Origin of the sequence: Curtobacterium sp. PhB136, assembly GCF_004346855.1 — a bacterium.
Lineage (GTDB): Bacteria > Actinomycetota > Actinomycetes > Actinomycetales > Microbacteriaceae > Curtobacterium.
Genome location: NZ_SMGH01000008.1, coordinates 1 through 57,671, shown reverse-complemented (window position 1 = coordinate 57,671; position 57,671 = coordinate 1). Strand labels below are relative to the sequence as shown.

44 protein-coding genes and 1 tRNA gene (1 of these 45 running past the window's edge) are annotated in these 57,671 nt (G+C 70.4%); 34 read left to right on the top strand and 11 right to left on the bottom strand.

Annotation, left to right across the window (positions count from 1 at the left end):
* The 7 genes from trpB to EDF27_RS14185 form a co-directional block, all read left to right on the top strand.
* Positions 1–104: the end of a tryptophan synthase subunit beta gene (gene trpB, locus EDF27_RS14215; protein ID WP_123653546.1), read on the top strand. 1,111 nt of this gene lie to the left of the window's left edge; 104 of the gene's 1,215 nt are visible here — the last part of the coding sequence; its start codon lies beyond the left edge, outside the window; it ends in the stop codon at positions 102–104.
* Between the two features lie 41 nt (positions 105–145).
* Positions 146–910, top strand: coding sequence for a tryptophan synthase subunit alpha (trpA, locus tag EDF27_RS14210; RefSeq protein ID WP_243698384.1), 765 nt, complete (start codon positions 146–148; stop codon positions 908–910).
* A gap of 213 nt (positions 911–1,123) precedes the next feature.
* Positions 1,124–2,116, top strand: a complete 993-nt coding sequence (lgt, locus tag EDF27_RS14205; RefSeq protein WP_123653544.1) for a prolipoprotein diacylglyceryl transferase — start codon at positions 1,124–1,126, stop codon at positions 2,114–2,116.
* Between the two features lie 246 nt (positions 2,117–2,362).
* A complete protein-coding gene (gene gltB / locus EDF27_RS14200; protein WP_132049820.1) occupies positions 2,363–6,880 on the top strand; it encodes a glutamate synthase large subunit in 4,518 nt (1,505 codons plus the stop codon).
* On the top strand, positions 6,873–8,330 hold the full coding sequence (locus EDF27_RS14195; RefSeq protein WP_123653543.1) for a glutamate synthase subunit beta: 1,458 nt from the start codon (positions 6,873–6,875) through the stop codon (positions 8,328–8,330). Before gltB ends, EDF27_RS14195 begins: the two co-directional genes overlap by 8 nt.
* A 132-nt stretch (positions 8,331–8,462) precedes the next feature.
* The gene (pyk, locus tag EDF27_RS14190) at positions 8,463–9,908 is read left to right on the top strand and encodes a pyruvate kinase (RefSeq protein ID WP_123653542.1); all 1,446 of its coding nucleotides are present in this window, start codon (positions 8,463–8,465) and stop codon (positions 9,906–9,908) included.
* A 125-nt stretch (positions 9,909–10,033) separates the two neighbouring features.
* Positions 10,034–11,128 (top strand): VIT1/CCC1 transporter family protein, encoded by a 1,095-nt coding sequence (locus EDF27_RS14185; RefSeq protein WP_132049523.1) that lies wholly within the window; start codon positions 10,034–10,036, stop codon positions 11,126–11,128.
* Positions 11,129–11,180: 52 nt separating this feature from the next.
* Here EDF27_RS14185 and EDF27_RS14180 read toward each other — a convergent pair whose 3' ends face one another.
* Complete coding sequence (locus tag EDF27_RS14180; protein ID WP_165931510.1) at positions 11,181–11,720, bottom strand: DUF308 domain-containing protein; 540 nt, start codon at positions 11,718–11,720, stop codon at positions 11,181–11,183.
* Positions 11,721–11,874: 154 nt separating this feature from the next.
* Between EDF27_RS14180 and EDF27_RS14175 the strand changes: the two genes are divergently transcribed.
* The 8 genes from EDF27_RS14175 to EDF27_RS14140 all read left to right on the top strand — a co-directional run bounded on the left by EDF27_RS14175 (position 11,875) and on the right by EDF27_RS14140 (position 17,987).
* Positions 11,875–13,416 carry an aldehyde dehydrogenase family protein gene (locus EDF27_RS14175; RefSeq protein WP_123653539.1) on the top strand — a complete coding sequence of 514 codons (1,542 nt, stop codon included), beginning with the start codon at positions 11,875–11,877 and terminating at the stop codon, positions 13,414–13,416.
* Entirely contained in the window at positions 13,416–13,814 is a 399-nt protein-coding gene (locus EDF27_RS14170) for a DUF779 domain-containing protein (RefSeq protein WP_123653538.1), read from the top strand. Before EDF27_RS14175 ends, EDF27_RS14170 begins: the two co-directional genes overlap by 1 nt.
* Positions 13,815–13,867: 53 nt before the next feature.
* Entirely contained in the window at positions 13,868–15,058 is a 1,191-nt protein-coding gene (locus EDF27_RS14165; protein ID WP_132049521.1) for a GAF domain-containing protein, read from the top strand.
* 23 nt (positions 15,059–15,081) lie between these two features.
* A tRNA-Leu gene (locus EDF27_RS14160) sits at positions 15,082–15,163 on the top strand.
* A gap of 107 nt (positions 15,164–15,270) precedes the next feature.
* Positions 15,271–15,876 (top strand): response regulator, encoded by a 606-nt coding sequence (locus EDF27_RS14155; protein WP_123653536.1) that lies wholly within the window; start codon positions 15,271–15,273, stop codon positions 15,874–15,876.
* A gap of 28 nt (positions 15,877–15,904) precedes the next feature.
* Entirely contained in the window at positions 15,905–16,459 is a 555-nt protein-coding gene (locus EDF27_RS14150; RefSeq protein ID WP_132049519.1) for a hypothetical protein, read from the top strand.
* 10 nt (positions 16,460–16,469) lie between these two features.
* Entirely contained in the window at positions 16,470–17,447 is a 978-nt protein-coding gene (locus EDF27_RS14145; protein WP_132049517.1) for a hypothetical protein, read from the top strand.
* Positions 17,448–17,516: 69 nt separating this feature from the next.
* Entirely contained in the window at positions 17,517–17,987 is a 471-nt protein-coding gene (locus EDF27_RS14140; protein ID WP_243698365.1) for a GNAT family N-acetyltransferase, read from the top strand.
* Positions 17,988–18,054: 67 nt separating this feature from the next.
* On the opposite strand, the gene EDF27_RS14135 is transcribed toward EDF27_RS14140, so the two are convergent.
* Together EDF27_RS14135 and EDF27_RS14130 are read right to left on the bottom strand one after the other, a co-directional pair.
* Complete coding sequence (locus tag EDF27_RS14135; RefSeq protein ID WP_132049515.1) at positions 18,055–18,429, bottom strand: VOC family protein; 375 nt, start codon at positions 18,427–18,429, stop codon at positions 18,055–18,057.
* Positions 18,430–18,473: 44 nt separating this feature from the next.
* Entirely contained in the window at positions 18,474–18,842 is a 369-nt protein-coding gene (locus EDF27_RS14130; protein WP_123653858.1) for a hotdog fold thioesterase, read from the bottom strand.
* Between the two features lie 120 nt (positions 18,843–18,962).
* On the opposite strand from EDF27_RS14130, the gene polA reads away from it, so the two are divergent.
* A complete protein-coding gene (gene polA / locus EDF27_RS14125) occupies positions 18,963–21,635 on the top strand; it encodes a DNA polymerase I (RefSeq protein ID WP_132049513.1) in 2,673 nt (890 codons plus the stop codon).
* Between the two features lie 187 nt (positions 21,636–21,822).
* On the opposite strand, the gene EDF27_RS14120 is transcribed toward polA, so the two are convergent.
* Positions 21,823–22,596: a VOC family protein gene (locus EDF27_RS14120; RefSeq protein WP_132049511.1), complete on the bottom strand. Its 774-nt coding sequence runs from the start codon at positions 22,594–22,596 to the stop codon at positions 21,823–21,825.
* A gap of 114 nt (positions 22,597–22,710) precedes the next feature.
* Between EDF27_RS14120 and EDF27_RS14115 the strand changes: the two genes are divergently transcribed.
* The 6 genes from EDF27_RS14115 (at position 22,711) to EDF27_RS19760 (ending at position 30,684) form a co-directional block, all read left to right on the top strand.
* Positions 22,711–24,390 (top strand): DUF885 domain-containing protein, encoded by a 1,680-nt coding sequence (locus EDF27_RS14115; protein WP_132049509.1) that lies wholly within the window; start codon positions 22,711–22,713, stop codon positions 24,388–24,390.
* Positions 24,391–24,558: 168 nt separating this feature from the next.
* On the top strand, positions 24,559–26,016 hold the full coding sequence (rpsA, locus tag EDF27_RS14110) for a 30S ribosomal protein S1 (RefSeq protein ID WP_123653529.1): 1,458 nt from the start codon (positions 24,559–24,561) through the stop codon (positions 26,014–26,016).
* 104 nt (positions 26,017–26,120) lie between these two features.
* Positions 26,121–26,723, top strand: a complete 603-nt coding sequence (gene coaE, locus EDF27_RS14105) for a dephospho-CoA kinase (protein WP_132049507.1) — start codon at positions 26,121–26,123, stop codon at positions 26,721–26,723.
* Positions 26,716–27,846 (top strand): hypothetical protein, encoded by a 1,131-nt coding sequence (locus EDF27_RS14100; RefSeq protein WP_132049505.1) that lies wholly within the window; start codon positions 26,716–26,718, stop codon positions 27,844–27,846. The genes coaE and EDF27_RS14100 overlap by 8 nt, the downstream gene beginning before the upstream one ends.
* Before the next feature lie 22 nt (positions 27,847–27,868).
* A complete protein-coding gene (locus EDF27_RS14095; protein WP_132049503.1) occupies positions 27,869–29,368 on the top strand; it encodes an AMP-binding protein in 1,500 nt (499 codons plus the stop codon).
* Complete coding sequence (locus tag EDF27_RS19760) at positions 29,365–30,684, top strand: acyltransferase (RefSeq protein WP_165931509.1); 1,320 nt, start codon at positions 29,365–29,367, stop codon at positions 30,682–30,684. Before EDF27_RS14095 ends, EDF27_RS19760 begins: the two co-directional genes overlap by 4 nt.
* 594 nt (positions 30,685–31,278) lie before the next feature.
* Here the strand turns inward: EDF27_RS19760 and EDF27_RS14085 are convergent.
* Positions 31,279–32,607, bottom strand: a complete 1,329-nt coding sequence (locus EDF27_RS14085; RefSeq protein WP_123653524.1) for an MFS transporter — start codon at positions 32,605–32,607, stop codon at positions 31,279–31,281.
* A 190-nt stretch (positions 32,608–32,797) separates the two neighbouring features.
* Between EDF27_RS14085 and uvrB the strand changes: the two genes are divergently transcribed.
* The 11 genes from uvrB to EDF27_RS14030 all read left to right on the top strand — a co-directional run bounded on the left by uvrB (position 32,798) and on the right by EDF27_RS14030 (position 47,075).
* Positions 32,798–34,876: an excinuclease ABC subunit UvrB gene (gene uvrB, locus EDF27_RS14080; RefSeq protein WP_123653857.1), complete on the top strand. Its 2,079-nt coding sequence runs from the start codon at positions 32,798–32,800 to the stop codon at positions 34,874–34,876.
* Positions 34,866–35,786, top strand: coding sequence for an SDR family NAD(P)-dependent oxidoreductase (locus EDF27_RS14075; protein WP_123704345.1), 921 nt, complete (start codon positions 34,866–34,868; stop codon positions 35,784–35,786). The genes uvrB and EDF27_RS14075 overlap by 11 nt, the downstream gene beginning before the upstream one ends.
* Positions 35,787–35,834: 48 nt before the next feature.
* The gene (gene uvrA / locus EDF27_RS14070) at positions 35,835–38,954 is read left to right on the top strand and encodes an excinuclease ABC subunit UvrA (RefSeq protein ID WP_243698364.1); all 3,120 of its coding nucleotides are present in this window, start codon (positions 35,835–35,837) and stop codon (positions 38,952–38,954) included.
* Positions 38,955–41,030 carry an excinuclease ABC subunit UvrC gene (uvrC, locus tag EDF27_RS14065; RefSeq protein ID WP_123653522.1) on the top strand — a complete coding sequence of 692 codons (2,076 nt, stop codon included), beginning with the start codon at positions 38,955–38,957 and terminating at the stop codon, positions 41,028–41,030.
* A gap of 150 nt (positions 41,031–41,180) precedes the next feature.
* A complete protein-coding gene (gene rapZ / locus EDF27_RS14060) occupies positions 41,181–42,068 on the top strand; it encodes an RNase adapter RapZ (RefSeq protein ID WP_123704351.1) in 888 nt (295 codons plus the stop codon).
* Positions 42,069–42,148: 80 nt separating this feature from the next.
* Positions 42,149–43,129: a DNA-binding protein WhiA gene (gene whiA, locus EDF27_RS14055; RefSeq protein WP_123653520.1), complete on the top strand. Its 981-nt coding sequence runs from the start codon at positions 42,149–42,151 to the stop codon at positions 43,127–43,129.
* Between the two features lie 177 nt (positions 43,130–43,306).
* On the top strand, positions 43,307–44,311 hold the full coding sequence (gap, locus tag EDF27_RS14050; RefSeq protein WP_123653519.1) for a type I glyceraldehyde-3-phosphate dehydrogenase: 1,005 nt from the start codon (positions 43,307–43,309) through the stop codon (positions 44,309–44,311).
* A 2-nt stretch (positions 44,312–44,313) separates the two neighbouring features.
* On the top strand, positions 44,314–45,531 hold the full coding sequence (locus EDF27_RS14045) for a phosphoglycerate kinase (protein ID WP_132049501.1): 1,218 nt from the start codon (positions 44,314–44,316) through the stop codon (positions 45,529–45,531).
* Positions 45,532–45,571: 40 nt separating this feature from the next.
* Positions 45,572–46,351, top strand: coding sequence for a triose-phosphate isomerase (gene tpiA, locus EDF27_RS14040; protein ID WP_132049499.1), 780 nt, complete (start codon positions 45,572–45,574; stop codon positions 46,349–46,351).
* Positions 46,352–46,460: 109 nt separating this feature from the next.
* On the top strand, positions 46,461–46,712 hold the full coding sequence (secG, locus tag EDF27_RS14035; RefSeq protein WP_056124375.1) for a preprotein translocase subunit SecG: 252 nt from the start codon (positions 46,461–46,463) through the stop codon (positions 46,710–46,712).
* Between the two features lie 3 nt (positions 46,713–46,715).
* Positions 46,716–47,075 carry an RNA polymerase-binding protein RbpA gene (locus EDF27_RS14030; protein WP_123653516.1) on the top strand — a complete coding sequence of 120 codons (360 nt, stop codon included), beginning with the start codon at positions 46,716–46,718 and terminating at the stop codon, positions 47,073–47,075.
* A 291-nt stretch (positions 47,076–47,366) separates the two neighbouring features.
* Here EDF27_RS14030 and pgl read toward each other — a convergent pair whose 3' ends face one another.
* The 6 genes from pgl to tkt form a co-directional block, all read right to left on the bottom strand.
* Positions 47,367–48,137: a 6-phosphogluconolactonase gene (pgl, locus tag EDF27_RS14025; RefSeq protein WP_132049497.1), complete on the bottom strand. Its 771-nt coding sequence runs from the start codon at positions 48,135–48,137 to the stop codon at positions 47,367–47,369.
* 142 nt (positions 48,138–48,279) lie between these two features.
* A complete protein-coding gene (locus tag EDF27_RS14020; protein ID WP_123653514.1) occupies positions 48,280–49,224 on the bottom strand; it encodes a glucose-6-phosphate dehydrogenase assembly protein OpcA in 945 nt (314 codons plus the stop codon).
* The gene (gene zwf, locus EDF27_RS14015) at positions 49,221–50,759 is read right to left on the bottom strand and encodes a glucose-6-phosphate dehydrogenase (protein ID WP_123653513.1); all 1,539 of its coding nucleotides are present in this window, start codon (positions 50,757–50,759) and stop codon (positions 49,221–49,223) included. The genes EDF27_RS14020 and zwf overlap by 4 nt, the downstream gene beginning before the upstream one ends.
* A 22-nt stretch (positions 50,760–50,781) precedes the next feature.
* Positions 50,782–52,401: a glucose-6-phosphate isomerase gene (locus EDF27_RS14010; protein ID WP_132049495.1), complete on the bottom strand. Its 1,620-nt coding sequence runs from the start codon at positions 52,399–52,401 to the stop codon at positions 50,782–50,784.
* Positions 52,401–53,516, bottom strand: a complete 1,116-nt coding sequence (gene tal, locus EDF27_RS14005; protein ID WP_132049493.1) for a transaldolase — start codon at positions 53,514–53,516, stop codon at positions 52,401–52,403. The genes EDF27_RS14010 and tal overlap by 1 nt, the downstream gene beginning before the upstream one ends.
* A 136-nt stretch (positions 53,517–53,652) precedes the next feature.
* Entirely contained in the window at positions 53,653–55,749 is a 2,097-nt protein-coding gene (tkt, locus tag EDF27_RS14000) for a transketolase (RefSeq protein ID WP_132049491.1), read from the bottom strand.
* Between the two features lie 420 nt (positions 55,750–56,169).
* On the opposite strand from tkt, the gene EDF27_RS13995 reads away from it, so the two are divergent.
* Complete coding sequence (locus EDF27_RS13995) at positions 56,170–57,093, top strand: heme o synthase (protein ID WP_123653509.1); 924 nt, start codon at positions 56,170–56,172, stop codon at positions 57,091–57,093.
* The last annotated feature ends 578 nt before the right edge of the window (positions 57,094–57,671 follow it).

Genomic DNA, 57,671 nt, shown 5'->3' with positions numbered 1-57,671 from the left:
CGGAGGGCGTCATCCTGGTGAACCTGTCCGGGCGCGGTGACAAGGACGTCGCCTCCGCCAGCCGGTACTTCGGCATCCTCGACGAGAGCGCGGTGCAGCTGTGAGCACGACGAACCCCACCCCGACCCGGACGGTCGCGTCGACGATCGACCGCGCCAACGCCGACCGTGACGGTGCCGTCATCGGCTACCTGCCCGCCGGGTACCCGGACGTGCAGACCAGCGTCGACGCGGCGGTGGCCCTCGCCGAGAACGGCGTTGACGTCATCGAGCTCGGCCTGCCGTACTCCGACCCGGTGATGGACGGCCCGGTCATCCAGCGCGCGGCCGAGGAGTCGCTCGCGAACGGCTTCCGCGTCGCGCAGGTCTTCGACGCGGTCAACCAGATCACCGAGCGGGCCGACGTCCCCGTGCTCGTGATGACGTACTGGAACCCCGTCCTCCGCTACGGCGTGGAGCGGTTCGCAGACGACCTGGTCGCCTCCGGCGCCGCCGGGCTCATCACGCCGGACCTCATCCCGGACGAAGCCCGGGAGTGGATGGACGCCTCCGAGCGCACCGGCCTCGACCGGGTCTTCCTCGCTGCGCCGTCGTCCTCGGACGTCCGGATGCGCCAGGCCGTCGAGGCCAGCCGCGGGTTCGTGTACGCGGTGTCGACGATGGGTGTGACGGGTGCGCGTGCCGGGGTGGACTCCGCCGCGCGCACGGTCGTCTCGCGGCTCCGTGACGCCGGGGTCGCCCGCACGTGCGTCGGCCTCGGGATCTCCACCGCCGACCAGGTGGCCGAGGTCCTCGACTACGCCGACGGTGCGATCGTCGGGTCCGCGTTCGTCCGCGCCCTCGCGGACCTCGGGGTCACGGGCGTCGGCCAGCGCGCAGCGGAGCTGACGGCGGGCGCGCGCCGCCGCTGACGCAGCGTCCCCTGACGATCCGGACGGGAGGCCCGGCTCGCGTCCGCCGGATCGGCGGACGTCAGCCGGGCCTCCCGTCCACCGCGCATCACGGTTTCCACAGACAGCCGCCGCTGGTTCCTGACCACCGCGCCACCCGCGCTACAGTGATCCGGGGCCGAAGCAACGTGATCGGCGTCCCCGCCCGGCCGCAATGAAAGGCACCGCACCTCCATGCCCCTCCTGAGCATCCCGAGCCCCAGCACGGCCTGGCAGTACTTCGACCTGACGGCCTGGCTCCGCGACGTGTTCGGCTGGTCGCTGCCCCTCGACTTCCGCATCCACGCGTACGCGATCTGCATCCTGCTCGGGATCGTCGCGGCCGTCATCGTGACGAACCGCCGCCTGAACGCCCGCGGCGTCGAGCGCTGGATCATCATCGACATCGCGATCTGGGCGGTCCCCGCCGGCATCATCGGCGGCCGCCTGTTCCACGTGTTCACGCACGTCAGCGACTACTTCGGCCCCGGCATCGACCCCTGGTCCTTCCTCTACATCTGGGAAGGCGGCCTCGCGATCTTCGGGGCGCTCATCCTCGGGTCGGTCGGCGCCTACATCGGCTGCCGTCAGGTCGGGCTCCGCTTCACCGCGTTCCTCGACGCCGTCGCGCCCGCGATGCTCCTCGCCCAGGCGTTCGGTCGCCTCGGCAACTACTTCAACCACGAGCTGTTCGGCATGCCGACCAGCCTGCCGTGGGGTCTGCAGATCGAGTCGTCGAACGCGGCCTACCCGACCGGCCTGCCCGAGGGCACGCTGTTCCACCCGACGTTCCTCTACGAGATCATCTGGAACGTCCTCGGCTTCGTCGTGATCATCCTGCTCGACCGCAAGTTCTCCCTGCAGTGGGGTCGCGTCCTCGCGCTCTACCTCATCTGGTACGGCGTCGGCCGGTCCTTCCTCGAGTCGATCCGCGTCGACACCAGCGAGACCTTCTTCGGCATCCGCACGAACGTCTGGGCCGCCTTCGCCGCGATCATCCTCGGCGTGATCATCTTCTGGGTGCAGTCGAAGCGGCACACCGGCAAGGAGCCGAGCCCCTACCGGCCCGGTCGCGGGCCCGCCGCGAAGTCCGATGTAGACTCGGACGACACCTACTCGGAGCACGGTGAGGACGCACCCCTCGTCACCGGTTCCGGTTCGGTCGCCACAGCAGTCGACCGTTCCTGAGTGCGCACGCCGTCGGGCCACCAGCTCCTGACGGCGAGCACGGGCACCAGTCCCGCCCGCTCCGGGCGGAACGCATCGTCGGGCCACCGCTGTCCCTGTTCCACTTCCTCGTGAGGACGGTTCCCCATGGCGCTCCTGCCACCCCAGTACTCGTCTCCGGCCAAGGCCGCCGCAACGGCCACGGCCGGTGTTGCACGGCTCCGTCCGGCGCACCAGCGGTTCTCCGCGGTGCCCGAGGCCACCGGCATGTACGACCCGACGAACGAGAAGGACGCCTGCGGCCTCGCGATGGTCGCGACGCTCCGTGGGACGGCCGGCCACGACATCGTCGACGCCGCACTCGGAGCGCTCCGCAACCTGGAGCACCGCGGCGCGGTCGGCTCGGACGCGGGCACCGGTGACGGCGCCGGCATCCTCTGCCAGGTCCCCGACGAGTTCTTCCGCGCGGAAGCGCCGTTCGCGCTCCCGGCAGCGGGGGAGTACGCCGTCGGCACTGCCTACCTGCCCGTCGACGCGGCCGACCGCGCCGCCGTGAAGACCGCGGTCGAAGCGGTCGCCGTCGACGAGGGACTCCGTGTCCTCGGGTGGCGCGAGGTCCCCGTCCGCCCCGAGGTCCTCGGCACCCTGGCGCGCGCGGCGATGCCCGCCTTCGAGCAGCTCTTCGTCGCGTCGACCCGGCACGACGACCAGGGCGAGACCTGGCGCGGGATCTCCCTCGACCGCCAGACCTTCCGACTGCGCAAGCGCGTCGAGCGCGAGCACGAGATCTACTTCATGTCGCTCTCGAGCCGCACCATGGTCTACAAGGGCATGGTGACGACCCTCCAGCTCGAGCCGTTCTACCCCGACCTCAGCGACGAGCGCTTCGCGTCGAAGCTCGCGATCGTGCACTCGCGGTACTCGACGAACACCTTCCCGTCCTGGCCGCTCGCGCAGCCGTTCCGCACGCTCGCGCACAACGGCGAGATCAACACCGTCCGTGGCAACCGCAACTGGATGCGGGCGCGGCAGTCGCAGCTCGAGAGCGAACTGCTCGGGGACATGGCGCCGCTGCTGCCGATCGTCAGCCCGGGTGCGAGCGACTCGGCGTCCTTCGACGAGACCCTCGAACTCCTGACCCTGACGGGTCGGTCGCTGCCGCACGCGGTGTCGATGATGGTGCCGGAAGCCTGGGAGAACCAGGTCGACATGGACCCGGACCTCCGGGCGTTCTACGAGTACCACTCGATGCTCATGGAGCCGTGGGACGGCCCCGCCGCCATCACGTTCACCGACGGGTCGCTCGTCGGCGCCACGCTCGACCGCAACGGTCTGCGCCCCGGTCGCTTCCTCGTCACCGACGACGGTCTCATCGTGATGGGGTCGGAGACCGGCGTCATCGACGTGCCCGCAGCCAAGGTGGTCCGCAAGGGCCGCCTGCGTCCCGGCCGGATGTTCCTCGTGGACACCGAGGCCGGCCGTATCATCGAGGACGACGAGGTCAAATCGGGCCTCGCCGGCTCCGGGCCGTGGGGCGAGTGGCTCGAAGCCGGTCGCATCAACCTCCGCGACCTGCCCGAGCGTGAGCACATCGTGCACACCCCGGCGTCCGTCACCCGCCGGCAGCGTGCCTTCGGCTACACCGAGGAAGAAGTCCGCATCCTCCTCCGCCCGATGGCGCAGACCGGCGCGGAGCCGCTCGGTGCGATGGGGTCGGACACGCCGATCGCCGTGCTGTCCGAGCGCCCCCGGCTGCTCTTCGACTACTTCACGCAGCAGTTCGCGCAGGTGACGAACCCCCCGCTGGACTCCATCCGCGAGCAGGTCATCACCTCGATGGGGATGGGCCTCGGTCCCGAGCGCAACCTGCTCGACGCGGGGCCGGAGCACGCGAAGCAGATCGTGCTCGACTTCCCGGTCATCGACAACGACCAGCTCGCCAAGGTCCAGCACTTCGAGACCGAGTCCGGCCGGCACCTCACCGTGACGATCAAGGGGCTGTACCGCGTCGACGCCGGCGAGCAGGCGATGGAGCAGCGCATCCAGGCCGTCTGCGACGAGGTGGACGAGGCGATCGAGTCCGGCAAGCAGTTCATCGTGCTGTCTGACCGTGACGGCAACGCCGAGAACGCGCCGGTCCCGAGCCTGCTGCTGCTCGCCGCGGTCCACCACCACCTGATCCGCACCGAGCAGCGCATGAAGGTCGGGCTCATCGTCGAGGCCGGCGACGTGCGGGAGGTCCACCACGTCGCGACCCTGATCGGGTACGGCGCGTCGGCGATCAACCCCTACCTGGCGATGGAGACCTGCGAGAACCTGGTCCGCCAGGGGATGATCAGCGGGATCACGCCGGAGCAGGCCGTGAAGAACGTGATCAAGGCGCTCGGCAAGGGCGTCCTGAAGATCATGTCGAAGATGGGCATCTCGACGGTGTCCAGCTACGCGGGCGCCCAGGCGTTCGAGGCGGTCGGGCTCTCCCAGGCGTTCGTCGACCGGTACTTCACCGGCACCTCGTCGATCCTCGGCGGCGTCGACATCGACGTCATCGCGAAGGAGAACGCGGAGCGCCACGTGCAGGCGTACCCGCAGGACGGTGCGGTGCTCGCACACGAGCGCCTGCAGACCGGTGGCGAGTACCAGTGGCGTCGCGAAGGCCCGCCGCACCTGTTCAACCCGGACACGGTGTTCCGCCTGCAGCACGCCACGCGTGCCCGCCGGTACGACATCTTCAAGGAGTACTCGAGCGCGGTCGACGACCAGTCCGAAGCGCTGATGACCCTCCGCGGGCTGTTCCGCTTCAAGCACGGCGAGCGGAAGCCCGTCTCGCTCGAGGACGTCGAGCCGATCGAGTCCATCGTCAAGCGGTTCAACACCGGCGCGATGTCGTACGGCTCCATCTCGAAGGAAGCCCACGAGACCCTCGCGATCGCGATGAACCGGCTCGGCGGGCGGTCGAACACGGGTGAAGGCGGCGAGGACGTCGACCGCCTCCTCGACCCGGAGCGCCGCAGTGCGATCAAGCAGGTCGCGTCCGGACGCTTCGGCGTCACGAGCATGTACCTGACGCACGCCACCGACATCCAGCTGAAGATGGCGCAGGGCGCGAAGCCGGGCGAGGGCGGCCAGCTGCCCCCGCAGAAGGTGTACCCGTGGGTCGCGCGCACCCGGCACGCCACCGCGGGCGTCGGGCTCATCTCGCCGCCGCCGCACCACGACATCTACTCCATCGAGGACCTCAAGCAGCTGATCTTCGACGTCAAGCGCGCCAACCCCTCGGCACGCGTGCACGTCAAGCTCGTCAGCCAGTCCGGCATCGGCGCGGTCGCGGCCGGCGTGACGAAGGCCCTCGCCGACGTCGTGCTCGTGTCCGGCCACGACGGCGGCACCGGCGCGTCCCCGCTGAACTCGCTGAAGCACGCGGGCACCCCGTGGGAGATCGGCCTCGCCGAGACGCAGCAGACCCTGATGCTCAACGGCATGCGGGACCGCGTCGTGGTGCAGGTCGACGGCCAGATGAAGACCGGCCGCGACGTCGTCGTCGCCGCGCTCCTCGGCGCAGAGGAGTACGGCTTCGCGACCGCACCACTCGTGGTGGAGGGCTGCATCCTGATGCGCGTCTGCCACCTGGACACGTGCCCGGTCGGTGTCGCGACGCAGAACCCCGAGCTCCGCAAGCGCTTCTCCGGCAAGCCGGAGTTCGTCGTGAACTTCTTCGAGTTCATCGCCCAGGAAGTCCGCGAGATCCTCGCTGAGCTCGGCTTCCGCACCCTCGACGAGGCGATCGGCCGTGCCGACGCACTCGACGTCGACCGTGCGGTCGAGCACTGGAAGGCGTCCGGTCTCGACCTCGAGCCCGTGCTCACCGGCCCGGACTTCGCTGCGGACGAGCCCCGTCGGCACCACCGTGAGCAGGACCACGAGCTCGAGCAGCACTTCGACGTGCCGCTCATCCACCAGGCCTCGGACGTGCTCGAGCACGGGGGCACGCTGACGCTCGACCTGCCGATCCGCAACACGGAGCGTGCGGTCGGCACGATGCTCGGCCACGAGGTCACCCTGCGCCACGGTGAGAACGGCCTGCCCGCCGGGTCGATCGACATCACGTTGCGCGGTTCCGCGGGGCAGTCGCTCGGGGCCTTCCTGCCCGCAGGCATCACGCTGCGGCTGATCGGTGACAGCAACGACTACGTCGGCAAGGGCCTCTCGGGCGGTGACATCGTCGTGCGTCCGACCGAGACGAGCGCCTTCGAGCCGTCGGAGAACGTCATCGCCGGCAACGTCATCGGCTACGGCGCGACCCAGGGCAGCATGTTCATCCGCGGCATCGTGGGCGAGCGCTTCCTGGTCCGGAACTCCGGCGCCACCGCGGTGGTCGAGGGCGTCGGTGACCACGCGCTCGAGTACATGACCGGTGGTCTGGCGCTCATCCTCGGGGAGACCGGCCGCAACCTCGGTGCCGGCATGTCCGGGGGCACCGCGTACGTCCGTGGCCTCCGCACCGAGCACGTGAACCAGGACTCGCTCGGCAGCGGGGAGCTCCGGCTCGAGGAACTCGACAGCGCCGACGTCGCGATCGTGACGGACCTGCTCCAGCGGCACGCCGCCGAGACGGGGTCGACCCTCGCCGCCGACCTGCTCGAGTCCGGCGACCTGTCCGACTTCGTCAAGGTGCTGCCGCGCGACTACGCGGCGGTGCTCGAGACCCGCAAGCAGGCCCTCGACGAGGGCCTCGACCCCGATGGCGACGTCGTCTGGAATCGCATCATGGAGGTAACCGGTGGCTGACCCCAAGGGATTCCTGAAGGTCCAGGAACGCGAGCTGCCGAAGCGTCGGCCCGTCCCCGTGCGGCTCATGGACTGGAAAGAGGTCTACGAGCAGCAGGAGTCCGGCCAGCTGAAGCGCCAGGCAGGCCGCTGCATGGACTGCGGCGTGCCGTTCTGCCACCAGGGCTGCCCGCTCGGCAACCTCATCCCGGAGTGGAACGACCTCACGTGGCGCGGCGAGGGTCGCCAGGCGATCGAACGCCTGCACGCGACGAACAACTTCCCCGAGTTCACCGGCCGGCTCTGCCCGGCCCCCTGCGAGTCGTCCTGCGTGCTGGGCATCAACCAGCCCCCGGTGACGATCAAGCAGGTCGAGGTCTCGATCATCGACGAGGCGTTCCAGAAGGGCTGGGTCACCCCGCACCCGCCGGAGCGCCTGACCGGCAAGACGGTCGCCGTCGTCGGTTCCGGCCCCGCCGGGCTCGCCGCCGCGCAGCAGCTGACCCGTGCCGGCCACACCGTCGCGGTGTACGAGCGCGACGACCGGATCGGCGGGCTCCTCCGCTACGGCATCCCGGACTTCAAGATGGAGAAGCGCCAGATCGACGCGCGCCTCGCCCAGATGCAGGCCGAGGGCACCCGCTTCCGCGCGGGTGTGGAGATCGGCCGCGACATCACCTGGGACGACCTGAAGTCCCGCTACGACGCGGTCGTCGTCGCCACGGGTGCCACGGTCCCGCGTGACCTGCCGATCCCGGGGCGTGACCTCGAGGGCGTGCACTTCGCGATGGAGTACCTCGTCCAGCAGAACCGTGCGGGCGCCGGCACCGTGGTCGACAACCAGATCACGGCCGAGGGCAAGCACGTCGTCGTCATCGGCGGTGGCGACACCGGCGCGGACTGCATCGGCACCGCGCACCGTCAGGGCGCGCTCAGCGTCACCAACCTGGCGATCGGCAAGCAGCCGCCGCTCGAGCGTCCGGACACCCAGCCGTGGCCGATGTTCCCGACCGTGTTCGAGGTCACGAGCGCCCACGAAGAGGGCGGGGAGCGCAGCTTCCTCGCCTCGACGGTCGAGTTCCTCGCCAACGAAGCCGGCGAGGTCCGTGCGCTCCGCGTCGCGGAGACCGAGTACCTCGACGGCCGTCGCGTCCCGAAGGCCGGCACCGAGCGCGAGATCCCCGCGGACCTCGTCCTCGTCGCGATGGGCTTCACCGGTCCGGAGACCGACACGCTCGAGCCGCAACTCGGGCTCCCGGTCGCCGTCTCCGGTGCCGTGGCCCGTCAGGCCGACTACACGACCAACGAGCCGGGTGTCTTCGTCGCGGGCGACGCCGGCCGTGGCCAGTCGCTGATCGTCTGGGCGATCGCGGAGGGCCGTGCGGCCGCCGCGAAGGTCGACGAGTACCTCGAGGGCACGACGATGCTGCCCGCCCCGGTCAAGGCGACCGACCGGGCGATCTCCATCTGATGCCCACCTCAGGGTGAGCGGGAGGCCACCAGCACTCGATAGGGTGCTGGTGGCCTCTCTTCGTATCTGCGAAGCCCCACGCACGACCAAGCAGCAGCCGCAAGCCCCACAACCACCACACGAAGGAATCCATTGAGACGCGCAAAGATCGTTTCGACCCTCGGACCGGCCACCTCGGACTACGAGACCGTCAAGGAGATCATCGAGGCAGGCGTCGACGTCGCTCGACTCAACCTCAGCCACGGTGACTACAGCGTCCACGAGGCCAACTACGAGAACGTCCGCCGTGCCGCCGCGGACCTCGGCAAGCCCGTCGCGATCCTCGTCGACCTGCAGGGTCCGAAGATCCGCCTCGCGAAGTTCGCCGACGGCCCGCACGACCTCGCGGTCGGCGACGTGTTCACCATCACGACGGAGGACGTCCCCGGCTCGAAGGAGATCTGCGGGACCACGTTCAAGGGCCTCCCGCAGGACGTCAAGCCCGGCGACCCGCTGCTCATCGACGACGGCCGGGTCCGCCTCCGCGTGCTCGACACCGACGGCGTGCGCGTCCGCACGGAGGTCGTCGTCGGCGGCACCGTCTCGAACAACAAGGGCATCAACCTGCCCGGTGTCGCCGTGAACGTCCCCGCGCTGAGCGAGAAGGACGAGGCCGACCTCCGCTGGGGCATCCGCCAGGGCGCCGACCTCATCGCGCTCTCGTTCGTCCGCAACGCCTCGGACGTCGTCCGCGCCCACGAGATCATGGACGAGGAGGGCAAGCGCCTCCCCGTCATCGCGAAGATCGAGAAGCCGCAGGCCGTCGATGCGCTCGAGGAGATCATCGACGCCTTCGACTCGATCATGGTCGCCCGTGGTGACCTCGGCGTGGAGCTCCCGCTCGAAGCCGTCCCGATCGTGCAGAAGCGCGCCGTCGAGCTGGCCCGTCGCATGGCGAAGCCGGTCATCGTGGCCACGCAGATGCTCGAGTCGATGATCTCGTCGCCGATCCCGACCCGCGCCGAGACGTCCGACGTCGCGAACGCGGTCCTCGACGGTGCGGACGCGGTCATGCTTTCCGGCGAGACCAGCGTCGGCGAGTACCCGGTGCAGACCGTCCGCACGATGGCCCGCATCGTCGAGTCCACCGAGGACCACGGCCTCGAGCGCATCGCACCGCTCGGCACGAAGCCGCGCACCCTCGGTGGGGCGATCACGCTCGCCGCGGTCGAGATCGCCGAGTTCACCGAGGCGTCGTACCTCTGCGTGTTCACCGAGTCCGGCGACTCCGCACGCCGCATGTCGCGCCTCCGCCACGGCCTGCCGATCATCGCGTTCACGCCGAACGAGGCCACCCGTCGTCGCATGGCGCTGACCTGGGGCGTCCGTTCGTTCCTGGTCCCGCGCATGAAGCACACCGACGAGCTCTTCGGTCAGGTGGACGACGTCCTCATCCACAACGGTCTCGCCTCGCCCGGCGACCGCGTCATCGTGACGGCCGGGTCGCCCCCCGGACTCGAGGGCTCGACGAACGACCTCCGCGTGCACCGCGTCGGTGACGCGCACGCCGAGGCGGCGCCGGCGTACGTTCGGGACTAGTCCAGACAGTCCCAGCGCGCTGACGGGGCGCGGACGGGAGGCACGGTGCAGGTTCTGCAGACGGCCTCCGGTCCGCGCCCCGTCGCGTGCTCCCGCCCCCGTCCCGTCGACAGGAGACGACCGCGATGACCGAACCGAGCCTCCAGACCGGTGTGGGCACCAGGCGTCCTGCGGACGTGCGCCGGTGGCGTCGCTACCTGGCAGACGAGCGCGCCGAAGCGGCCGTCTACCGGAACCTCGCCGCCCGACGTTCCGGTGAGGAACGCGAGATCCTGAGCGCGCTGGCCGAGGCGGAGGGCCGCCACGAGCAGCACTGGACCGACCTGCTCGGTGCCGACGTCGGCCGGCCGCTCCGGGGGAGTCTCCGCACCCGCGTGCTCGCGTCCCTGGCGAAGCGCTTCGGGTCGGTGTTCGTCCTCGCGCTGATGCAGCGGGCGGAGGACCGATCGCCGTACGCGGACGACGTCGACGCGACCGCGACCATGGCCGCCGACGAACGGATCCACGGCGAGGTCGTCCGCGGACTGGCGAACCGGGGTCGGATGCGGCTCTCGGGGACGTTCCGCGCCGCGGTCTTCGGGGCGAACGACGGCCTGGTGTCGAACCTCGCGCTCATCATCGGCATCAGCGCGTCCGGTGCGGACCGGCACTTCGTGCTGCTGAGCGGCATCGCCGGTCTCCTCGCCGGAGCGCTTTCGATGGGCGCGGGGGAGTACGTCTCGGTGCGGTCGCAGCGGGAGCTCCTCGAGGCGTCGGCACCGCACCCGGACGCCGGGGACGCCGTGGCGGACCTCGACGTCGACGCCAACGAGCTCGCACTGGTCTACCGCGCGCGGGGCATGCCCGAGGCCGAGGCGGAGGCGCACGCAACCGAGGTGCTCGCCGGGCTCGGGAGCGCCCCGGACACCCGCCCGACGCGGGTCGTCGACGACCACGAGGCGGTCGGGAACGGGATGAGCGCGGCGATCTCCAGCTTCTGCTTCTTCGCGTCCGGCGCGATCATCCCGGTGCTGCCGTACCTGTTCGGCCTCGACGGCTGGGCCGCGATCGGTGTCGCCGCCGTGCTCGTCGGGATCGCCCTGCTGGGCACCGGTGCCGTCGTCGGTGTGCTGAGCGGCGCGTCGCCACTCCGCCGGGCGCTCCGGCAGCTCGCGATCGGGTTCGGCGCCGCGGTGGTCACCTACCTGCTCGGGCTGCTCTTCGGGACCGGCTCCGCGTAGGGGACGGCCGGCTCCGCGGTGTGGCGCCGCGTCCCGTCGCGTCGCGTTGCGCTCAGCGGCGGACGGCCGCGCGCGGGGGGAGCAGGAGCAGCGCGCCGGCACCGACGACGATGAGCGCGATCCCGGCGAACACCATGAACACCGTCAGCGCCAGACCCGGTGCGACGAGGACCGCGACACCGCCGAGGATCGAGAGCACGCCGCTCACGAACGACGGGACGCGGGACGATCCGGGGTGGCCGACGAAGCCGCCGACGATGGCCGCGATGCCCTCGATCAGGAACCCGACGCCGGCGAGCACCGCGTAGACGACGAGCGGGACGACCGGGTCGAGGAGCGTCACGAGGCCGGCGATCGCGACGAGTGCGCCGACGACGCCGGAGGTCCAGCGCCAGACCGGTGGTGTGCCGTGCCCGCGGACCGCGGCGAACACGCGGAGCACCCCAGCGACGACGAGGTACACGCCGAAGAGGAGCGCGACCACGACGAGCGAGGGGCGGGGCCAGACGATGGCGACGATGCCGAGCGCGATCGCGACGACTGCGGTGACGACGACGAACACCCGGAACGTGCGGACGGCACGGGAATCCACGAGCACTCCTCCCTGATCTGGACTGCTGGTCGCCTCGAACGCTACCCGGCGGAGCGTCCCGCGTCCGTGCAACCGGATGCAACCCCCACGCTCGTACCGTCGGGCGCAGGCGCGCGGACCGTGCGCCACGACAGCGTCGTCGAGAGGCATCACCATGACCATCGCACCATCGCCCACCACCTACGCCGCACCCGGCGAGGAGGGTGCGCTCGTCTCGTTCCGGTCGCGCTACGACCACTTCATCGGCGGTGAGTACGTCCCGCCGGCGGGTGGGCAGTACTTCGAGAACCCGACCCCCGTCACCGGCAAGACCTTCACGGAGGTCGCACGCGGCGACTCGTCCGACGTCGACCGCGCGGTGCAGGCGGCGTGGAAGGCGTTCCCGGCGTGGGGGAAGACCAGCGTCACGGAGCGCGCGAACATCCTGAACCGCATCGCGGACCGGATGGAGCAGAACCTGGAGCTCCTCGCCGTCGCCGAGACGTGGGAGAACGGCAAGCCGATCCGGGAGACCCTCGGCGCGGACATCCCGCTCGCGATCGACCACTTCCGCTACTTCGCCGGGGCCATCCGGGCGCAGGAGGGTTCGACGGGGGAGATCGACCACGACACCGTGGCGTACCACTTCCACGAACCGCTCGGGGTGGTGGCACAGATCATCCCGTGGAACTTCCCGATCCTGATGGCGGTGTGGAAGCTCGCACCGGCCCTCGCCGCGGGCAACTGCGTCGTGCTGAAGCCGGCGGAGCAGACCCCGGCATCGATCCACGTGCTCATCGAGCTCATCCAGGACCTCATCCCCGCCGGCGTGCTCAACGTCGTGAACGGGTTCGGGTTCGAGGTCGGGGCACCGCTCGCACAGCACCCCGACGTCCGGAAGGTCGCCTTCACCGGTGAGACCACCACCGGCCGCCTGATCATGCAGTACGCGTCGCAGAACCTCATCCCCGTGACCCTGGAGCTCGGCGGCAAGAGCCCGAACGTGTTCTTCGCCGACGTGGCCCAGGAGAAGGACGCCTTCTACGACAAGGCGCTCGAGGGCTTCGCGTTCTTCAACCTCAACCAGGGCGAGGTCTGCACGTGCCCGTCCCGGGCGCTCGTCGCGAAGGAGATCTACGACGGCTTCGTCGCGGACGGTCTCGAACGGGTCCGCGCCGTGAAGCAGGGCCACCCGCTCGACATCTCGACGATGATCGGCGCGCAGGCGTCGAACGACCAGCTCGAGAAGATCCTGAGCTACATCGACATCGGCAAGCAGGAGGGCGCGAAGCTGCTCACCGGCGGCGAACGGGCCGACCTCGGTGGGGAGCTCTCCGGCGGGTACTACGTCACGCCGACGGTGTTCGAGGGCGACAACGCGATGCGGATCTTCCAGGAGGAGATCTTCGGCCCGGTGCTCGCGCTGACGTCCTTCAGCGGGTACGACGACGCCATCGCGATCGCCAACGACACGCTCTACGGCCTCGGCGCCGGGGTCTGGAGCCGCGAGGCCACCACGCTCTACCGGGCCGGCCGGGACATCCAGGCGGGTCGCGTGTGGGAGAACACCTACCACCAGTACCCGGCCGGTGCGGCGTTCGGCGGGTACAAGCAGTCCGGCGTCGGACGCGAGAACCACAAGATGATGCTCGACCACTACCAGCAGACGAAGAACCTGCTCGTGTCCTACGCCGAGGGTCCGATGGGGTTCTTCTGATGCCGCACACCGAGCGCGTCGCGGTGACGGCGGCGGCGGGGGAGCTCCTGCGCTCCCTCGCCGCCCGGCACGGGCCGCTGATGTTCCACCAGTCGGGCGGCTGCTGCGACGGCTCCAGCCCGATGTGCTACCCGGTCGGGATGTTCATGACCGGGTCCGGGGACGTGCTCCTCGGCGCGCTGGAGGTCGAGGGGATCGACCGCGTCGAGGTGTACATGTCCCGGTCCCAGTTCGAGTACTGGAAGTACACGCACCTGACGATCGACGTCGTCGACGGTCGGGGCGGTGGCTTCTCGCTCGAGGTCCCGGAGGGCAAGCGCTTCCTCACCCGCTCGCGGATGTTCACCGACGCGGAACTGGAGGAGCTCGGTCTGGTCCCGGCGGCCGGCCGGACGTAGGCTGACCGCACCCGGCGCGACGACGCGGCGGGCGGACCCGGGACGGAGGACGCATGCGCGCACCCCGACCCGGATCCGTCCGACCGCTCGTCGCCGAATCATGGCGACGCTCCGCGCGGGTCGACCCCGACGGAGCGCCACGACTGACGCTCGGCACCGACGAACTCGACGCCGCCCGGCGCGACGGGCCCCTCGCCACCCTGCTGCCGATCGTGCGGCGGCTGCTGCTCGACGACTCCCGCTCGGCGGGCTGCGTCGTGGCGGTCGGCGACGCCGCGGGCCGGCTCGTCTTCGTCGACGGTGCCCGTTCCGCGCGCCGGGCCGCTGAGGACATGGGGTTCGTCCCCGGCGCCGACTGGGCCGAGGAGCACGTCGGGACGAGCGCCCCCGGCACCGCACTGCGGCTCGACCGGCCCGTGCAGATCCGCCGCGACGAGCACTACGCCACCGCCGTGAAGCCGTGGTCCTGCACCGCGGTGCCCGTGCACGACCCCAGCGGCCGGGTGGTCGGGGTCCTCGACGTCACCGGCGACGAGCGGGCCGTCGAACGCCACACCCTGCCGCTCCTCACCGCGACCGTCGCCGCCGCGGAGGCCGAGCTCGCCCTGGCGGTCCTCCGGGCGCCGAACCCACCCGCACCACGGGCCCCGGCGACCACCGCGGACGCCGAACTCGTGCTGCTCGGGGCCGACACCGCCACCCTCCGCGTCGACGGCCGCGCGGTCGGGCTCTCCGCCCGGCACTCGGAGATCCTCGCGGTCCTCGCGACCGCCCCCGGCGGGCTCCCCGCCGCCGACCTCGCCGCCGCCGTCTACGGCGACCCCGGCGCGACCGTGACGCTCCGGGCAGAGGTGGTCCGGCTCCGCCGGGTCCTCGCCGCGACGGCCCCGTGCGTGACGGTGGCCTCGCGCCCGTACCGGGTGGGCGGTGTGCGCACCGACGTCGACACCGTGCTGGCGGCGCTCGATCGCGGGTCGCGCCTCCAGGCCGTCAGCCGGTACCCCGGACCCGTCCTGCCGGGGTCCGACGCCCCGGGGGTGGACGCGCTCCGCGACCTGGTCCGCGGACGCTTCCGGGAAGCCGTGGTGACCGACGGGTCCGCGGAGGCGCTGCTCGCCTGGGCGCGGACGCCGGACGGGGCAGCGGACGCCCGCGTGCTGCGGGCCTTGCTCCGGACGCTGCCGCCGCGGTCGCCGCGGCGGGCCGGGTTGGTGGCGGCCGTCGAGGCGCTCGAAGGGGTGTGACCGGCTGGTAGTCTGGCCACCTCGCGAGTGTGGTGGAATCGGCAGACACGGGGCACTCAAAATGCTCTGCCTCACGGCGTGCGGGTTCAAGTCCCGCCACTCGTACAACGCGGCTCACGGCGTGCGGGGCAGTCCCGGACACCCGTGTCCCGCCACTCGTACAACGCCTTTCATGCGAAGCAGCACTTCCGACGTCTAGTAGGCTTTCGGTCGTGAGTGACTCAGAAGCAACTGCAACCGCACCCCGTCGCGTCGTCGTCGCCGAGGACGAGTCGCTCATCCGTCTCGACATCGTCGAGATCCTCCGTGACAACGGCTTCGACGTCGTCGGCGAAGCGGGTGACGGCGAGACCGCCGTGCAGCTCGCGACCGACCTCCGTCCCGACCTCGTCATCATGGACGTCAAGATGCCCCAGCTCGACGGCATCTCCGCGGCCGAGAAGCTCTCGAAGAACCACATCGCCCCGGTGGTCCTCCTCACGGCGTTCAGCCAGAAGGAACTCGTCGAGCGTGCGACGGAGGCCGGAGCGCTCGCGTACGTCGTGAAGCCCTTCACCCCGAACGACCTGCTGCCGGCGATCGAGATCGCACTCTCCCGGTACCAGCAGATCATCACCCTCGAAGCCGAGGTCGCCGACCTCGTCGAGCGCTTCGAGACCCGCAAGCTCGTCGACCGCGCCAAGGGCCTGCTCAACGAGAAGATGGGCCTCACCGAGCCCGAGGCGTTCCGCTGGATCCAGAAGGCCTCGATGGACCGCCGCCTCACGATGCACGACGTCGCCAAGGCGATCATCGAGCAGCTCAGCGCGAAGAAGTAGTCCGCCGGACCGGGCAGCGCTCGTGCCGGTGACCAGGGACGACCTGCCCGCCATCGTGGTCGACACGAGTGACGTCGCCGCGGTCCGGGCCCCTGCAGGGCGCGGTGCATCCACCTCGGTGTACGCGCTCGCCTACGCGTCCGGCGTGCTCGCGTTCATCGCCATCGGCGTGTACCAGAACGCCTGGCTGCACCGGAGCGTCGGCACCTCGTTCCTGCTCGCAGCGCTGTGGGTCGTGCCGTTCATCGCGCTCGCACACGTCCTGGACGCCGCCCTGTACCGGGGGCGTCGTCGTGCTCGGAGCGCGACGGCCCGTCGCGCAGCCGTCCGGATCGCCGCCGCCGCCGCAGCAGCCGGGTATCCGGACCTCCCCGTCGAGCTCCTCGCGTCGCGACTGCTGCAGGACGACAACGGTCCGGTCCCGTACACCGGGGTCGGGCGGGAGCCGTACCAGCCCCTCCGCACGTGGGAACTCGCCACGGCGGACCCCTCGATCGCGGTCACGGTCACCCGCGACGGCGCTCCTGAGACCACCCGTGTCAGCGCGGCCACCGTGCCCGCACGACGCGATGGCGCACCGTAGGATCCGAGCTGTGGGGTTCTTCGACAGGTGGCGGCGACCGAAGGGCGTCGACGACGGCGTCGACCAGACCGGGTACGACATCCTGGACGAGGTCGAGCCCGACGACCAGATGGTCGACGAGGCCGTCACGGAGCGCGTGCTCCCGGGCTTCCTCCGGTTCGACGACGTCGTCGAGGCGGTCGTCGAGTGGTACGCCGACGACGTTCCCGACGAGGCCGAGTTCCGGGCGATCGTCGTCGCGCGGGCGCGTCCGATCTGGGACGCGCGGCGCCGCGGAGAAGCGTCGTGGACGTGGGGCAGCAGCCAGCACGACGAGCTCGAGCTCGCGTTCCGAGGACTCGAGCGCCTCGGGTTCGTGACGGGGATGGACCTCGGCGTCGACCAGGGCGACGGCTTCCTCGAGGCGCGTGACCTGCGCACGCCGGACGAGGACGCACCCGGCGGGTTCCGGGAGTGGGCGTACGCGTACTTCCACACCCAGGACGCCGAGGGGCTCTGCCTGGACCGCCACGTGCTGCGCCTGGCCTTCGGGTCGTTCCGCCCGGCGCCCGACATCGACCCGGACCTCGTCGCGACGGCGATGCGCTCCAGCCGTGGCGAAGCCACGATCAACGAACGGTCCCAGCTCTCGGCCGGGCAGCAGGTCGCCGACGTCCTGACCGACCGCGGGTTCGAGCTCGACTGGGACGGCACCGCGGGCAAGCGCATCGGGATCGTCATCGAGCAGTGGCGGAAGGCGCTGCCGTTCAGCGACCTCGACGAGGCCCGACGGGTCGTCGCGGACGAGCACCTCCGCGTGCTGTGGCCCGGCGAACGGGGCACCTCCGACGCCGCTGCACTCGAGGAGCACGACGGCCGGTGGCACGTCTGGGCGACCGACGAGAAGGGCGGCCCGTGGTCGAACGGCTCGTGGCACGATGACCTCGGCGCAGCGCTCGACCGATTCGTCCAGATCGCCCGCATCAACGCGAGGTACGCAGGGCGGTAGGCCGAGCGGACCCGAACGCACGCCCGTGACCGACGTGCCCTCGAGCCGACCATCTGCGAAGGTGGAGCCGTGAACGACGTGGTGATCCGAGCCTCCCGTCCGGCCGACATGCCCGCGGTGGCCGATCTGCGGTGGCGGTGGAGCATCGACGAGGACGGGCGCACCCCCGGGCAGTCGCCCGCGGCGTACCGGGACGCGATGACGGCCTTCGCGCTGGAACACCCGGAGACGCACCGGTGCGTCGTCGCCGAACGCGACGGCGCCGTGCTCGGCATGGCGTGGCTCGGGCTCACCGCACGACCGCCCGCGCCGAATCGCCCGGGGCGACGGATCACGGCGGACGTGCAGACCGTCTACGTGCACCCGGACGTGCGTGGGCAGGGTGTCGCCGGACGGCTGGTCGACCGGCTGCTCGAGATCGCGGACGAGCTCGGCGCCGAACGCGTCTCGGTGCACTCGAGTGTGGACGGCGAGCGGCTCTACCGGCGGCTCGGCTTCGGCGACGCCCGGCTGCTGCTGCAGCGCCCACCGGAGGACTGAACGCCCGCTGCCGCCACGGCTGCCGCCGCAGCGGCTGCCGTCAGCTCCGGACGGGCAGCTGCTGCTGTCAGCTCCGGACGGGCAGCTGCTGCAGGGTCCAGGCGTTGCCGTCGGGATCGGTGAAGAAGACGAAGCGGCCCCAGGCCATCTCGTCGACCCCGACGGCGTTCACGTCGAGCGACTGCAGGTGTGCCAGTGCCTCGTCGGCATCGGGCACCACGACCTGGATGGACTTCAGCGACCCGGGCACGACGTCGGGCGACATGATGCCCTGGCCGAACGCGATCGAGCACGCGGATCCGGGCGGGGTGGCCTGGACGAAGCGGACCTCGTCGGAGACACGCTGGTCGTGGTCGATCGTGAAGCCGAGCGATGCGTAGAAGTCGCGGGAGCGGTCGACGTCGCTGACGGGGACCATGATGAGTTCGATCTTCCAGTCCATGAGGACTCCCTGGTGTTGCACGGGCGCGCGGCCCCGCGGGGGCGTCAGCGCACGTCGCGGATGAGGTTGGTGATGCGGACGGTGGAGCAGCGTCGCCCCTGGTCGTCGGTGAGCACGATCTCGTGCGTGGTGAGCGTGTTGCCGAGGTGGATCGCGGTGCAGACACCCGTGACGACGCCGGAGGTGGCGCTCCGCGTGTGGGACGCGTTCAGCTCGATGCCGACGGCGTAGCGCCCCTCGCCGGCGTGGACGGTGGCCGCCATCGAGCCGAGGCTCTCCGCCAGGACGACGAACGCGCCACCGTGCAGGAGCCCGACGGGCTGGCGGTTGCCCTCGACGGGGATGGTGCCGACGGCGCGCTCCGCGGAGAGCTCCGTGATGACCATGCCCATCTTGTCGGCGAGTTCGCCCATGCCCCGTTCGGCGTACTTCGCGATGCCCTCGGCGGACCCGGTGAGTGTCTGTTCGTCGGTCACGTCGCGGTGCCCTTCGCGCTGGTCGGCCCTGTCGGGGGCCGTCGGTAGGCTGTCCGGGTGTCGGACTCCGCAAAGCCTACCCTCATGGTCATCGACGGCCATTCGCTCGCCTTCCGGGCCTTCTACGCCCTGCCGGTGGACAGCTTCGTCAACCGCGACGGGCAGCACACGAACGCCATCCACGGCTTCATCTCGATGCTGCTGATGCTCCTGCAGCGCGAGAAGCCGACCCACCTGGCGGTCGCGTTCGACATCTCACGGTTCTCCTTCCGCACGCGGGAGTACGAGGACTACAAGGGCACGCGCTCGGAGACGCCGGCGGAGTTCAAGGGGCAGATCCCGCTCCTGCAGCAGGCGCTGGAGGCGATGGGCATCACGACCGTCACGAAGGAGGACTACGAGGCGGACGACATCCTCGCGACGCTCTCCTCGCAGGGCTCCGCGCAGGGGTACCAGGTCTACGTGGTGTCCGGCGACCGCGACTCGATCCAGCTCGTCAACGACGACGTCACGCTGCTCTACCCGTCGGTCCGCGGTGTCTCCGAGCTCACACGCTACGACCGCGACAAGGTGTACGAGCGGTACGGCATCGAACCGCACCAGTACCCGGACATCGCCGCGCTCGTCGGTGAGACCAGCGACAACCTGATCGGCATCGACAAGGTCGGCGAGAAGACCGCCGTCAAGTGGATCACCCAGTACGGCTCGCTCGACGGCGTGCTCGAGCACGCGGACGAGATCAAGGGCGTGGTCGGCAACAACCTGCGCGAGCAGAAGGACCGTGCGATCCGCAACCGCAAGCTGAACCGCCTCGTCACCGACGTCGAGCTGCCGGTCGGCCCTGGTGACGTCGCCCTGCGGCCCCTCGACGAAGCCGCCGTGCGCGAGCTCTTCGCGAAGCTGCAGTTCCGGACGCTGCTCGACCGTGTGTTCAAGGTCGCGGGCAACGGGGAGCCGAGCGACGCCACCGCGGTCGAGGGCGGCATCGAGGACGCCGGCGTCACCCCGCCGCCCGTCAAGACCCTCATCGACGAAGAGCTCGGCTACTGGCTGGAGCGCAAGAACGCCGCCGCCGCGGAGAACGGGTACGGCGTCGCGGTCGAGGTGATCGACGGCCGCCTCAGCGCCATCGGCATCGCCACCCACGACGACGCCGTGCTGGTGCCGGGCGGCAGCGGCGCGAAGGACTACGAGCAGCTCAGTGCCTGGTTCGCCTCGGACGCTCCGAAGCACTTCCACGACGCCAAGGCCGCCATCAAGGCGCTCGGCACCGTGGGCATCACCGTCAACGGGGTCGCCGGCGACGCCCGGATCATGGGCTGGCTCGCGAACCCCGGCAAGCAGGGGCAGCCCCTCACCGACCTCGTCTACCAGGAACTCGGCGAGGAACTCCCCACCGCCGACCCGAACCAGCTCGTCCCCGAGACCGACCCGGTGAACGTCGGCGTGCACGCCTGGTACGTCCTCCGGGTCACCACCGCGCTCCGCGCCCGGATCGACCCCGGCTCGCTGCAGGTCCTCGACGACATCGAGCTCCCGCTCGTCTCGGTGCTCGCGCAGATGGAGACCACGGGCGTCGGCATCGACCGCCCGGTGCTCACCGGCCTGTCGAAGGAACTGGGGGAGCGCGCCGCCGAACTCGCCCAGCAGGCCTTCGCGGAGATCGGGCACGAGGTCAACCTCGGGTCACCGAAGCAGCTGCAGGAAGTGCTGTTCACCGAGCTCGCGATGCCGAAGACCCGCAAGACGAAGACGGGCTTCTCCACCGACGCGGCCAGCCTCACGGACCTGCAGGAACAGCACCCGCACCCGTTCCTCGGGCTCCTGCTGCAGCACCGCGACGCGACGAAGCTCCGCCAGATCGTCGACACCCTCGACGCCGCGGTCGTCGACGGCCGCATCCACACCCGGTACGAGCAGACCGGCACCAGCACCGGCCGGGTGTCCTCGACGGACCCGAACCTGCAGAACATCCCGGTGAAGACCGCGGTCGGCCGTCGGATCCGGTCGGCGTTCGCCGTCGCCGAGCCGTACACGACGCTCCTCACCGCGGACTACTCGCAGATCGAGATGCGGATCATGGCGCACCTCTCCGGCGACCCCGGGCTGATCCAGGCCTTCAACGAGGGCGAAGACCTGCACCGGTTCGTCGGTGCCCGGGTCTTCGGGGTCGAGCCGTCGGACGTCTCCGCGGAGATGCGCACCAAGGTCAAGGCGATGTCCTACGGGCTCGCGTACGGCCTCAGCGCGTTCGGGCTCTCGAAGCAGCTCCGCATCGAGCAGAGTGAAGCGCGGACGCTGATGACCGAGTACTTCGCCCGGTTCGGTGCCGTCCGCGACTACCTCCGGAACGTCGTCGAGCAGGCGCGGGAAGACGGCTACACCGAGACGATCTTCGGCCGTCGCCGTCCCTTCCCGGACCTCAAGAGCCCGAACCGGGTGCTCCGCGAGAACGCCGAGCGTGCGGCGCTGAACGCCCCGATCCAGGGCTCGGCGGCGGACATCATGAAGATCGCGATGCTCGGCGTCGCGGCCGACCTGCGCGACGGCGAGCTCGGGACCCGCCTGCTGCTGCAGGTGCACGACGAGCTCATCCTCGAAGTCGCGCCCGGCGAGCAGGACCGCGTCGAGGAGATCCTCCGTACCAGGATGGGCGGCGCGGCGGACCTGACGGTGCCGCTCGACGTCCAGGTCGGGACCGGCGCCAACTGGGAGGCAGCGGCGCACTGACGCGCGGCTCACGGGGCACTGCACCCGCGTCGTGATCCCGGGGCACTGCACCCGCGTCGTGACCCGGGGACACTGCGCCCGCGTCGTGACGGACGGGAGGCCCGGTGCCGGCTGGCACCGGGCCTCCCGTCGGTCATTTGGTTGCGGTGCCGCCGCCGTGGGTCCGTCGCGGCGCGGCAGCCGTCGGTCAGACGGCGACGACGGCGAAGACCTCGCCCTGGGCTCCGGCCACGACGGCGGAGCGACCGAACGGGCTGTCGAACGGCCCCATCAGCACGGAGCCGCCGTGCGCGGTGACCGTCGCGACCGTCGCGTCCGTGTCGGTCGAGCCGAACCAGGTGAGCCAGTACCCGGGGACGCCGTCGGGCAGTCCGCCGGGCGGCGTGAACACCCCGTCGACGGGCGCGGGGTCCTCCGGGTGCAGCTTGGCGGCCGCGTACGGTTCGGCGGGGTCGCCGAACACGTCGTAGGTGTACCCGAACAGCGTGGCGTAGAAGGTCTTGGCGGCCTCGGCGTCGCGGGTGTGGACCTCGTTCCAGCAGGGTGCGCCCGCCTGGTTCACGAGGCCGTACCCGTCGTGTGCCCGGCCCTGCCACAGTCCGAACACGGCACCGGTGGGATCGGCCGCGACCGCCATCCGGCCGACGTCCATCACGTCGAAGGGCGGCGTGACCACGGTCCCGCCGGCGCTCGTGACGGCCGTCGCGGTGGTGTCGGCGTCGTCGGTCGCGAGGTACGCGGTCCACGAGACGGGCTGTCCCTCGCCCATGAGCGGGCCGACACCCGCGACGGGACGGTCGTCGAGGAGCGCCATCACGTACCCGCCGGACTCGGGCGGGCCGTCCTCGAACCGCCAGCCGAAGACGCCGGCGTAGAAGTCTCGCGCCGCAGGCACGTCGCCGACGCCGAGGTCCGACCAGCACGGTGATCCCGGTGCCCACGCACCAGTGTGTTCCGACATGCAACATCCTTTCGACTGGCCGGTTGGTCCGGCGGGTCGAGCGTAGCGCGCGGCACCGACGTCGGTCGGTGGGGGCCCGCGCGCCGCGTCGACGCCTGTCGGTAGGGTCGGAGCATGACCGAAGAGCGCCCCGTCCGCCAGCCGTCCGCCGTCGACCGCGTCGCCGAGGGATGGGTGTCCACGCTCGTCGACCTCGACCCGACGATCGCCACGTACATCGGCGTCCCCGGGCGCACGGGGGAGTACGGCGACACCTCCCCGGCCGGCGCCGCGGCGATGGCGGACGCGGCGAGGTCGGCCGCGCGGTCCCTGGCCGCGGCCGAGCCGGTGGACGACGTCGACCGCGTGACGAAGACCGACCTCGGCGCCGAGCTCGACCTCGTCGTCGAGTCGTACGACCGGAAGCTCCACCTCCGTGACCTCAACGTCATCGCGAGCCCGGCGCAGTCGCTCCGCGAGATCATCGACCTCATGCCGACCGCGACCGAGTCGGACTGGGCCGACATCGCCAGCCGCGTGAGTGCGCTGCCCGGTGCACTCGAGGGGTTCCGGGAGACGCTGCTCGAGGGCACGCGCGAGGACGTCACCCCGGCGAAGCGACAGGTGGAGCTCGTCGCGGAGCAGGCCGCCCGGAGCGGCGCGGCGGACGGGTTCTTCCAGCAGCTCGCCGCGGAGGCCACCCTGGACGACGGGTCGCCCGTGCCGGACGCACTCCGCGCGGAGCTGACCCGGCACGGCGAGGTCGCAGCGGCCGCCTACCGTTCGTTCGGACGCTTCCTCGAACACGAGCTGATGCCGCTCGCGACGCCGGTCGACGCGGTCGGACGGGACGCCTACGAGCTGCACTCCCGCCGCTTCCTCGGCGCGGTCGTCGACCTCGACGAGACCTACGAGTGGGGGCTCGAGGAGCTCGCGCGCATGCGCGACGAGCAGGAGCGCATCGCGGACCGCATCGAACCGGGCGCGTCCGTGGCGCGCGCGGTCGAGGTGCTCGACGCCGACCCGTCGCGCATGCTGCACGGCACCGACGCGCTGCAGCGGTGGATGCAGGAGACGAGCGACGCCTCGATCCGTGCGATGGACGGCGTCTACTTCGACATCGCCGACCCGATCAAGCGGCTCGAGTGCCGGATCGCCCCGACGCAGGAGGGCGGGATCTACTACTCCGGCCCCTCCGACGACTTCTCCCGCCCCGGCCGAATGTGGTGGTCCGTGCCGCAGGGCGTCACCGAGTTCCAGACCTGGCGCGAGAAGACGACCGTCTACCACGAGGGCGTCCCCGGCCACCACCTGCAGATCAGCCAGGGCGTCTACAACCGCGGCGAGCTCAACACCTGGCGCCGGCAGCTGTCCGGGTCGTCCGGCCACGTCGAGGGCTGGGCGCTCTACGCGGAGCGCCTGATGGAGCAGCTCGGGTTCCTCGACGACGAGGGGGACCGGCTCGGCATGCTCGACGGGCAGCGCATGCGTGCGGCCCGGGTCGTGCTCGACATCGGGGTGCACCTGCAGAAGACGAACCCCGACGGCGGCGGGTGGACGTGGGAGTACGCGCTCGACTTCATGCGCCAGAACGTGAACATGGACGACGCCTTCGTGCGCTTCGAGGTGGCCCGGTACTTCGGGTGGCCGGGACAGGCACCGTCGTACAAGGTCGGCCAGCGCGTCTGGGAGGCGATCCGTGACGAGGTGGCCGCGCGTGAGGGTTCGGCGTTCGACCTGAAGTCCTTCCACCACCGGGCGCTCGCCCTCGGCAGCATCGGGCTCGACACGCTGCGTTCGGCGCTGCTCGACTAGACGCCCGGCGACACGCGCGGCACCCCGCTTGTGAGGGGTCGCGCGCACCGGTTAGACTTGTGCGGCGCAATCCGCGCGCCCACAACCAACCGCCACGGCGGCACCATGCGGGGACATGTCTCCCGCGTCGTCCTGGCCCGACTCATGTCCGTTCGGAGCAATCTCTACATGACAACCACTACGACCAAGGCTCCTAAGCAGGTCGCCATCAACGACATCGGTTCGGCTGATGACTTCCTGGCCGAGGTCGAGAAGACCCTGAAGTTCTTCAACGACGGCGATCTCATCTCCGGCACCGTCGTGAAGATCGACCGCGACGAGGTCCTCCTCGACGTCGGTTACAAGACCGAGGGCGTCATCCCCTCGCGCGAGCTCTCGATCAAGCACGACGTGGACCCCAACGAGGTCGTCAACGTCGGCGACGAGGTCGAGGCCCTGGTTCTCCAGAAGGAGGACAAGGAAGGCCGCCTCATCCTGTCGAAGAAGCGCGCGCAGTACGAGCGTGCGTGGGGCGACGTCGAGAAGATCAAGGAGTCCGACGGGGTCGTCACCGGCACCGTCATCGAGGTCGTCAAGGGTGGCCTCATCGTGGACATCGGTCTCCGCGGCTTCCTCCCGGCCTCGCTCATCGAGCTCCGCCGCGTGCGTGACCTCACGCCGTACCTCGGCCAGGAGATCGAGGCGAAGATCCTCGAGCTCGACAAGAACCGCAACAACGTGGTCCTGTCGCGCCGTGCGCTCCTCGAGCAGACGCAGTCCGAGTCCCGGACCACGTTCCTCAACAACCTGCACAAGGGCCAGGTCCGCAAGGGCGTCGTCTCGTCGATCGTCAACTTCGGTGCGTTCGTCGACCTCGGCGGCGTCGACGGTCTCGTCCACGTCTCCGAGCTCAGCTGGAAGCACATCGAGCACGCCAGCGAGGTCGTCGAGGTCGGTCAGGAAGTCACCGTCGAGATCCTCGAGGTGGACCTGGACCGCGAGCGCGTGTCGCTCTCCCTCAAGGCCACGCAGGAAGACCCGTGGCAGGTCTTCGCCCGCACCCACGCGATCGGCCAGATCGCACCGGGCAAGGTCACGAAGCTCGTGCCGTTCGGTGCCTTCGTCCGCGTCGCGGACGGCATCGAGGGTCTCGTCCACATCTCGGAGCTCTCGAACAAGCACGTCGAGCTCGCCGAGCAGGTCGTCTCCGTCGGCGACGAGGTCTTCGTGAAGATCATCGACATCGACCTCGACCGTCGCCGCATCTCGCTCAGCCTCAAGCAGGCGAACGAGGGCGTGGACCCGGAGAGCGCCGAGTTCGACCCGGCTCTCTACGGCATGCCGACCGAGTACGACGACAAGGGTGACTACAAGTACCCCGAGGGCTTCGACCCGGAGACCAACGAGTGGCTCGAGGGCTACGACACCCAGCGCGAAGAGTGGGAGCGTCAGTACGCCGCCGCCCAGGGTCGCTGGGAGGCCCACAAGGCCCAGGTCGCCAAGTCCCTCACCGAAGAGGCGCAGGGTGGCTTCGACCTCCCGGCCAGCGCTTCCTCGTCGTTCACGAGCGAGCAGGCCGGTCAGGGCACCCTGGCCGACGACGCCTCGCTCGCGGCGCTCCGCGAGAAGCTCAGCTCGACCAACTGATCGCAGCTGCGTGAACCGGAAGCCCGGCACCCTCACAGGGTGCCGGGCTTCCGGCGTCCCAGGAGACAGCGATTCCCGAGAAGCAGCCGCCTAGGCTGGTCGCCGTGCGCATCATCGGACTCACGGGCGGCATCGCCGCGGGCAAGTCGACCGTCTCCGGACGCTGGGCCGACCACGGGGCGGTGATCGTCGACGCCGACCGGCTCGCCCGCGACGCCGTCGCCCCCGGCAGCCAGGGTCTGGCCCGGGTCGCCGAGCGGTTCGGCCCCGGCGTCATCGCGGCGGACGGCTCGCTCGACCGGCCGGCGCTCGGCGCGATCGTCTTCGCGGACCCCGCCGCGCGGAAGGACCTCGAGGGGATCACCCACCCCGAGGTGTGGCGCCTCGCGCAGCAGGCCTTCGACGCGGCCGCGGCAGCCGACCCCGACGCGGTCGTCGTCTACGACGTGCCGCTCCTCGCGGAAGCGCGGGGGTCGCGCCCGCTGCACTTCGACGCGGTCGTCGTGGTGGACGCGCCCGCCGCCGTCCGGGTCGAGCGCCTCGTCGAGCACCGCGGCATGTCCCGCGAAGAGGCCGAGCGTCGCGTCGGTGCGCAGGCCTCGGACGCGGAACGCCTCGCACTCGCCGACCACGTCGTCGACGCCACCGGGACGCTCGAGGACACCATCGCCTCCGCCGACGCCGTGTGGCGCCGGGTGCGTGGCTGACGCGGTCATGCGGCACCGTGTCCTGCTGATCCTCGCCGCCGTGCTCCTGGTGGCGATCGGTGGCGGCACCCTGGTCGCCGCGAACGTGATGGCGGAGCAGCGCGTGGAGCAGCACGGCCGCGAAGCGGTGCACGCGAACGGCGGCCGGAACAGCAAGGCACGCGGGGACGCGAACGGCCCGCAGGACGAGTTCCACCGGTTCCGGCTCGGTGCGATCGACGGCGAGCGGCTCTCCCCGAACCGTGACGACTTCGCCGCCAGGACCGCCAGCGACGGCCCGCTGCTGCTCTTCCTGCCTGCGACCCGTGCACGCCCCGCCGAGTACCAGCGGTTCCTGACGACGGCGCTGGGGGACGGGTACCACGTGCTCGGGCTCGACTACTGGAACCTCGGCAGGACGCTCTCCGGCACCTGCGAGGCCGACCCGCACTGCTACGGCGCGGTCCAGCGGAACCGGTTCGACGGCTCCCGCCCATCCGACTTCAGCGCGGTGTCCCCGGCCGGCTCGATCGTGTCGCGCTTCCGGGACGCGATCGCGCACCTCGACGACGTGGACCCCGACGGGGGGTGGGGTCGGTTCGTGACACCGGCGAAGGAGAACCCGGGCAAGGGCCAGGACGCCGTCGACACCATCTCCTGGAAGGACATCGTCGTCGCCGGGCACTCGCAGGGCGGCGGCGAGGCGGCGTACATCTCGCACATCCGTCCCGTGCTCGGCGCGCTGATGTTCTCGTCCCCGGTGGAGTCCCTCGGTCCGGTGCACGCGGCGTGGATGGACCGACCCGGTCGCACCCCGCCGGCGCGGATGTACGCCATCGACGACGTCCGGGACGTCTTCGGTCCGCGCATCCGCGGGTCGTGGCGCGCGCTCGGGCTGGACACCCCCGCGACCCCGGGCGGCGCCGAGGGGCCGTGGCGGACCGACACTGCGGCACCGCCGGAGGGCTCGGACCCGCACGCGATCCTCACCGACATCCGCGTCGGCACGCCCGCGGAGTCGCACTCGCGCACGATCAAGGACACCACGCCGCTCGACGCCTCCGGGCAGCCCCGGATGGAGGGGCTCTGGCAGTGGCTGCTGCACCGCTTCGCGCCTCATGGCGCATCCTCCGGCGAGTCATAGGAAGCGGATCTAGCATTGGCTGGTGCAGCAAGAAGGTCGATCACCTGAACCCAGCCTGCGCGCGCTGATCCGGGAGCGCGCAGCCACCGACGCCGACCGCGTGTACCTGGAGGACGCCCGGTCCGACCGGGTCCTCAGCTACGGCGCGCTCGGTGCCGCCGTCGACGCGTGGGCCGCCACGTTCGACGTGATCGGGGTCGGTGACTCCGGTGCGGTGCTCGTGGACGTGGGGGACCCGCTGTCCTTCGCCGTAGTGCACCTCGCCGCCGTGGCGTCCGGCCGTCGCGCGGTCCCCGTCGACACCGGACAGCCGACCACCGAGCCGGCACGCCTCGCCGACCTGCTCGGCGGCGCGTCGATGGTGGTGTCGGACCGTGCCGTGGACGCGACCATCCCCGGGGCACCGGCCGCCCGCGTCGACCCGGCCACGGGCCTCCCGTCCGACGTCCGTGACGGCGACCTGCCCGGCGAGAGCCCGGACGCGCCGGGGGAGGGCTCCGTCGTCCTGTTCACGTCCGGCTCGACCGGGACACCGAAGGGCGTCGAGCTGCCCGAGTCGCAGCTGCTGTTCGTGGCGCGCGCCGTCGCCCGGCACAACCGGCTGGCGCGGGACGACCGCGGGTTCAACTCGCTGCCGCTGTTCCACGTCAACGCCGAGGTGGTCGGCCTGCTCGCGACCCTGGTCGCCGGCGCCACGCTCGTGCTCGACCGCCGTTTCCGCCGGACCGGCTTCTGGGAGCTCCTCGCCGAGCGCCGGATCACCTGGCTGAACGCGGTGCCGGCGATCCTCGCGGTGCTCGCGAAGACCGGCCCGCTCGACTTCCCGGCCGGACTGCGGTTCGTCCGGAGCGCCTCCGCGCCGCTGCCGGACCCGGTCCGCGCCGCGCTCGGGGACGTCCCGCTCATCGTCAGCTGGGGCATGACCGAGGGTGCCAGCCAGATCACGGCGACGCCGCTCGACGCTCCCGCGCGTGCCGGCACCGTCGGTGTGCCGGTCGGCTCCGAGGTCCAGGTCCGCGGTGAGGACGGCGCCGTGCTGCCCGCGGGAGAGGTCGGTGCGCTCTGGGTGCGCGGGCCCGGCATCGTGCACTCGTACCTGTTCGGCCGGGCGTCCGAACGCTTCGACGCCGACGGCTGGCTCTCGACCGGTGACGTCGGCTCGGTGTCCGAGGACGGCTGGGTCGCCCTCGCCGGCCGTTCCGACGACGTGATCAACCGCGGCGGCGAGAAGGTCTACCCGTCGGAGGTCGAGGACGTGCTCCTCGGCGATGCCCGCGTGCTCGAAGCCGTCGTGGTCGGACGCCCGGACGACGTCCTCGGGAGCGTGCCGATCGCGTACGTGATCCCGCAGCCCGACGAACCCGTCGACGCCGAGGCACTGGTCGCCGACCTCACCGCACGCGCCGAACGCTCGCTCACGCGGTTCCGCCGCCCGGTCGAGATCGTCGTCGTGCCGGACCTGCCGCGCGCACCGACGGGCAAGATCCAGCGGGCGCGTGTCCGCGGGATGGCGGCGTCGTGAGCGGAACGGACCAGCGAACGCGCCCGGGCTCGGACGGCACGGTGGACGCCCCGGCGAAGCCCGACACCCCGGCGGGGCCCGACGGCGCGGTCGACGCGCCGGCGCAGCCCGTCGGTGTGCAGACCCCCACCAGGACCGCTTCGGGCAAACCGCGGCACCTGTACGAGGTCGACGTCCTCCGGATCCTGACGTTCGCGTGCGTGCTCGGCGTGCACACCACGAGCCACACGATGGCGTCCGACGACATCGGGCTCGCCGGGCTCCTCTCGCTGCTGCACTTCACGCGGCTGGTGTTCTTCACGCTCACCGCGTTCGTGCTCGTCTACAGCTACTCGATCCGCCCGAAGCCGATGTCGGTGTTCTGGCCGAAGCGCTTCCTGCTCGTCGGCGTCCCGTACCTGGCGTGGTCGTTCGTCTACGTGGGGTCCGCGTGGCTGCTCGACCCCGGGCAGCGTGGCGACGTGCCCGCACTCGTGACGACCTTCGCGACCGGGGTCGTGACGGGGACCGCGAAGTACCACCTGTACTTCCTGCTCGTGACGATGCAGGTCTACCTGCTGCTCCCCGCGATCATGTGGCTGGTCCGGAAGACCCGCGGGCACCACGTGTGGGTGCTGGTCGTCTCGCTCGTCTTCCAGCTCGTGGTCTTCGCCGGCTACAAGTACTTCCCGGCCAGTGACGCCTGGCTGAACGGGTACCAGAAGCAGTTCTTCTTCTCGTACGTGTTCTTCATCGTGTCCGGTGCGATCGCGGCGGACCACGCCGAACGGTTCCTCGGGTTCATCCGCACGTACCGTCGCGGGATCATGTGGGGCTTCCTCGGGGGAGCGCTGCTCACCCTCGCGGTGTTCGTCGTGCAGCTGCTCGCCGGGCAGTCGCCGTACGCTGCCGGCACGCCGCTGCAGCCGATCGAGGCCGTGTGGAGCACCGTGGTCTTCGTCGGCTTCCTGGCGATCGGTGCCTGGTGGGCGGACCGTCGCGTCCCGGGGAGCCGGCTGGCGAAGGTCGTCGACTACGCCTCGGACCGGTCGTTCGGTATCTTCCTGAGCCACCCGCTGGTCATCTGGCTGCTGCTGTACGGGTCGAGCCCGCTCGAGGCCCTCGTCCCGAAGCCCTGGCTGACGCTCGTCACCTACCTGCTCGTGGTCGTGCTCGCGGTCGCGATCACCGAGGTGTTCCGCTGGACCCCGCTCAGCGTGCCGCTGACCGGTCGTCCGTCGCTGTCGTCCCGGAAGGTGCGTGCGGCGCGCGCCGCGAAGCGTGCGGCGGCTGCGGCTGCGGCCGCGCCGTCTGCTTCGGCGGCTTCGCGGGCGTAGCGCGGGAGCGGTCCGCGAAAGCGACAGTGGTCGCGTGCCTGGCACGCGACCACTGTCGCTTTCGCGGACCCGTCGGGTGGTGCGTCGACGTCGCGGCGTGCGCCCGGCGGTGGACTGGCCACGTGCCGGCCTGGAGGCTCGGTGCGGGCCCGACCCGAGCCTCCCGTCGCGTGGGTGGTCGCGCACGGGTGCGCGCGACAGACCCGAACCTCCTGTCGGGTGGGTGGTCGCGCACGGGTGCGCGCGACCGACCCGAGCCTCCCGTCGGGTGGGTGGTCGCGGCGCGCTGCGCGTGGTGCGGGTCGGCCGGTCGATGGTCGACGCGCCGTCCCTGCGGCGGGCCGGTGTCGGCGTGCCATGCGACACCGTGCGTCGATCTGCGCCGCGCATTCGTGTACCCGATGTCGCCTGCCCCGATGCATGCACATCGAGCGACAGGCGACGGTGGGAAGCGCGGCGCGAACGCACGTGTGGTGTCGCCTTCGTCGCGCCCGTACCCGCGCACCTGCCCGAGCGCCCGCCCCCCCGCCCGCGCACCGGACGCACGAGAGCCCGCGCGGTCGGGGACCGGGCGGGCTCTCGGGGTGGTGCGGGTCAGGCGGTGGGCTGCTGCTCCGCCTTCGGGGTGCCGATCTCGAGCACGCCGTCGGTCATGGTGAGGCGCTGCGGCTTCATGAACCAGGCGACGACCGCGGCCGCGAACAGCAGCGCGCAGGAGAGCGCGAACGGCAGCTGCCAGCCCGAGGCGTCGATGAGCAGACCGAACACGATGGGGGAGACGACGCCGGCGATGCCGAAGCCGGTGTTCATGAAGCCCGAGGCGGTGCCGGACCACTGCGGTGCGACGTCCATCGGGATCGCCCAGAGGTTCGCGTTGCAGAGCTCGAGGAAGAAGAACGACAGCGCGAGCGAGATCGTGGCGACGACGAGCCCCTGCCCGATCACGAGCGGGATGAGGCAGATCAGGGAGCCGCCGAGGCCGATCACCAGGATCGTTCGCCGGGCGTTCCGGGTGTTGCCGCCGCGGTGGATGATGCGGTCGCTGAGCATGCCGCCGACCGTGTCCCCGACGACACCGGCGAGCAGGATCAGCGTCGTGAAGAGGGCGAACGACCCGATCTCGAGGTTGTACGTCGAGCTGAGGAACGTCGGCAGCCAGGTGAGGAACACCCAGAGCGTCCAGCCGTACCCGAAGTCGACGAACGTGACCGGGAGGATCTGCTTCGCCATCTGGCCCCACGGGACCGGCGGACGCGTGGCGCGGGTCTCGACGGGGGGCAGCTCGGAGAGCTCGATCGGCTTGATGCCCTTCGCGGACTCGGGCTTGTCGCGGAAGAAGAACCACCAGACGACGGCCCACGCGAAGGACAGCACGGCGGTCGCGAAGAACGCGAGGCGCCAGCCGCTGATCGCGATGAAGTAGGCGACGACGAGCGGTGCGAGCGCGTTGCCGAGGCGGGCGGCCGAGTGCACGACGCCCTGCGCGAAGCCGTTCCGGTCGCGCGGGATCCACCGGCTCATCGCTTGCGTCGCGGTCGGGAACGCCGCCGCTTCGCTGAGGCCGAGGAGCGCGCGGGCGGCGAAGAGCGTCCAGAACCCGACCGCGAACCCGGTGAGGAGCGTCGCGACGCCCCAGATCACGGTGATCACGAAGAGCGACTTGCGGGGACCGAACTTCTCGCTGATCGTTCCGCCGAACACCTGCAGCAGCGCGTACGGCAGCGAGAACGCCGAGATGATCAGGCCGGCCGTGGCCTCGTTGAAGCCGAACTCCGCGGTGATGTGCGGCAGGGCGGTGGAGATGTTGGTGCGGTCGACGTACGAGATCGCGTACATGAAGCACAGGAGGATGAGCACGCGCCCGCGGATGCGTCCGCGGAACGGGGTGCCCTTCGTCGGTGCGGCGGGAGTCGCCGTGGTCATTGGGGGCCTCTTCGGGGGAGTGAGCGCTGGTCGGGTTGCTGAACGGTTGGGACGCTAACCCTGGTTTCTATCAGGATCCTCGATGGTTCGTCGCGGAATCCGATGGGCCAGCAGGACGCGCTACGCCGTGGGCGAGCACCCCGGCTCGCTGTCGGTGGCCCCGCCTAGCATTGAGGGCATGGCAGTGGCAATCGAACCCACCCGCGCGGTCCGCCCGTTCGAGGTGATCAGCGAGTACTCGCCGAGCGGCGACCAGCCCGCGGCGATCGCCGAACTCGCGGGCCGGATCAACGCCGGTGAGACCGACGTGGTGCTCCTCGGCGCGACCGGTACCGGCAAGTCCGCGACCACCGCGTGGCTGATCGAGCAGGTACAGCGTCCGACGCTCGTCCTCGCGCACAACAAGACCCTCGCGGCGCAGCTCGCGACGGAGTTCCGCAGCCTCCTGCCGAACAACGCGGTCGAGTACTTCGTCTCGTACTACGACTACTACCAGCCCGAGGCGTACGTCCCGCAGACGGACACCTTCATCGAGAAGGACTCCTCGGTCAACGCCGAGGTCGAGCGGCTGCGGCACTCCACCACGAACTCGCTGCTCAGCCGGCGCGACGTCGTCGTGGTCTCGACGGTCTCCTGCATCTACGGCCTCGGCACGCCGGAGCAGTACATGAACGCCTCGGTGGCGCTGACCCGCGGCCAGACGATCTCCCGCGACCAGCTCGTCCGGCGGTTCGTCGCGATGCAGTACCAGCGCAACGACGTCGACTTCGCCCGCGGCACCTTCCGCGTGCGCGGCGACACCATCGAGATCATCCCGATGTACGAAGAGCACGCGATCCGCATCGAGATGTTCGGCGACGAAGTGGAAGCGCTCAGCTCGCTGCACCCGCTCACGGGCAACGTGATCGAGGACCTCGACGCCGTGTCGATCTTCCCGGCGTCGCACTACGTCGCCGACACCGATGTGATGCACCGCGCCATCGGCACCATCAAGGAAGAACTGGCCGAGCGGCTCGCCGAGCTCGAAGGCCAGGGCAAGCTGCTCGAGGCCCAGCGGCTCCGGATGCGCACCACGTTCGACATCGAGATGATGGAGCAGATCGGGTTCTGCTCCGGCATCGAGAACTACTCGCGGCACGTCGACGGCCGGATGCCGGGGGAAGCCCCGCACTGCCTGCTCGACTACTTCGCCGACGACTTCCTCATCGTGATCGACGAGTCGCACGTCACCGTGCCGCAGATCGGCGCGATGTACGAAGGCGACGCCTCCCGGAAGCGCACACTCGTGGAACACGGCTTCCGGCTCCCGAGCGCGATGGACAACCGCCCCCTGCGGTGGGAAGAGTTCCTCGAGCGCGCGGGCCAGAAGGTCTACCTCTCGGCGACGCCCGGACGGTACGAGCTCGGGATCACGGACAGCGTCGTCGAGCAGATCATCCGCCCGACCGGCCTGGTCGACCCGGAGATCGTCATCAAGCCCTCCGACGGCCAGATCGACGACCTGCTCGAAGAGATCCAGGTCCGCGTGGAGAAGGACGAGCGCGTGCTCGTGACCACGCTCACCAAGCGCATGGCCGAAGAGCTGACGGACTTCCTCGGGAACGCCGGCGTGCGGGTGCGGTACCTGCACTCCGACGTCGACACCCTGAAGCGCGTCGAGCTCCTGACCGAGCTGCGGCAGGGCGTCTACGACGTGCTCGTCGGCATCAACCTGCTGCGTGAGGGCCTCGACCTGCCCGAGGTGTCCCTCGTCGCGATCCTCGACGCCGACAAGGAAGGCTTCCTGCGCTCGTCGACGTCGCTCATCCAGACCATCGGTCGTGCCGCGCGCAACGTCTCCGGTCAGGTGCTGATGTACGCGGACAAGATGACCGACTCCATGAAGCAGGCGATCGAGGAGACCGACCGCCGTCGTGAGAAGCAGGTCGCGTACAACCTCGAGCACGGCATCGACCCGCAGCCGCTCCGCAAGAAGATCGGCGACATCACCGAGGCACTGGCGCGCGAGAACGACGACACCAAGGAACTCCTCGAACGCCGGAACAGCAGCGCGCGGGACGGCAAGCGGTCGCCGACGCCGTCGCTCAAGCGCACCGGCATCGCGGGCGAAGGCGCGACGCAGCTCGAAGCGACCATCGCGGACCTCAACGACCAGATGCTGCAGGCAGCGGCCGAGCTGAAGTTCGAGCTCGCGGCACGGCTCCGCGACGAGGTCCAGGACCTCAAGAAGGCGCTGCGACAGATGGAGTCGGCCGGGCATGTCAACTGAGCGCCGCGTCGTCGTCACGGGCGCCAGCGCGGGGCTCGGCTACTGGGCGGCGGAGCAGCTCGCCGCCGCCGGGCACCGTGTGGTGCTCGCGACCCGCAGTCCGGAGCGCGCCGACGCCGCGGAGCGGAGCATCCGGCAGCACGTGCCGGACGCTGCGCTGGAACACCTGCACGTCGACCTCGCGGACCTCGACAGCGTGCGGGCTGCTGCGGACGACCTCGGCGGGCGTGGCCCCGTCGACGCGCTGGTGAACAACGCCGGCGTCGTCGGTTCCGGTACCCGGCGCTCCACTGCGCAGGGCTTCGAGCTGCAGGTCGGCACGAACCACCTCGGGCACTTCGCGCTCACCGGGCTCGTCCTGCCCCTGCTCGAGCAGTCCGCCGGCCGGGTCGTGCACCTCGGGTCGATCGCGCACCGCTGGGCGTCACTCGACCCCGGTGATCCGCTGCGGGTCGGGCGCTACTCGAGCTACGGGCAGTACGGCCGGAGCAAGCTCGCGGTGATGCTGTTCGGGTTCGAGCTGGCCGAGCGCCTGGCCGACGCCGGGTCCTCGGTGTCGAGCGTCGTCGCACACCCGGGGCTGTCGCTCGACGCGCTGGCTCCGTCCCGGCCGCTCGTCGCCCCGGCACGCACGGAGCCCGGCTGGACCCGTCCGGGGCAGCGCCTGTACGCGCAGGGCAAGGACGCCGGTGCCCTGCCGATCGTGCACGCGGCCGTCGGCGCCGCCGACGGGCCGGACGCGGTCCGCTCGGGGCAGTACTGGGGACCGGCGGGGTTCATGCAGCTCCGCGGTCCGGCCGCCGTGGTCCGTGCACAGCCGCGCGCCCACGACCGCACCGAAGCAGCCCGGCTCTGGGTGGCCAGCGAGCGCGCCTCGGGGGTGGCGTTCGCTCTCGACGCACTCGTGTGAGCGCCGCGCGCGGGCGAATGTCGGACCCGGTTCGTAGAATCGTCGGTGATGACCATCACCTCTGATCGTGACTCCGCGACCGCCGGCCGGAACGCATTCGGCGAATCCGTGGACCTCGAGCCCGCAGACCTGCACCTCCCCGGTGGGACGGCACCGCACGGCACCTCGACGCTCAGCGTCCGCGGTGCGCGCGTGCACAACCTCCGCGACGTCGACCTCGAGATCCCGCGCGACTCCCTCGTCGTGTTCACCGGCCTGTCCGGGTCGGGCAAGTCCTCGTTGGCGTTCGACACGATCTTCGCCGAGGGGCAGCGGCGCTACGTGGAGTCCCTGTCGGCGTACGCCCGGCAGTTCCTCGGGCAGGTGGACCGACCCGACGTCGACTTCATCGAGGGGCTCTCGCCCGCGGTGTCGATCGACCAGAAGTCCACGAACCGCAACCCGCGCTCGACCGTCGGCACCATCACCGAGGTCTACGACTACATGCGTCTGCTCTGGGCGCGCATCGGCATCCCGCACTGCCCCGTCTGCGGTGAGGTGATCAGCAAGCAGAGCGTGCAGCAGATCGCCGACCAGCTGATGACGCAGGAGACCGGCACCCGGTTCCAGGTCCTCGCGCCGATCGTGTCCAAGAAGAAGGGCGAGTTCGTCGACCTCTTCCAGGAGCTCGCCGCGTCCGGCTACTCGCGCGCCATCGTGGACGGTGAGCGCATCCAGCTGAGCAGCCCGCCCACGCTGAAGAAGCAGGTCAAGCACGACATCTCGGTGATCGTCGACCGCCTGGTGGCCAGTGACGACATCCTCGGGCGTCTGACCGACTCCCTCGAGACCGCCCTGCGCCTGACGAACGGCACCGTCGCGATCGACCTCGTCGACCACGAAGGGCCCGGCGCGGTCCGGACCTACTCGGAGAACCTGTCCTGCCCGAACAACCACCCGCTCGCCCTCACCGAGATCGAGCCGCGGACGTTCTCGTTCAACGCGCCGTTCGGTGCGTGCCCGGAGTGCTCTGGCCTCGGCACGCGCATGTCGGTCGACCCGGACCTGGTGCTCGGCGACCCCGAAGCCTCCCTCGCCGACGGTGTGCTGCTGCCCTGGACGGGCACCAGCGGCCTGTACTCCTACTTCGAGAAGCTCCTGGCTGGTCTCGGCAAGGAGCTCGGCTTTCGCCTGGACACCCCGTGGAACCAGCTCGACCCGAAGGTCCAGGCAGCGATCCTGACCGGCAAGGACTTCGAGGTCTCGGTGTCCTGGCGCAACCGGTTCGGTCGCGAGATGCGCTACACCAGTGGGTTCGAGGGCGTGATGCCCTACATCGAGCGCAAGTTCGCCGAAGCGGAGTCGGATTCGCAGCGGCAGCGCTTCCAGGGCTACCTGCGTGAAGTGCCGTGCCCGGTGTGCGACGGCACGCGCCTCAAGCCCGAGGTGCTCGGCGTGACCGTCGCGGACCGCAGCATCGCCGACGTCACCGAGCTGAGCCTCGACGACGCGTACTCCTTCATGGAGACCCTGACCCTGACGGATCGCGAAGCCCACATCGCGGCGGCGGTCCTGCGGGAGATCCGGGCGCGCCTGGAGTTCCTGCTCGAGGTCGGGCTGAACTACCTCACGCTCTCGCGCGGGGCGGGGTCCCTGTCCGGCGGCGAAGCGCAGCGCATCCGACTGGCGACCCAGATCGGTTCCGGCCTGACCGGCGTGCTCTACGTCCTCGACGAGCCGAGCATCGGGCTGCACCAGCGCGACAACCGGCGCCTCATCGACACCCTCGTCAAGCTGAAGAACCTCGGGAACACGCTCATCGTCGTCGAGCACGACGAAGACACGATCCGGACGGCCGACTGGGTCGTCGACATCGGCCCCGGTGCCGGCGTGAACGGCGGCAACGTCGTGCACTCGGGTTCCTACGACGAGATGATCGAGAACCGCGAGTCGATCACGGGGGACTACCTCGCCGGTCGCCGGGCGATCGAGATGCCGAGCGAGCGCCGGAAGATCAACAAGAAGCGCGTGATCAGCGTGCAGGGCGCCCGCGCGAACAACCTCAAGGAAGTGGACGTCGACTTCCCGCTCGGCGTGTTCACGGCGGTGACCGGCGTCAGCGGCTCCGGCAAGTCGACGCTCGTCAACGACATCCTCTACAAGGTGCTCGCGAACCAGCTCAACGGCGCACGGCACATCGCCGGCAAGCACACCCGCGTGAAGGGCCTCGACCAGCTCGACAAGGTCGTGCACGTCGACCAGGCCCCGATCGGCCGCACCCCGCGCTCGAACCCGGCGACCTACACCGGGGTGTTCGACCGCATCCGGCAGCTCTTCGCGGAGACCCCCGAAGCGAAGGCCCGCGGCTACCTGCCCGGCCGCTTCAGCTTCAACGTCAAGGGCGGTCGCTGCGAGAACTGCTCCGGTGACGGCACGATCAAGATCGAGATGAACTTCCTGCCCGACGTGTACGTCGCGTGCGAAGTCTGCGGTGGCGCACGCTACAACCGCGAGACGCTGCAGGTGCACTACAAGGGCAAGGACATCTCCGAGGTCCTGGACATGCCGATCAGCGAAGCGGCCGAGTTCTTCGAGCCGATCTCCGCGATCCACCGGTACATGGCGACCCTCGTCGACGTGGGCCTCGGCTACGTGCGGCTCGGCCAGAGCGCCACGACCCTGTCCGGCGGCGAAGCCCAGCGCGTGAAGCTCGCGACGGAGCTCCAGCGCCGCTCGAACGGCCGCACGGTGTACGTCCTCGACGAGCCGACCACGGGTCTGCACTTCGAAGACGTGCGGAAGCTGCTCCTCGTGCTGCAGGGCCTGGTCGACAAGGGCAACACGGTCATCACGATCGAGCACAACCTCGACGTCATCAAGTCCGCCGACTGGCTCATCGACATGGGTCCGGAAGGCGGCTCGGGTGGCGGCACGGTCCTCGCGACCGGCACCCCGGAGCACGTCGCCGACGTCCCCGAGAGCCACACGGGCGTCTTCCTCCGTGAGATCCTCGAGGCGCAGGACGCCCGCGTGGGCAAGGAGCGTTCGGTCGGCGCGCGCAAGGTCGACGAGACCAAGCTCGGTGCCCTGCAGCGCAGCAGCGGCGCGGACAAGCAGACCGCGGACAAGACGGCGGACAAGCAGACCGCGGACAAGGAGTCAGACAAGCAGAAGGCGGGTGCTCGGTAGGTGGCGGACACCGTCTCGTGGCGCCCGAAGGCGGGGGACATCCCGACCGACCCGGGCGTCTACCGCTGGCGTGATGGCAACGGCCGCGTGCTCTACGTCGGCAAGGCGAAGAACCTCCGCGCACGGCTGAGCAACTACTTCGCGCCCCTGCCGACGCTGCACGAGCGCACGCGGCGAATGGTCCTGACGGCGAAGAGCGTCGAGTGGACGACGGTCGGCTCCGAGATCGAGGCGCTGCAGCTCGAGTACACCTGGATCAAGGAGTTCGACCCGCCGTTCAACGTCAAGTTCCGGGACGACAAGTCGTACCCGTACATGGCGATCACCCTCGGCGACGAAGCCCCGCGGGTGATGGTCACGCGGAACCGGAAGATCAAGGGCGCGAAGTACTTCGGGCCGTACCCGAAGATCTGGGCCGTGCACGACACCATCGACCTGATGATCAAGGTGTTCCCGATCCGCACCTGCTCGGACTCGTCGTACAAGCGCGCCATGCAGACGGGCAAGCCGTGCTTCCCGGGGCAGATCGGCAAGTGCGGCGGACCCTGTTCGCAGCGCGTGACGATCGCCGAGCACCGGGCCCTGGTCGAGGAGTTCGTGCGCTTCATGAACAGCTACGACCGTCGGGTGATCACCGAGCTCCGGCAGCGGATGGGCGCATCGGCGGACGCGATGCAGTACGAGCAGGCCGCCAAGTACCGCGACCAGGTCGAAGCGCTCGAAGCCGTGCTGGAGAAGTCCGCGGTGGTCCTCCGGGACTCCGTCGACCTCGACCTGTTCGGCATCGCCGAGGACGAACTGGCGGCCGCGGTGCAGCTGTTCTCCGTCCGCGGTGGCCGCATCCGCGGTGTGCGCGGCTGGGTCGTGGACAAGGAACTCGACATCTCCACCGGGGACCTGGTGGAGCAGATCGTCCAGGGCGTCTATGCCGATGGCGAGCTGTCGCCGCGGGCAGCCGGAGCGCTGCACAGTCCGACGACCGAGGAACCCCCGCGCGAAGTCGTCGTCCCGGAACTCCCGGAGGACGCCGACGCCCTGCAGCAGTGGCTCAGCGAACGTCGTGGTGGCCGCGGGACCAAGCTCAGCACCGCCCAGCGCGGCGACCGGGCGGGACTCGCGCGCACCGCGTCGCAGAACGCGCAGCAGGCCCTGATGCTCTACAAGACCAAGCGCTCCGCCGACTACACCACCCGAGCGGCAGCACTCGCGGACATCCAGGACGCCCTCGGCATGACCGAGGCCCCGCTGCGCATGGAGTGCTACGACATCTCGCACCTGCAGGGCACCAACGTGGTGGCCTCGATGGTGGTGTTCGAGGACGGCCTGCCCCGCAAGGACCAGTACCGCCGCTACTCGATCGCGGAGACCCGCGACGACACGGACAGCATGCACCAGGTGCTCACCCGGCGGCTGGCGCGCCTCGACGAGGACGCCGAGCTCCCGGACCAGCCGGACCAGAACGCGGACGGCGTGGTCGCGGTGGAGAAGCCGACGAAGCGGTTCGCGTACCGCCCGCAGCTGCTCATCGTGGACGGCGGGCAGCCGCAGGTGCAGGCGGCGAAGCGGGCGATGGACGAAGCCGGCGTGCGGGACATCGCACTCGTCGGCATCGCGAAGCGGCTCGAGGAACTCTGGCTCCCCGACGACGACTTCCCGGTGATCCTGCCGCGCAACTCGGAGGCGCTCTTCCTCATCCAGCGCATCCGCGACGAGGCGCACCGCTTCGCGATCACGCACCAGCGCGGCCGTCGCAAGCGGGACGTCCGGACGCAGCTCTCCGAGATCCCCGGCCTCGGCCCGAGCCGCGTCAGTGCGCTCCTGAAGCACTTCGGCTCGGTGACGCGCCTGCGGTCCGCCACCGCCGAGGAGATCGGCGAGGTCCCGGGCGTCGGCCCGGCGACCGCCGCCGCGGTGGTCCGGAAGCTGCAGACCGTCCCGGCGAGCACGCCGACCGGCCCGACCCCGACGAGCGCACCGGTCCCGTCGGAAGCGTCCGATGCGTCGGACGTGATCCGGTCTGGAGGCCCGGTGCGGGTCCCAGCGGTGACCAGCGACGGTCCGCACCTGCCTGCATGACGCCACCAGGAGCCTCCAGGCCGCCCGGAGCGCACCCACGCGCCGGGCGATAGCCTGGTCGCCGAGCAACAGACCACCGGGCCGCTCACGCGGGCCACACGACCGCTCGGGCGACGCGCCCGGGCAGCGACGACGGAGCACATCTCCCAGATGACCGACACCGAACCGAAGCCCCAGCACGACGTCCTGATCGTCACCGGGATGTCCGGTGCCGGGCGCTCGACCGTCGGCAAGGCGCTCGAGGACCTCGACTGGTACGTGGTCGACAACCTGCCGACGCAGATGCTCGCCACGCTGACCGACCTGGCGGACCGGGCCGGTGAGAAGATCCCGAAGCTCGCCGTCGTCGTCGACGTCCGCGGTGAGCGGTACTTCACCGACCCGGACCACGCGGTCGAGCAGCTCCGGTCCTCGACGTCGGCGCGGGTCCGCATGCTCTTCCTCGAGGCGACCGACCAGGTGCTCGTCCGCCGGTTCGAGCAGGTCCGCCGGCCGCACCCGCTGCAGGGGGAGGACACGCTCCTCGACGGCATCGCCCGGGAGCGCACCCGGCTGCTCGGCCTGCGCGAGGCGTCCGACGTGATCATCGACACGTCCGACCTGAACATCCACCAACTCGCGAACACGGTGACCGAGAAGTTCGCCGAGGACCGGTTCACCGGCGTCCAGGTCACCCTGATGAGCTTCGGGTTCAAGTACGGGCTGCCCGCCGACGCGGACATGGTGGCCGACGTCCGCTTCATCCCGAACCCCTACTGGGTCCCGGAACTGCGGTCCCACACCGGCCTCGACAAGCCGGTCTCCGACTACGTCCTGGCACAGTCCGGAGCCCGTCCGTTCGTCGACCGGTACGCCTCCGTGCTCGAGCCCGTGCTCGAGGGGTACCAGCGCGAGAACAAAAGACACGCTACGATCGCCATCGGCTGTACCGGCGGGAAGCACCGCTCGGTCGCCATCGTCGCCGAGTTGGCGAGCCTCCTCCGTGGGATGCCCAACGTCGCCGTGCGTGTGAAGAACCGAGATCTCGGCCGGGAGTGACCGTCCCACCGGCCGCTCAACACGTGCGCGCCACCGGGCCACGGTCCCCCCACCACCAGATGAACGTTAGGAATGATGCTGTGCCGTTGACTGCCGAGGTCAAGGACGAACTGGCCAGGGTCGTCGTGGGCCGCAACACGGTCCGTGCCGCCGAACTCGCGACCATCCTGCGGTTCGCGGGTGGCCTGCACGTCATCTCCGGCAGGATCGCCGTCGAGGTCGAGCTGGACACCCGGATCATCGTGCACCGGGTCCGCAAGGACCTCGCCGAGCTGTACGGCGTCCGGAGCGAGGCGTCGGTGGGGTCCTCGGCATCCGCCCGTCGCGGCACCCGCTACCTGGTCCGCGTGCTCGAGGCGGGGGAGACCCTCGCGCGCCAGACCGGCCTGATGGACGCCCGTCGTCGTCCGGTCCGCGGCCTCCCGAACCGCCTGACCACCGGCAACCGCGAGGACCTCGCCGCGATCTGGCGCGGTGCCTTCCTCGCCGCCGGCACCCTCACCGACCCGGGCCGGGCAGCCGCGCTCGAGGTCACCTGCCCCGGCAACGAAGCAGCGATGGCCCTGGTGGGAGCCGCGTCGCGCCTCGGTGTCGCCGCGAAGGGCCGTGAGGTCCGCGGGGTGCACCGCGTCGTCATCCGCGACGGCGAGGCCATCGGCCAGATGCTCACCGTGATGGGCGCCGCCCGCACCACCGCGGAGTGGGAGGAGATGCGGCAGCGCCGCGAGGTCCGCGCCACCGCGAACCGCCTCGTCAACTTCGACGACGCGAACCTCCGCCGCTCCGCCCAGGCCGCCGTCGCCGCGTGCGCCCGGGTCGAGCGTGCGCTCGAGATCCTCGGCGACGAGGTCCCCGACCACCTGCAGTACGCGGGCTCCCTGCGCCTCGCGCACCGTGACGCCTCGCTCGACGAGCTCGGCCAGCACGCGGACCCGCCCATGACGAAGGACGCCATCGCCGGCCGCATCCGCCGCCTCCTCGCGATGGCCGACAAGCGTGCCGTCGAGCTGAACGTGCCCGGCACCGAGGCCAGCGTCCCCGAGGAGCTCGAGGGCGCCTGACCGGTCGCCGCGGCCCTGCGGTTCCTGGACGTCACACGGGCGGGGGCTGATCCCCCGACTGCTAGGGTCGTTACGGCGACGTTACGGGGCGTATCGTCCACCACACGCGGACCCGCAGAGGGTCTGCGCCTCCGAAAGCAGCGCCCCCTGGGCGCTCCACACCCACCAGGAGATCCATTGACCGTCAAGATCGGTATCAACGGCTTCGGCCGCATCGGCCGTAACTTCTTCCGGGCCGCTCTGGCCAAGGGCAGCGACCTCGAGATCGTGGCGGTGAACGACCTCACCGACAACGCCTCCCTGGCGAACCTGCTCAAGTTCGACTCGATCACGGGCAAGCTCCCCGCCACGGTCGAGCTCGACGGCGACAACATCGTCGTCGACGGCAAGCCGATCAAGGTCCTCGCTGAGCGCGACCCCGCCAACCTCCCCTGGGGCGAGCTGGGCGTCGACATCGTCATCGAGTCGACCGGCTTCTTCACCAAGGCCGCCGATGCGCAGAAGCACATCGACGCGGGCGCCAAGAAGGTCATCATCTCCGCCCCGGCCACGGGTGACGACGTCACCATCGTGCTCGGCGTGAACGAGGACCAGTACGACCCGGCGAACCACAACATCATCTCGAACGCGTCCTGCACCACGAACAGCCTCGCGCCGCTCGCCAAGGTGTTCCACGACAAGTTCGGCATCGAGCGCGGTCTCATGACGACGGTCCACGCGTACACCGCGGACCAGAACCTGCAGGACGGCCCGCACAAGGACCCGCGTCGCGCCCGTGCCGCGGCCCTGAACATCGTGCCGACCTCCACCGGTGCGGCGAAGGCCATCGGCCTCGTCCTCCCGGAGCTCGCCGGCAAGCTCGACGGCTTCGCGCTCCGCGTGCCGGTCCCGACCGGGTCGATCACCGACCTCACGCTCGAGACCAAGTCCGAGGTCACGGTCGACGAGATCAATGCCGCGTACAAGGAAGCCGCTGAGGGCCCCCTCAAGGGCATCCTGCTCTACAGCGAGGACCCGCTGGTGTCGACCGACATCACCACGGACCCGCACTCCTCGATCTACGACTCCGGCCTGACCAAGGTCATCGGCGGCCTCGTGAAGATCACCTCGTGGTACGACAACGAGTGGGGCTACTCGAACCGCCTCGTCGACCTCACCGAGTACGTGGGCGAGCGACTCTGAGCATGAGTCTCCGCACCCTCGAGAGCCTCGGCGACCTCTCCGGCAAGCGTGTCGTCGTCCGCTGTGACCTCAACGTCCCGCTCAAGGACGGCGTCATCACGGACGACGGCCGCGTGCGGGCGTCGCTCGGCACGCTGAACACGCTCATCAACGCCGGAGCGCGCGTCATCGTGATCTCCCACCTCGGCCGTCCCGACGGCGAGCCCAAGCCCGAGTTCTCACTCGCGCCGGTGGCCCAGCGGCTCTCCGAGCTGCTCGGGAAAGAGGTCACGTTCGTCGGCGAGACCGTCGGTGACGACGCGACCGCCGCTGCCGAGGCCCTCGGGGACGGCGACGTCCTGCTGCTCGAGAACCTCCGGTTCAACCCGGAGGAGACCTCCAAGGACGCCGCCGAGCGCGGTGCCTTCGCGGACCGCATCGCCGCCCTCGCCGACGCCTTCGTGTCGGACGGGTTCGGCGTCGTGCACCGCAAGCAGGCCTCCGTGTACGAGCTCGCATCCGCGCTGCCCTCGGCGGCCGGTGAGCTCATCGAGACCGAACTCCGCGTGCTCGAGCGACTGACCAAGAACCCGGAGCGGCCCTACACGGTCGTCCTCGGCGGCTCGAAGGTCAGCGACAAGCTCGGCGTCATCGACCACCTGCTGCCGCAGGTGGACACGCTGTGCGTCGGTGGCGGGATGCTCTTCACGTTCCTCGCCGCACAGGGCCACGGCGTCGCCAAGTCCCTGCTCGAGCAGGACCAGCTCGACGTCGTCCGCGAGTACCTCTCGCGGGCGAAGGAGCTCGGCGTCACGATCGACCTGCCGACCGACGTCGTCGTGGCGTCCGGCTTCTCGGCCGACGCCGACCACGAGACGGTCGCCGCCGACGCCATCGAGTCCTCCTCGTTCGGCGCCGACGGCATCGGGCTGGACATCGGCCCGGAGACGGCTGCTCGCTTCGCTGCGGCGGTCTCCTCCTCGAAGACCGTGTTCTGGAACGGCCCGATGGGCGTGTTCGAGTTCCCGGCCTTCGCCGCAGGCACCAAGACCGTCGCGCAGGCGCTCACCGAGGTCGACGGCCTCGGGGTCGTCGGCGGTGGTGACTCGGCCGCTGCGGTCCGGTCGCTCGGGTTCACCGACGACCAGTTCGGCCACATCTCGACTGGCGGTGGCGCGAGCCTCGAGTTCCTCGAGGGCAAGTCGCTGCCCGGCCTCGAAGCACTGGGGTGGTCCGCATGACCCGCACGCCGCTCCGTCTTGGATTCTCGGGAGGCGCAGCATGAACCGCACGCCGCTCATCGCCGGCAACTGGAAGATGAACCTGGACCACCTCCAGGCCATCGCCACCGTGCAGAAGCTCGCGTGGACGCTGAAGGACGCCCGCCACGACTTCGACGACGTCGAGGTCGCGGTGTTCCCGCCCTTCACTGATCTCCGCAGCGTGCAGACGCTCATCTCGGCGGACAAGCTCCCGATCCGCTTCGGCGCGCAGGACCTGTCCCAGTTCGACTCGGGCGCCTACACGGGCGACGTTTCCGGCGCGTTCCTCGCGGCACTCGATGCCGCGTACGTGATCGTCGGCCACTCCGAGCGTCGGACCATCCACGGCGAGACCGACGAGGTCGTGGCAGCCAAGACCACTGCGGCCGTCAAGCACGGGCTCGTCCCGCTGGTCTGCGTCGGCGAGACCGGTGAGCAGCGCGACGAGCGCGGCGCCGGCGTCGTGCCGGTCGAGCAGCTGCAGGTCGTGCTCGACGCGGTCAAGCCGTCCGAGATCGTCGTGGCGTACGAGCCCGTCTGGGCCATCGGTTCCGGACAGGCCGCCACCGCCGAGCAGGCCCAGGACGAGTGCGCTGCGCTCCGTCGTGGCATCGCCGCGGCCTGGGGCGACGAGATCGCCGCGGAGACCCGGGTGCTCTACGGCGGCTCGGTGAAGTCCAGCAACATCGCCGGGTTCCTCCGCGAGCCCGACATCGACGGCGCGCTCGTCGGCGGCGCTTCACTCGACGTGCAGGAGTTCGCGGCCATCGCGCGCTTCCGGCAGCACGTCGGGCTGTAGCAGTCCGCTCGGCTCTCGCAGCCCGTTCTGCACCACTCCCGCACGAGGTACCGGCCGGGCACTGCCCGGCCGGTATACTCGTACGGCTGACTGACACGAAAGGTACGTCGTGGCGATACTCTCCGTCGTGCTGCAGGTGCTCCTCGCTATCACGAGTCTCCTGCTCACGCTCCTCATCCTCCTGCACAAGGGCCGCGGTGGCGGCCTCTCCGACATGTTCGGCGGCGGTGTGACGAGCAACCTCGGGGCGTCCGGCGTGGCCGAGCGCAACCTGAACCGGATCACGGTGATCCTCGGTCTCCTCTGGATCGTGAGCATCATCGTGCTCGGTCTCATCAACAAGTTCACAGCGGGGAGCTGATCCATGGCAAGCGGAGGCAGTGCAATCCGGGGTTCGCGCGTTGGCGCGGGCCCGATGGGGGAGCAGGACCGCGGGGTCCAGGCCGAGCGGGTGGCGATCTCCTACTGGGACGCCCTCGGCAACGAGGTCGTGCGGTACTTCGCCGCGAACCTCCCCGACGAGGAGATCCCCGAGACGGTCGACTCGCCGTCCACCGGGCTCCCGGCCGGTCGTGACAAGGAGAATCCTCCGCAGGTCACGAAGACCGAGCCGTACAAGACGCACCTCGCGTACGTGAAGGAGCGCCGCACCGAAGAGGAAGCGGCGCAGCTCCTGGAAGACGCGCTGCAGCAGCTCCGGCAGCGTCGCGGTACCGCGAAGTAGCTCGTCCACGAAGGCCCCCGCACTCCGGTGCGGGGGTCTTCGTCATGCCGCGGGCGCGCGCTGCGCGCGGCGCGGGCGCGGGCGGCGCCGGGGTCGCCGGGGTCGCCGGTGGTCGCTGAGATCGCACCTCGTGTCGCCTCGCGCCGCACGCGCCCGACACGAAGTGCGATCTCACCGGGTCGGACGGGTCGGCCGGACGGGCCGGACGGGCGGGCCGGGCGGGCGCACCCCACGGACGACGGGAGGCCCGGTGCCAGCTGGCACCGGGCCTCCCGTCGGAGCAACGCGTGACTAGTAGGTCGACGCGATCAGGTTCTCCGGGACGTCGCGCGCGGCGTCCTGGTCCACGAAGAACACGGTGCGCTTGCGGCCCTGCACGCCACCGACGGGGACCTCGTCCACGGCGGCGCCGGCGAGGGCGAGCCCGAGCACCGATGCCTTCTCGGCGCCGGACAGGATGACCCACACCCGCTGCGATGCGTTGATCGCCGGGTAGGTCAGCGTCAGGCGCTGCGGCGGCGGCTTGGGGGAGTCGTCGACCGGCAGCACGATGCGGTCGGTGACCGAGAGCTGCGGGAACTCCGGGAAGAGCGACGCGGTGTGGCCGTCGGGGCCGACACCGAGGAGCGTGATGTCGAACTTCGGCGCGACGGCCGAGTCGGGCGCTGCTGCCTGGAGTTCGCGCTCGTACTGGGCAGCGGCGTCCTCGATGGTGAGTCCGGCGTCGGACGCGGCCATCGGGTGGATGTTCGACGCGGGGATCGCCACGTGGTCGAAGAAGTCGGTCTGCGTGCCGGTGATGTTGCGGTCGGCATCGCCTTCCGGAACCCAGCGCTCGTCGACCCACCAGACGTGCACCTTCGACCAGTCGACGCTCTCACGCGCCTGGGACTGACCGATGGCGGCGAGCACGAGGGACGAGACCGAACCACCGCTGATGGCGATGTCCGCTCGCTCCTGCTCGTCGAGCACGTCGATGATCTTCGTGATGAAGCGTGCGGCGACGGAGGCGCCGAGGGCCTGCTTGTCCGGGTGCACCAGCACCCGCCGTTCGTTGGTCACGTGACTCCCGTGTTCGTGGAGCGGCCACCCGATGTGACCGCCGTCGGTCCGTGCGCCCGGACCCCGTCTCGACGACGGAGCCGGGCGACCCGGACCCCGTCTCGACGACGAGGACCGGGCGACCGGACCGCTGTGGGGCTGATCAGCTCGCGACGGAATCGCGGAGCTGGGCCACCCCGTGCTTGACGACGTCCCCGAAGAGGACGTCTGGGTCGAGTCTACGGAGTTCCTCCGCCAGGCAGTCGCGCAGGTTCCGGCGTGGCAGGGACAGATCGTGGACCGGCTGCCCGGGCATGGACAGCGTGGCGACGTCGACGAGCGACCGCTCGAGCTCGATCGTGCCCGACTCGCGGACGAGGGACACCCCGTGGATGCCGCTCGACCCGGTCGCGCGGGGCGATGTGACGACCGACACCGGCACCTGGAGCTGCAGCTGCAGCCAGGCGGCGAGGAGGATCGTCGACGGGCTGTCGCTCGCACCGGAGACCTCGACGCCGGTGATCGGCTCGTACGGCGGCTGGTCGAGCGCCGCGGCGAGCTGGTTGCGCCAGAGCGTCAGCCGGGTCCAGGCGAAGTCGGTGTCCCCGGGGACGTACGACTCGGCCAGCGCTGCGATGGCGACGCTCGGGTCCTTCTGCGCTGCGGCGTCCGTGATGCGGCGCTGCGCGATGCGGCCGAGGGAGGACTCCGCCGGCTTCGGCGGGGCGATCCCGGGCCACCAGGCGACGACCGGGGCGTCCGGCAGGAGCAGACCGGTGACGAGGCTCTCCTCGTCGGTGGCCGTCTCGCCGTACGCGCGGAGGACGATGACCTCGCTCGCGCCGGCGTCGCTCCCCACGCGGATCTGCGCGTCGAGACGACCGGGCGAGTGGATGTCGCCGTGGTTCTTCGACACGATGATCACGCGCATCGGGTGCTCGCGGGATGCCTCGTTCGCCGCCGCGATCGCCTCTTCCTCGTGGCCGAGGGCCGTCGAGATGATCAGCGTGAGGACACGGCCGAGTGCGACCGCGCCCCCCTCTTCGCGGATGTGGACGAGGGTCTTCTGGATCTTCGAGACCGTGGTGTTCGGCAGGTCGATCTTCATGGACGCCTCCAGGTCCGTCCGTCGCGGGCGAGGAGGTCGTCGGCCGAAGCCGGACCCCACGTCCCGGGACGGTACTGCTCGGGCTGGCCCTGCGTGGCCCAGAACTCCTCGATGGGGTCGAGGATCTTCCAGGAGAGCTCGACCTCCTGGTGCCGCGGGAACAGCGGCGGGTCGCCGAGGAGCACGTCGAGGATGAGTCGCTCGTACGCCTCGGGGGATGCCTCGGTGAACGCGTGGCCGTAGCCGAAGTCCATCGTGACGTCGCGCACCTGCGTGCCGACACCGGGGACCTTCGAGCCGAAGCGCAGCGTCACACCCTCGTCCGGCTGGACGCGGATGACGAGTGCGTTCTGGCCGAGGGGGGACTGCGGGATGCCGAAGACGTCCTCGGGGACGCGCTTGAACACGATCGCGATCTCGGTGACGCGGCGACCGAGGCGCTTGCCGGCGCGGAGGTAGAACGGGACGCCCTGCCAGCGACGGGTCGCGATGTTCAGCTTGATCGCCGCGAACGTCTCGGTGCCGGACTCCGGGTTCATCCCGGCCTCTTCGAGGAAGCCGAGGACCTTCTCGCCGCCCTGCCACCCGCCGGCGTACTGCCCGCGTGCGGTGGCCGTCGACAGGTCCGCCGGCAGCTCCACCGCGGAGAGGACCTTCTCCTTCTCGGCGCGGAGGTGTCCGGCCTTGAACGAGACGGGCTCCTCCATCGCGGTGAGTGCGAGGAGCTGGAGCAGGTGGTTCTGGATGACGTCGCGCGCCGCCCCGATGCCGTCGTAGTACGCGGCACGCCCGGCGACGCCGATGTCCTCGGCCATCGTGATCTGCACGTGGTCCACGTAGTTCGAGTTCCAGATGGGTTCGTACATCTGGTTCGCGAACCGCAGCGTCAGGAGGTTCTGGACCGTCTCCTTGCCGAGGTAGTGGTCGATGCGGAACACGTCGTCGGGAGCGAAGACGCTCTCGACGATGGCGTTCAGCTCACGCGCCGTGCGGAGGTCGGACCCGAAGGGCTTCTCCACGACGACGCGGCTCCACGAGCCGTCCTGCTTCTCGGTCAGGCCGGACAGCTTCAGCTGCTCGGTGACGACCGGGAACATCTTCGGCGGGATCGAGAGGTAGAACGCGTGGTTGCCGAGGGTTCCCCGTTCGGCGTCGAGCGCGTCGACCGTCTCCTTGAGCTGGACGAAGGCGTCGGGGTCGTCGAAGGACCCCTGGACGAAGCGGATGCCCTGTTCGAGCTGGCGCCACACGTCCTCGTCGAAGGGGGTACGCGAGTGCTCCTTGACCGCGTCGTGGACGAGCTGGGAGAAGTCTTGGTCCTCCCAGTCACGTCGAGCGAACCCGACCAGCGCGAACCCGGGAGGCAGGAGCCCCCGGTTCGCGAGGTCGTAGACCGCGGGCATCAGCTTCTTGCGGGACAGGTCGCCCGTCACGCCGAAGATGATGAGGGTGCTGGGACCCGCGATCCGGTTCAGTCGACGGTCCGTGGGCAGCCGGAGCGGGTTGTGCTCCGGGGTGATCGCCACCGGTGACATTGTCGGTGAACTCCTTTTGGTGTCAGGAAGTGGTTGCCGGGCCCGAGACCGCGGCAGTGACGACGTCCGCCAACGCGGGGAGATCCCGCGACGACAGCGTCAGCACCGGGCGGCCGTGCTGCGCGAGGACGCTGGCGTCCCCGGCTGCCTGGGCCCGGATGAGCTGGCCGAACGTGAACGGCCGGCCGGGGATCGGCAGGTCGCCCGCGTCGTCCGCGAGGATCTGCAGGAACACCCCGGTCGCGGGACCGCCCTTGTGGTACTGGCCGGTGGAGTGCAGGAACCGCGGGCCGTACCCGAAGGTGACCGGTCGGCCGACGCGCTCCGCGATGACGTCCCGCAGCACCTCGAGCTCGCGGTTCACACCGCGGTCGACGTACGCCTGGATCGCGACGTAGCCGTCGTCGCCGACGGCGGACAGGAGGCTCGTCACGGCCTGCGCGATGCTGCTGCCGGTCTCGAGACCGGTCGCGGTCACGGCGATGCCCTGGTCCTCGAACGCGGGTGCGGTCGACGGGACGGGACCGCCGTCGCCCTCGAGCAGCGCGCGCGCAGCGACCTTGGCCGCCTCCACGTCGGGCTGGTCGAACGGGTCGATGCCGAGCAGACGCCCGGCGACGGCCACGGCGTACTCCCACACGAGGATCTGCCCACCGAGCGTGCCGGTGATCTCGACCTCGCCGTCGGCGACGTGGCGTTCGTCGTCGCGCGAGCCGACCAGACGGACGATCTGCACGTCCGGCAGGCCGGCGGTGATCTCCGGGGCGTCGACGTCGAGGACGATCGGCAGGAGGCCGCGGCCGGACTTGCCCGTCGACTCGGCGAGGAGCTGTTCGATCCAGTCACCGAAGCCGATGATGTGCGTGCCGTCCGCGACGATGCCGATCTTGTCCCGGAGCGGCTCGGTGCCGGCGAGGACCGCACCGAGCACGAGCCCGGGGTTCTCGTCGATGTCGACGGAGAGGAGCGCCGAGATGGCGTCCGCCTCGTCGAGCAGCTCGGCGATGTCGGCCCCGGCGAGACCCGAGGGCACGAGCCCGAAGGCCGTCAGCGCGGAGTACCGGCCGCCGACCGTGGGGTCCGCCGTGAAGACGCGGTAGCCGGCGTCGGTCGCGGATGCCTCGAGCGGGGAGCCCGGGTCCGTGACCACGACGATCCGCTTGGCGGGGTCGATGCCCGCGTCGCGGAAGGCCTGCTCGTACACGCGGCGCTGGGAGTCGGTCTCGAGCGTCGAGCCGGACTTCGACGACACCACGAGCACGGTGCGGTCGAGGCGGTCGGTGACGGCCGCGGTGACCTGGGCCGGGTCGGTCGAGTCGAGCACCGTGAGGGGCACCCCCGCAGTGCGGGTGATGACCTCGGGTGCCAGGGACGAGCCGCCCATGCCGGCGAGGACGACGTGGTCGATCCCCTCGGCGCGGAGCTCGTCGCGCAGTGCGGTGATGCGGGGGACGAGGGGCCGCGAGACCGCGACCGCCTCGACCCATCCGAGGCGCGAGGCGGCCTCGGTCTCCGCGGACGGACCCCAGAGGTCGGGGTCCTGGGCGGTGATGCCCGACGCCACCAGGTCGGCGACGAGGCGCGGGACCACCTGGTCGATGGCCCGCGCCGCGTCACCGCTGGCGGCGATGGAGACGGTCACTACTTGCTGGCGTTCTCGAGGGCCGTCTTCACGGTGTCGACGAGCTCGCCCCAGGAGACGTTGAACTTGTCCACGCCCTCCTTCTCGAGCAGGGCCACGACGTCGTCGTAGTCGATGCCGACGGCGGCGAGCTTGTCCATGACCTCGGTCGCGGCGTCGAACGATCCGGCGATCGCGTCGCCGTGGATCTCACCGTGGTCGAAGGTGGCCTCGAGGGTCTTGCCCGGCATGGTGTTGACGGTGCTCGGCGCGGCGAGCTCGGTCACGTAGAGCGTGTCCGAGAGCGACGGGTCCTTGACACCGGTCGACGCCCAGAGCGGACGCTGCGTGTTCGCGCCGGCCTCGAGGAGGCCGAGGGCACGCTCGGAGGCGAACGCCTCGGTCCAGACCTGGTAGGCGAGCTGCGCGTTGGCGATGCCGGCCTTCGACTTCAGGGCCTTGGCCTCGTCGGTGCCGACGGCGTCGAGGCGCTTGTCGATCTCGGAGTCGACACGCGACACGAAGAAGGACGCGACCGAGTGGATCTTCGAGAGGTCGTGGCCGGCGGCCTTGGCCTTCTCGAGCCCGCCGAGGTAGGCGTCGATGACGGCGCGGTAGCGCTCGAGCGAGAAGATCAGGGTGACGTTGACGGAGATGCCGGCGCCGATGACCTCGGTGATGGCCTCGAGGCCCTCGAGGGTCGCGGGGATCTTGATGAGGACGTTCTCGCGGCCGACCTTGTCGAACAGGAACTTGGCCTGCTCGATGGTCTTCGCGGTCTCGTGGGCGAGGCCCGGCTCGACCTCGATCGAGACGCGGCCGTCGAAGCCCTTGGTCTCGTCGTAGATCGTCTTGAAGACGTCGGACGCGTTCGCGACGTCCTGGGTGGTGATCTCGAAGATCGCGTCGGTCACGTCGGTGCCAGCAGCGGCGAGCTCCTTGACCTGCGCGTCGTAACGCTCGCCCTTGGCGAGGGCCGAGGCGAAGATCGTCGGGTTCGTGGTCACGCCGACGACGTTGCGGTCCTTGATGAGGTTCTCGAGACGGCCGGTCTCGAGCAGCTCGCGGGACAGGTCGTCGAGCCAGATGCTCACGCCGACCGCGGAGAGCGCGGCGGTGGGGGTGGTGTCAGCCATGTGTTTCTCTTCTTTCGTCGACTTGGTGAGTCGGGGTCTGTGGGCGGCCACCTGAGGACGGGAGGCACGGTGCGGGGCCGCGCCGGGCCTCCCGTCAGGAGGGCCGGATCCGTGTGACGGACCCGGCCCTCATCACTCAGGATGCTGCTGCGATGGTTTCCTTCGCCGCGGCGAGGACGTGCTCGGTGGTGAAGCCGAACTCGTTGTAGAGCGTCTGGTAGTCCGCCGAGGCACCGAAGTGCTCGATGGAGACGCTGCGGCCGGCGTCGCCGACGATGTCGCGCCAGCTCATGCCGATCCCGGCCTCGACCGAGACGCGGGCCTTGATCGAGGAGGGGAGCACCGACTCGCGGTAGGCCTCGTCCTGCTGGAAGAACCACTCGAGCGACGGGGCCGAGACGACGCGGGCGTTGATGCCCTCGCTCTTCAGCTGCTCGCGCGCGTCGAGTGCGATCTGGACCTCGGAGCCGGAGCCGATGAGGATGACGTCCGGGGTGCCGTTCGGCGCCTCGGCGAGCACGTACGCGCCCTTCGCGACGTTCTTGGCGGACGCGAACGTCTCGCCGGAGGCGTCGCCCTCGCCACGCTCGAACACCGGGAGGTTCTGACGGCTGAGCGCCAGACCGGCCGGGCGGTCCGTGTGGGAGAGGATCGTCAGCCACGCGTACGCGACCTCGTTGGCGTCGGCCGGACGGACGACGTCGAGACCCGGGATCGCACGGAGGGCGGTGAGCTGCTCGATCGGCTGGTGCGTCGGGCCGTCCTCGCCGAGGGCGATGGAGTCGTGGGTCCAGACGTACGTCGCCGGCGCCTTCATGAGCGCGGCGAGACGGACCGCCGGACGCATGTAGTCGCTGAAGATGAGGAACGTGCCACCGAAGGGGCGGGTGTTCCCGTGCAGGACGATGCCGTTGAGGATCGAGCCCATGGCGTGCTCGCGGATGCCGAAGTGCAGCACGCGACCGAACGGGTCGGTGCTCCAGGTCGACGTCGACGCCTCGGCCGGACCGAAGGACTTCGCGCCCTCGATCGTGGTGAGGTTCGACTCGGCGAGGTCCGCCGAACCGCCCCAGAACTCGGGCATCAGCGGCGCGATGGCGTTGATGACCTTGCCGGAAGCGGCGCGGGTCGAGACGGCCTTCTCGGTGCCGAACACCGGGAGCGCTGCCTCGAGGCCCTCGGGGAGCTCCTTGGCCTGCATGCGGTCGAAGAGGGCCTTCTTGTCGGCGTTGGCCGCGGCCCACGCGTCGAAGGTCTTCTGCCACTCGGCGTGCTGCGCCTGGCCCTTGGCCACGGCACCGCGGGTGTACTCGAGCACCTCGGGGGCGACCTCGAAGGTCTTCTCGGTGTCGAAGCCGAGGACCTCCTTGAGGCCCTTGATCTCCTCGGCGCCGAGCGCCGAACCGTGGATCTTGCCCGAGTTCTGCTTGGTCGGCGACGGCCAGCCGATGATCGTCTTGAGGACGATGAGCGACGGCTTGTCGGTGACCTGCTTGGCGGTCTCGATCGCGGCGTAGAGCTCCTCGACGTCCTCGGAGTACTCGCCGGTCTTCTTCCAGTCGACGATCTGGACGTGCCAGCCGAGCGCCTCGTAGCGCTCGGGGACGCTCTCCGAGAAGGCGATGTCGGTGTTGTCCTCGATCGAGATCTGGTTCGAGTCGTAGAACGCGATGAGGTTGCCGAGCTGCTGGCGACCCGCGAGGGAGCCGGCTTCGTTCGTGACGCCTTCCTGCATGTCACCGTCGCCGGCGATCACGTAGGTGAAGTGGTCGAACGCCGACTGGCCGGCCGGGGTCTCCGGGTCGAACAGGCCGCGCTCGAAGCGCTGGGCGTAGGCGAAGCCGACCGAGGACGCGAGGCCCTGGCCGAGCGGGCCGGTCGTGATCTCGACACCGTCGGTGTGGCCGTACTCCGGGTGACCCGGCGTCTTCGAGCCCCACTTGCGGAGGTGCTGGAGGTCCTCGATCTCGAGGCCGTAGCCGTGCAGGTAGAACTGCACGTACTGGAGGATCGATGCGTGACCGGCGGAGAGGATGAAGCGGTCACGGCCGATCCACGTGGAGTCGCTCGGGTCGCGGTGCATCACCTTCTGGAAGAGGAGGTGTGCGAGCGGGGCGAGGCTCATCGCGGTGCCGGGGTGACCGTTGCCGGCGGCCTCGACCGAATCGGCGGCGAGTACGCGGGCCGTGTCGACGGCCTTCCTGTCGATGGCGTCCCAGGTGAATTCAGCCACTTGGATGTTGACCCTTCTTGATGCGACATGTGCGAGGGCTCGTGCCATCGCACGGACATGGTTGCCACCCGGGGCCCTGTCCAGTCGCCGATCAACGGCGGCCGACCGGCTTCGTCGAGGCCGGCGTCTTCGGGGCACACTGCGGGAGGCCTCTCCAGCATAGTGACCCGCCACTCAGAAGGCGTCCAGGTGACGCGGCGATCTCACTACGCACGGACGCGCCGGTGCCGGGACCCGGGCGTGTCGGGCGCTCCGGGGCGATTCGGGTGGAGCGGAGCATCATGGCGGCGCTTCCATCGCGTAAACTGTCCTGGACCCGTGGACATTCCGGGTCAGCGCATGCCCGGACGCCGACGACGTCGTCCACCGAGTGTGCGAGCTGAAGCGAACAGACTGAGGGTCCCCTTGCCGACTGCCACCGTGACCAGGCCAGACACCGAGCGTCGCTCGACGCTGTCCCGCAAGGTCCGAGCGTACGTCTCGCTGACGAAGCCGCGGGTCATGGAGCTGCTGCTCGTGACCACCGCACCGACGATGTTCCTCGCCGAGCGCGGGGTGCCCGACCTCTGGCTGGTCCTCTGGACGCTGCTCGGCGGCGCGATGTCCGCCGGGTCCGCGTCGGCGTTCAACTGCTACATCGACCGCGACATCGACCGCCTCATGAAGCGGACGAGCACGCGGCCGCTCGTCACCGGGGAACTCTCCGACCGCGAAGCCCTCGTCTTCTCGTGGGTGCTCGGCATCGGGTCGACCGCGGTCCTCGGCTTCCTGGTGAACTGGCTCGCCGCCGCGCTGAGCGTCGCCGCGATCCTGATCTACGTCTTCCTGTACACGCTGTGGCTGAAGCGCCGGACCCCGCAGAACATCGTCTGGGGCGGCTCCGCGGGCTGCATGCCCGTGCTCATCGGCTGGGCAGCGGTCACCGGCTCGCTCACCTGGGCGCCGGTCATCCTCTTCATGGTGATCTTCCTCTGGACGCCGCCGCACTACTGGCCGCTGTCGATGAAGTACCGCGACGACTACGACGCCGCCGACGTGCCGATGCTCGCCGTCGTCCGGGGCCGCACCGTCGTCGGGCTCCAGGTCATCCTCTACGCGTGGGCGACGCTGGTCTGCTCGCTGCTCCTGATCCCGGTCGCGCACATGGGGCCGCTGTACACGGTCGTCGCGCTGGCCGGTGGGATCTGGTTCGTCGTCGAGTCGCACAAGCTGTACAACCGGGCGATCCAGCACGTCGAGCACGTCCACCCGATGCGCGTGTTCCACAGCTCGATCACGTACCTGACGCTGCTCTTCATCGCCGTGGGCATCGACCCGCTGCTCCCGCAGGTCTTCACCTTCTAGGGGGCGCGGGCGGGCGGGTACCGACCCGGAACGACATGGTCGCTGTCGTACGACAGCGACCATGTCGTTCTCTGCATGCGCCGGCCGTTGCGGGCGCGGTGCAGCGACGAGTGCGCTGTCGTGCGACAGCGGCGGCGTCGTTCCGAGTCGCGCCGACGCCGCCAGCCGCGGCGTGCAGTGGGCGCGGCACCCACCGGCCTGGAGGCTCGTGGCGGGCCCGCACCGGGCCTCCCGTCCCGAGGGTGGCCGGCCCCGTGCACGAGGCGGCCCCGGCGTCGTGCCTGCGCCGCGCGCGCCGCCCCGCATCGCAGGCGGATTCCGACACGGCGCCAGTCGATCGACGCGTGCCGTGTCGAAGGATGCGGACGCACCTGATCCGTCTGCATGGTTCGACACGGCGCCAGTCGATCGACGCGTGTGGTGTCGAACACGCCGCGAGCGGAGGCGGCCGTGCGGCCGGCACGGTGCCGGCGGCGCCGAGCGCTAGCTGTAGTTCCCCGGGACGTTGTGAACGGGTGACGTAAGTGAAGACCTCCGGGACGATGTGAGTTACCACACACCACGTCGTCACCGGAGGT

What these genes read in the sequence shown, in the direction of transcription:
- rapZ (WP_123704351.1), top strand. Translation starts at nt 41,181, where the DNA reads ATGACCGACACCGAACCGAAGCCCCAGCACGACGTCCTGATCGTCACC.
- EDF27_RS14045 (WP_132049501.1), top strand. Translation starts at nt 44,314, where the DNA reads ATGAGTCTCCGCACCCTCGAGAGCCTCGGCGACCTCTCCGGCAAGCGT.
- tpiA (WP_132049499.1), top strand. Translation starts at nt 45,572, where the DNA reads ATGAACCGCACGCCGCTCATCGCCGGCAACTGGAAGATGAACCTGGAC.
- EDF27_RS14030 (WP_123653516.1), top strand. Translation starts at nt 46,716, where the DNA reads ATGGCAAGCGGAGGCAGTGCAATCCGGGGTTCGCGCGTTGGCGCGGGC.
- EDF27_RS14120 (WP_132049511.1), bottom strand. Translation starts at nt 22,596, where the DNA reads ATGTCGGAACACACTGGTGCGTGGGCACCGGGATCACCGTGCTGGTCG.
- lgt (WP_123653544.1), top strand. Translation starts at nt 1,124, where the DNA reads ATGCCCCTCCTGAGCATCCCGAGCCCCAGCACGGCCTGGCAGTACTTC.
- uvrA (WP_243698364.1), top strand. Translation starts at nt 35,835, where the DNA reads ATGACCATCACCTCTGATCGTGACTCCGCGACCGCCGGCCGGAACGCA.
- EDF27_RS14075 (WP_123704345.1), top strand. Translation starts at nt 34,866, where the DNA reads ATGTCAACTGAGCGCCGCGTCGTCGTCACGGGCGCCAGCGCGGGGCTC.
- zwf (WP_123653513.1), bottom strand. Translation starts at nt 50,759, where the DNA reads ATGTCACCGGTGGCGATCACCCCGGAGCACAACCCGCTCCGGCTGCCC.
- EDF27_RS14185 (WP_132049523.1), top strand. Translation starts at nt 10,034, where the DNA reads ATGACCGAACCGAGCCTCCAGACCGGTGTGGGCACCAGGCGTCCTGCG.
- tal (WP_132049493.1), bottom strand. Translation starts at nt 53,516, where the DNA reads ATGGCTGACACCACCCCCACCGCCGCGCTCTCCGCGGTCGGCGTGAGC.
- gltB (WP_132049820.1), top strand. Translation starts at nt 2,363, where the DNA reads ATGTACGACCCGACGAACGAGAAGGACGCCTGCGGCCTCGCGATGGTC.
- EDF27_RS14175 (WP_123653539.1), top strand. Translation starts at nt 11,875, where the DNA reads ATGACCATCGCACCATCGCCCACCACCTACGCCGCACCCGGCGAGGAG.
- EDF27_RS14165 (WP_132049521.1), top strand. Translation starts at nt 13,868, where the DNA reads ATGCGCGCACCCCGACCCGGATCCGTCCGACCGCTCGTCGCCGAATCA.
- EDF27_RS14085 (WP_123653524.1), bottom strand. Translation starts at nt 32,607, where the DNA reads ATGACCACGGCGACTCCCGCCGCACCGACGAAGGGCACCCCGTTCCGC.
- EDF27_RS14135 (WP_132049515.1), bottom strand. Translation starts at nt 18,429, where the DNA reads ATGGACTGGAAGATCGAACTCATCATGGTCCCCGTCAGCGACGTCGAC.
- EDF27_RS14130 (WP_123653858.1), bottom strand. Translation starts at nt 18,842, where the DNA reads ATGGGCGAACTCGCCGACAAGATGGGCATGGTCATCACGGAGCTCTCC.
- EDF27_RS14115 (WP_132049509.1), top strand. Translation starts at nt 22,711, where the DNA reads ATGACCGAAGAGCGCCCCGTCCGCCAGCCGTCCGCCGTCGACCGCGTC.
- EDF27_RS14170 (WP_123653538.1), top strand. Translation starts at nt 13,416, where the DNA reads ATGCCGCACACCGAGCGCGTCGCGGTGACGGCGGCGGCGGGGGAGCTC.
- EDF27_RS14020 (WP_123653514.1), bottom strand. Translation starts at nt 49,224, where the DNA reads ATGAAGATCGACCTGCCGAACACCACGGTCTCGAAGATCCAGAAGACC.
- rpsA (WP_123653529.1), top strand. Translation starts at nt 24,559, where the DNA reads ATGACAACCACTACGACCAAGGCTCCTAAGCAGGTCGCCATCAACGAC.